At 59.2% G+C, this 56,646-nt stretch carries 55 protein-coding genes; 32 read left to right on the top strand and 23 right to left on the bottom strand.

Annotated features, from left to right (window positions below; all coding sequences use genetic code 11):
• Nucleotides 1-317: 317 nt before the first annotated feature.
• Both BW43_RS22125 and BW43_RS22120 read right to left on the bottom strand, forming a co-directional pair.
• Nucleotides 318-1,538 carry a CaiB/BaiF CoA-transferase family protein gene (locus BW43_RS22125; RefSeq protein WP_032885010.1) on the bottom strand — a complete coding sequence of 407 codons (1,221 nt, stop codon included), beginning with the start codon at nt 1,536-1,538 and terminating at the stop codon, nt 318-320.
• A 12-nt stretch (nt 1,539-1,550) separates the two neighbouring features.
• Nucleotides 1,551-2,732, bottom strand: coding sequence for an acyl-CoA dehydrogenase (locus BW43_RS22120; RefSeq protein WP_003187423.1), 1,182 nt, complete (start codon nt 2,730-2,732; stop codon nt 1,551-1,553).
• 156 nt (nt 2,733-2,888) lie between these two features.
• Here BW43_RS22120 and BW43_RS22115 point away from each other — a divergent pair, with 156 nt between their 5' ends.
• The 19 genes from BW43_RS22115 to lptE all read left to right on the top strand — a co-directional run bounded on the left by BW43_RS22115 (nt 2,889) and on the right by lptE (nt 23,168).
• Complete coding sequence (locus BW43_RS22115) at nt 2,889-3,788, top strand: LysR family transcriptional regulator (RefSeq protein ID WP_032885011.1); 900 nt, start codon at nt 2,889-2,891, stop codon at nt 3,786-3,788.
• Nucleotides 3,789-4,240: 452 nt separating this feature from the next.
• Nucleotides 4,241-5,362: a Re/Si-specific NAD(P)(+) transhydrogenase subunit alpha gene (locus BW43_RS22110; protein WP_032885012.1), complete on the top strand. Its 1,122-nt coding sequence runs from the start codon at nt 4,241-4,243 to the stop codon at nt 5,360-5,362.
• Nucleotides 5,363-5,377: 15 nt separating this feature from the next.
• Nucleotides 5,378-5,701 (top strand): NAD(P) transhydrogenase subunit alpha, encoded by a 324-nt coding sequence (locus BW43_RS22105; protein WP_005783507.1) that lies wholly within the window; start codon nt 5,378-5,380, stop codon nt 5,699-5,701.
• Nucleotides 5,701-7,137 carry an NAD(P)(+) transhydrogenase (Re/Si-specific) subunit beta gene (locus BW43_RS22100; RefSeq protein ID WP_032885013.1) on the top strand — a complete coding sequence of 479 codons (1,437 nt, stop codon included), beginning with the start codon at nt 5,701-5,703 and terminating at the stop codon, nt 7,135-7,137. Before BW43_RS22105 ends, BW43_RS22100 begins: the two co-directional genes overlap by 1 nt.
• A 179-nt stretch (nt 7,138-7,316) precedes the next feature.
• Nucleotides 7,317-8,810 carry an acetyl-CoA hydrolase/transferase family protein gene (locus tag BW43_RS22095; RefSeq protein ID WP_032885014.1) on the top strand — a complete coding sequence of 498 codons (1,494 nt, stop codon included), beginning with the start codon at nt 7,317-7,319 and terminating at the stop codon, nt 8,808-8,810.
• Between the two features lie 318 nt (nt 8,811-9,128).
• The gene (locus BW43_RS22090) at nt 9,129-9,344 is read left to right on the top strand and encodes a DUF1127 domain-containing protein (protein WP_032885015.1); all 216 of its coding nucleotides are present in this window, start codon (nt 9,129-9,131) and stop codon (nt 9,342-9,344) included.
• Between the two features lie 283 nt (nt 9,345-9,627).
• Complete coding sequence (locus BW43_RS22085) at nt 9,628-9,948, top strand: DUF2388 domain-containing protein (RefSeq protein ID WP_032885017.1); 321 nt, start codon at nt 9,628-9,630, stop codon at nt 9,946-9,948.
• 105 nt (nt 9,949-10,053) lie between these two features.
• The gene (locus tag BW43_RS22080) at nt 10,054-10,362 is read left to right on the top strand and encodes a DUF2388 domain-containing protein (RefSeq protein ID WP_032885019.1); all 309 of its coding nucleotides are present in this window, start codon (nt 10,054-10,056) and stop codon (nt 10,360-10,362) included.
• Nucleotides 10,363-10,401: 39 nt separating this feature from the next.
• The gene (locus tag BW43_RS22075; RefSeq protein ID WP_027608008.1) at nt 10,402-10,722 is read left to right on the top strand and encodes a DUF2388 domain-containing protein; all 321 of its coding nucleotides are present in this window, start codon (nt 10,402-10,404) and stop codon (nt 10,720-10,722) included.
• Nucleotides 10,719-12,680, top strand: coding sequence for a DUF4105 domain-containing protein (locus BW43_RS22070; RefSeq protein ID WP_032885021.1), 1,962 nt, complete (start codon nt 10,719-10,721; stop codon nt 12,678-12,680). Before BW43_RS22075 ends, BW43_RS22070 begins: the two co-directional genes overlap by 4 nt.
• A gap of 379 nt (nt 12,681-13,059) precedes the next feature.
• Complete coding sequence (locus BW43_RS22065; protein WP_032885023.1) at nt 13,060-14,367, top strand: CitMHS family transporter; 1,308 nt, start codon at nt 13,060-13,062, stop codon at nt 14,365-14,367.
• Nucleotides 14,368-14,431: 64 nt separating this feature from the next.
• A complete protein-coding gene (locus tag BW43_RS22060) occupies nt 14,432-15,199 on the top strand; it encodes a TerC family protein (protein WP_032885024.1) in 768 nt (255 codons plus the stop codon).
• A 214-nt stretch (nt 15,200-15,413) separates the two neighbouring features.
• Complete coding sequence (locus BW43_RS22055; RefSeq protein ID WP_032885025.1) at nt 15,414-17,072, top strand: Na/Pi cotransporter family protein; 1,659 nt, start codon at nt 15,414-15,416, stop codon at nt 17,070-17,072.
• A 57-nt stretch (nt 17,073-17,129) separates the two neighbouring features.
• Entirely contained in the window at nt 17,130-18,512 is a 1,383-nt protein-coding gene (locus BW43_RS22050) for a pitrilysin family protein (RefSeq protein ID WP_032885026.1), read from the top strand.
• A gap of 72 nt (nt 18,513-18,584) precedes the next feature.
• Nucleotides 18,585-19,616: a DUF5924 family protein gene (locus tag BW43_RS22045; RefSeq protein ID WP_032885028.1), complete on the top strand. Its 1,032-nt coding sequence runs from the start codon at nt 18,585-18,587 to the stop codon at nt 19,614-19,616.
• 55 nt (nt 19,617-19,671) lie between these two features.
• Complete coding sequence (locus BW43_RS22040; protein ID WP_032885030.1) at nt 19,672-20,820, top strand: ABC transporter permease; 1,149 nt, start codon at nt 19,672-19,674, stop codon at nt 20,818-20,820.
• Nucleotides 20,817-21,620, top strand: coding sequence for an ABC transporter ATP-binding protein (locus tag BW43_RS22035; RefSeq protein WP_032885031.1), 804 nt, complete (start codon nt 20,817-20,819; stop codon nt 21,618-21,620). Before BW43_RS22040 ends, BW43_RS22035 begins: the two co-directional genes overlap by 4 nt.
• Before the next feature lies 1 nt (nt 21,621).
• Nucleotides 21,622-22,560: an MlaD family protein gene (locus BW43_RS22030; RefSeq protein ID WP_032885033.1), complete on the top strand. Its 939-nt coding sequence runs from the start codon at nt 21,622-21,624 to the stop codon at nt 22,558-22,560.
• Nucleotides 22,557-23,168, top strand: coding sequence for an LPS assembly lipoprotein LptE (lptE, locus tag BW43_RS22025; protein WP_032885034.1), 612 nt, complete (start codon nt 22,557-22,559; stop codon nt 23,166-23,168). Before BW43_RS22030 ends, lptE begins: the two co-directional genes overlap by 4 nt.
• A gap of 93 nt (nt 23,169-23,261) precedes the next feature.
• On the opposite strand, the gene BW43_RS22020 is transcribed toward lptE, so the two are convergent.
• The 5 genes from BW43_RS22020 to BW43_RS22000 form a co-directional block, all read right to left on the bottom strand.
• The gene (locus BW43_RS22020; protein ID WP_032885036.1) at nt 23,262-24,491 is read right to left on the bottom strand and encodes a nucleoside recognition domain-containing protein; all 1,230 of its coding nucleotides are present in this window, start codon (nt 24,489-24,491) and stop codon (nt 23,262-23,264) included.
• Between the two features lie 97 nt (nt 24,492-24,588).
• On the bottom strand, nt 24,589-25,920 hold the full coding sequence (gene gltP / locus BW43_RS22015; RefSeq protein ID WP_032885038.1) for a glutamate/aspartate:proton symporter GltP: 1,332 nt from the start codon (nt 25,918-25,920) through the stop codon (nt 24,589-24,591).
• A 712-nt stretch (nt 25,921-26,632) separates the two neighbouring features.
• On the bottom strand, nt 26,633-27,100 hold the full coding sequence (locus BW43_RS22010) for an inhibitor of vertebrate lysozyme family protein (RefSeq protein ID WP_032885040.1): 468 nt from the start codon (nt 27,098-27,100) through the stop codon (nt 26,633-26,635).
• A 2-nt stretch (nt 27,101-27,102) separates the two neighbouring features.
• Nucleotides 27,103-27,267 (bottom strand): DUF1328 domain-containing protein, encoded by a 165-nt coding sequence (locus BW43_RS28150; RefSeq protein WP_003170804.1) that lies wholly within the window; start codon nt 27,265-27,267, stop codon nt 27,103-27,105.
• 85 nt (nt 27,268-27,352) lie between these two features.
• Nucleotides 27,353-27,652, bottom strand: a complete 300-nt coding sequence (locus BW43_RS22000) for a hypothetical protein (RefSeq protein WP_032885189.1) — start codon at nt 27,650-27,652, stop codon at nt 27,353-27,355.
• A gap of 377 nt (nt 27,653-28,029) precedes the next feature.
• On the opposite strand from BW43_RS22000, the gene algB reads away from it, so the two are divergent.
• On the top strand, nt 28,030-29,376 hold the full coding sequence (gene algB, locus BW43_RS21995; protein ID WP_032885041.1) for a sigma-54-dependent response regulator transcription factor AlgB: 1,347 nt from the start codon (nt 28,030-28,032) through the stop codon (nt 29,374-29,376).
• Between the two features lie 10 nt (nt 29,377-29,386).
• Nucleotides 29,387-31,174: an ATP-binding protein gene (locus BW43_RS21990; RefSeq protein WP_032885043.1), complete on the top strand. Its 1,788-nt coding sequence runs from the start codon at nt 29,387-29,389 to the stop codon at nt 31,172-31,174.
• A gap of 3 nt (nt 31,175-31,177) precedes the next feature.
• Here the strand turns inward: BW43_RS21990 and BW43_RS21985 are convergent, their stop codons facing one another.
• From BW43_RS21985 to BW43_RS29195, 6 genes are all read right to left on the bottom strand, one after another.
• Complete coding sequence (locus BW43_RS21985; RefSeq protein WP_032885191.1) at nt 31,178-31,954, bottom strand: N-acetylmuramoyl-L-alanine amidase; 777 nt, start codon at nt 31,952-31,954, stop codon at nt 31,178-31,180.
• Between the two features lie 88 nt (nt 31,955-32,042).
• Nucleotides 32,043-34,082, bottom strand: coding sequence for a diguanylate cyclase (locus tag BW43_RS21980; protein ID WP_032885045.1), 2,040 nt, complete (start codon nt 34,080-34,082; stop codon nt 32,043-32,045).
• Entirely contained in the window at nt 34,079-34,960 is an 882-nt protein-coding gene (locus BW43_RS21975; protein ID WP_032885046.1) for an endonuclease/exonuclease/phosphatase family protein, read from the bottom strand. The genes BW43_RS21980 and BW43_RS21975 overlap by 4 nt, the downstream gene beginning before the upstream one ends.
• A 10-nt stretch (nt 34,961-34,970) precedes the next feature.
• Nucleotides 34,971-35,606, bottom strand: coding sequence for a thiol:disulfide interchange protein DsbA (gene dsbA / locus BW43_RS21970; protein ID WP_032885047.1), 636 nt, complete (start codon nt 35,604-35,606; stop codon nt 34,971-34,973).
• A gap of 168 nt (nt 35,607-35,774) precedes the next feature.
• Nucleotides 35,775-36,401, bottom strand: coding sequence for a cytochrome c (locus tag BW43_RS21965; RefSeq protein WP_032885048.1), 627 nt, complete (start codon nt 36,399-36,401; stop codon nt 35,775-35,777).
• 33 nt (nt 36,402-36,434) lie between these two features.
• Nucleotides 36,435-36,644 carry a cytochrome gene (locus BW43_RS29195; RefSeq protein ID WP_233896924.1) on the bottom strand — a complete coding sequence of 70 codons (210 nt, stop codon included), beginning with the start codon at nt 36,642-36,644 and terminating at the stop codon, nt 36,435-36,437.
• Nucleotides 36,645-36,848: 204 nt separating this feature from the next.
• Here BW43_RS29195 and yihA point away from each other — a divergent pair, with 204 nt between their 5' ends.
• Nucleotides 36,849-37,490: a ribosome biogenesis GTP-binding protein YihA/YsxC gene (gene yihA / locus BW43_RS21960; protein ID WP_032885049.1), complete on the top strand. Its 642-nt coding sequence runs from the start codon at nt 36,849-36,851 to the stop codon at nt 37,488-37,490.
• Nucleotides 37,491-37,759: 269 nt separating this feature from the next.
• Here yihA and polA read toward each other — a convergent pair whose 3' ends face one another.
• Complete coding sequence (polA, locus tag BW43_RS21955) at nt 37,760-40,537, bottom strand: DNA polymerase I (protein WP_032885050.1); 2,778 nt, start codon at nt 40,535-40,537, stop codon at nt 37,760-37,762.
• A gap of 74 nt (nt 40,538-40,611) precedes the next feature.
• Between polA and BW43_RS21950 the strand changes: the two genes are divergently transcribed.
• Nucleotides 40,612-40,902, top strand: coding sequence for a DUF2782 domain-containing protein (locus tag BW43_RS21950; protein WP_032885051.1), 291 nt, complete (start codon nt 40,612-40,614; stop codon nt 40,900-40,902).
• A gap of 56 nt (nt 40,903-40,958) precedes the next feature.
• Nucleotides 40,959-41,912 (top strand): homoserine kinase, encoded by a 954-nt coding sequence (locus tag BW43_RS21945; RefSeq protein WP_032885052.1) that lies wholly within the window; start codon nt 40,959-40,961, stop codon nt 41,910-41,912.
• A 128-nt stretch (nt 41,913-42,040) separates the two neighbouring features.
• Here the strand turns inward: BW43_RS21945 and BW43_RS21940 are convergent, their stop codons facing one another.
• Nucleotides 42,041-42,970 carry a zinc ABC transporter substrate-binding protein gene (locus BW43_RS21940; protein WP_032885054.1) on the bottom strand — a complete coding sequence of 310 codons (930 nt, stop codon included), beginning with the start codon at nt 42,968-42,970 and terminating at the stop codon, nt 42,041-42,043.
• A 58-nt stretch (nt 42,971-43,028) separates the two neighbouring features.
• On the opposite strand from BW43_RS21940, the gene zur reads away from it, so the two are divergent.
• From zur to BW43_RS21920, 4 genes are read left to right on the top strand one after another with little or no spacing between them, the layout of a single operon-like run.
• Nucleotides 43,029-43,511: a zinc uptake transcriptional repressor Zur gene (gene zur, locus BW43_RS21935; protein ID WP_032885055.1), complete on the top strand. Its 483-nt coding sequence runs from the start codon at nt 43,029-43,031 to the stop codon at nt 43,509-43,511.
• A complete protein-coding gene (znuC, locus tag BW43_RS21930; RefSeq protein WP_032885056.1) occupies nt 43,511-44,296 on the top strand; it encodes a zinc ABC transporter ATP-binding protein ZnuC in 786 nt (261 codons plus the stop codon). The genes zur and znuC overlap by 1 nt, the downstream gene beginning before the upstream one ends.
• A complete protein-coding gene (znuB, locus tag BW43_RS21925; RefSeq protein WP_032885058.1) occupies nt 44,289-45,077 on the top strand; it encodes a zinc ABC transporter permease subunit ZnuB in 789 nt (262 codons plus the stop codon). Before znuC ends, znuB begins: the two co-directional genes overlap by 8 nt.
• A gap of 37 nt (nt 45,078-45,114) precedes the next feature.
• Nucleotides 45,115-45,834 (top strand): PA5502 family lipoprotein, encoded by a 720-nt coding sequence (locus BW43_RS21920; RefSeq protein ID WP_032885060.1) that lies wholly within the window; start codon nt 45,115-45,117, stop codon nt 45,832-45,834.
• 102 nt (nt 45,835-45,936) lie between these two features.
• On the opposite strand, the gene katE is transcribed toward BW43_RS21920, so the two are convergent.
• Nucleotides 45,937-48,078 carry a catalase HPII gene (gene katE / locus BW43_RS21915; protein WP_032885061.1) on the bottom strand — a complete coding sequence of 714 codons (2,142 nt, stop codon included), beginning with the start codon at nt 48,076-48,078 and terminating at the stop codon, nt 45,937-45,939.
• 265 nt (nt 48,079-48,343) lie between these two features.
• On the opposite strand from katE, the gene BW43_RS21910 reads away from it, so the two are divergent.
• The 3 genes from BW43_RS21910 to BW43_RS21900 are packed head-to-tail and all read left to right on the top strand — an operon-like array spanning nt 48,344 to nt 50,847.
• A complete protein-coding gene (locus BW43_RS21910) occupies nt 48,344-49,351 on the top strand; it encodes a methionine ABC transporter ATP-binding protein (RefSeq protein ID WP_032885062.1) in 1,008 nt (335 codons plus the stop codon).
• Nucleotides 49,351-50,025 (top strand): methionine ABC transporter permease, encoded by a 675-nt coding sequence (locus BW43_RS21905; protein WP_032885064.1) that lies wholly within the window; start codon nt 49,351-49,353, stop codon nt 50,023-50,025. The genes BW43_RS21910 and BW43_RS21905 overlap by 1 nt, the downstream gene beginning before the upstream one ends.
• Nucleotides 50,026-50,076: 51 nt before the next feature.
• A complete protein-coding gene (locus tag BW43_RS21900; protein ID WP_032885066.1) occupies nt 50,077-50,847 on the top strand; it encodes a MetQ/NlpA family ABC transporter substrate-binding protein in 771 nt (256 codons plus the stop codon).
• Between the two features lie 143 nt (nt 50,848-50,990).
• Here BW43_RS21900 and BW43_RS21895 read toward each other — a convergent pair whose 3' ends face one another.
• From BW43_RS21895 to BW43_RS21875, 5 genes are read right to left on the bottom strand one after another with little or no spacing between them, the layout of a single operon-like run.
• On the bottom strand, nt 50,991-51,626 hold the full coding sequence (locus BW43_RS21895) for an SCO family protein (protein WP_032885068.1): 636 nt from the start codon (nt 51,624-51,626) through the stop codon (nt 50,991-50,993).
• Nucleotides 51,623-52,522, bottom strand: a complete 900-nt coding sequence (gene cyoE / locus BW43_RS21890) for a heme o synthase (RefSeq protein ID WP_032885070.1) — start codon at nt 52,520-52,522, stop codon at nt 51,623-51,625. The genes BW43_RS21895 and cyoE overlap by 4 nt, the downstream gene beginning before the upstream one ends.
• Complete coding sequence (locus BW43_RS21885) at nt 52,510-53,589, bottom strand: heme A synthase (protein WP_032885071.1); 1,080 nt, start codon at nt 53,587-53,589, stop codon at nt 52,510-52,512. The genes cyoE and BW43_RS21885 overlap by 13 nt, the downstream gene beginning before the upstream one ends.
• 10 nt (nt 53,590-53,599) lie before the next feature.
• Nucleotides 53,600-54,184, bottom strand: coding sequence for a hypothetical protein (locus tag BW43_RS21880; RefSeq protein WP_032885072.1), 585 nt, complete (start codon nt 54,182-54,184; stop codon nt 53,600-53,602).
• A complete protein-coding gene (locus BW43_RS21875; protein ID WP_032885193.1) occupies nt 54,150-54,914 on the bottom strand; it encodes an SURF1 family protein in 765 nt (254 codons plus the stop codon). Before BW43_RS21875 ends, BW43_RS21880 begins: the two co-directional genes overlap by 35 nt.
• Before the next feature lie 47 nt (nt 54,915-54,961).
• Between BW43_RS21875 and BW43_RS21870 the strand changes: the two genes are divergently transcribed.
• Nucleotides 54,962-55,165 (top strand): twin transmembrane helix small protein, encoded by a 204-nt coding sequence (locus tag BW43_RS21870; protein WP_032885073.1) that lies wholly within the window; start codon nt 54,962-54,964, stop codon nt 55,163-55,165.
• A gap of 6 nt (nt 55,166-55,171) precedes the next feature.
• On the opposite strand, the gene BW43_RS21865 is transcribed toward BW43_RS21870, so the two are convergent.
• Both BW43_RS21865 and BW43_RS21860 read right to left on the bottom strand, forming a co-directional pair.
• Nucleotides 55,172-56,059, bottom strand: coding sequence for a cytochrome c oxidase subunit 3 (locus BW43_RS21865; protein WP_032885074.1), 888 nt, complete (start codon nt 56,057-56,059; stop codon nt 55,172-55,174).
• Between the two features lie 35 nt (nt 56,060-56,094).
• Nucleotides 56,095-56,646 (bottom strand): cytochrome c oxidase assembly protein, encoded by a 552-nt coding sequence (locus tag BW43_RS21860; RefSeq protein WP_032885075.1) that lies wholly within the window; start codon nt 56,644-56,646, stop codon nt 56,095-56,097.

Here is a 56,646-nt window from a genome sequence, read left to right on the forward strand (position 1 = left end):
GAAGATTTCTTCAACAACTTCAACCACTTGCGCTTCTGATCTCTCATCAGCGGGAGGCGAATTCTACAGCGTTACACGCTGCTGTCAACACCTCTTTTTCAACTTCCTTTTGGCTTCGATGAACTGAAGCAACCTACTGCCGAAAACTGCGTAACTCATTGTTTACCAAGGAGTTTTCCGTTTCGACTGCACCGGAAGTGGGGCGAATTATAGGCTCCCAGAATCTCACGTCAACCTTTTAATTTGCGATATCTATCAATTGGCTAGAATTGATTAAAAAATGGTCAACCGAGCGCTATATATATAGAACAGAACATCTAGATAACACCTGCCCCCCTTAAAGCAGCCACATTCGCAGCCCCCAACCCGAGCACACGCTGTAGTACCTGAGCTGTATGCTCACCCAACAGCGGAGGCGCACTGCGGTACTCCACAGGCGTCTTGGACAACCGAATGGGGCTGGCAACCTGAGGCACCATCCCCGCCAGCGCATGTGGTAGCTGCATAGCCAACCCACGCGCCTTGACCTGCGGATCAGCAAACACCTGCGCCAAATCATTGATCGGCCCACAAGGCACACCCACCCGCTCCAGCCGCGACACCCACTCAGCCGTCGTTTTGAAGACAGTAGCCTGGCGAATCAACGGAATCAGCTCTGCACGGTTAGCCACTCGTACCTTATTAGTAGAGAAGCGCGGATCATCCGCCCACTGCGGCTGACCAGCCACTTCGGCGAACTTGCGAAATTGGCTGTCATTTCCCACCGTCAGAATGAAATCACCATCGGCTGTAGGGAAGTCCTGATAAGGCACGATATTCGGATGAGCGTTACCCAGACGCTTTGGGGACACCCCTGTCGTTAGGTAATTCATCGCCTGATTAGCCAGACACGCCACCTGCACATCAAGCAATGCCATATCGATATGCTGACCGCCACCGTCGTGATCGCGATGCGCCAGCGCAGCAAGAATCGCCACCGTCGAGTAGAGCCCAGTAAGGATGTCAGTTAACGCCACCCCAACCTTCACCGGCCCCGCACCCTCATCACCCTCCGGTCGACCGGTCAGACTCATCAGCCCGCCCAGCCCCTGGATCATGAAGTCGTAGCCCGCACGGCCGGCATACGGTCCGGTCTGACCAAACCCAGTGATGGAGCAATAGATCAACTCCGGATTAACGGCCTTGAGTGACTCATAGTCCAGCCCATATGCCGCCAGGCCACCGACCTTGAAGTTCTCGATCAGGATGTCGGACTTGGCCGCCAGGTCCCGCACCAATTGCTGACCCTCCGGTTGCGTAAAATCGATAGTCACCGACTCTTTATTACGATTAGCGGATAGGTAGTACGCCGCCTCACTGGTGTTCTCGCCATAAGCATCCTTAAGGAAGGGCGGGCCCCAAGCACGCGTATCGTCACCGTTGCCGGGACGCTCGACCTTGATCACCTCAGCCCCAAGATCCGCAAGGATCTGTCCGGACCAAGGGCCCGCCAACACTCGCGACAAATCCAGTACCCGCAGATGCGAAAGCGCGCCCATACCGTTCTCCTATTAATAGAACGCCTGAAGACCGGTTTGCGCGCGCCCCAGAATCAAGGCGTGAACGTCATGCGTGCCCTCATAGGTGTTAACCACTTCAAGATTCACCAAATGACGCGCCACCCCGAACTCGTCAGAAATCCCATTGCCACCCAACATGTCCCGCGCCATACGAGCGATATCCAAAGACTTGCCGCACGAGTTGCGCTTCATGATCGACGTAATCTCAACCGCAGCCGTTCCCTCATCCTTCATACGCCCCAGCCGCAAGCAACCTTGCAGCGCCAGAGTGATCTCGGTCTGCATATCCGCCAGTTTCTTCTGGATCAGTTGGGTAGCCGCCAATGGACGACCGAACTGCTGACGATCAAGCGTGTACTGGCGAGCGGTGTGCCAGCAGAACTCGGCAGCGCCCAACGCCCCCCAGGAGATGCCATAGCGCGCCGAGTTAAGGCAGGTGAAAGGACCTTTCAAGCCACGCACATCCGGGAAAATGTTCTCTTCCGGCACAAACACGTTGTCCATCACGATCTCACCAGTAATAGAGGCGCGAAGGCCGACCTTGCCGTGAATCGCTGGCGCACTCAGGCCCTTCCAGCCTTTCTCCAAGACAAAACCACGGATATCACCGGCGTCATCCTTACCCCACACCACAAACACGTCTGCAATCGGGCTATTGGTGATCCACATCTTGGCGCCCGTAAGGCTGTAGCCGCCGTCCACTTTGCGCGCACGCGTAATCATCGCGCCTGGATCAGAGCCGTGGTTAGGCTCGGTCAAACCAAAACAGCCAATCCATTCGCCGGAGGCCAGCTTGGGCAAGTACTTCTGCTTTTGCGCTTCGGTGCCGAACTCATTGATAGGCACCATTACCAATGACGACTGCACACTCATCATGGAACGGTAACCGGAGTCGACGCGCTCAACTTCACGCGCAATCAACCCGTAACTGACATAGTTCAAGCCACTGCCACCGTACTGCTCGGGAATCATCGCCCCCAGCAAGCCGGTTTCACCCATTTCACGGAAAATCGCCGGATCTGTTTTTTCATGGCGGAAGGCTTCGAGAACACGGGGCGCCAGCTTGTCCTGGGCAAATTGCTCAGCACTGTCACGCACCATGCGCTCTTCTTCGGTGAGCTGTTGATCCAGCAGTAGCGGATCGATCCAGTTAAAGCTTGCCTTGCCAGCCATGAATAAGTCCTCGCAAAGAAATCAAATGTCGTGGGGGGAGCCTAGGCCGAGCGAGCGGGGAGAGCAAACGAGGTTTCGGCATAGCCTTGTGCTAATTTCTCACTCTGTAACACTCAGAAACTGCGCAAGCGCGCTTTATATGTGAGTACAAGGTACATGCGCAGAAAAATACCAAGCACAACCGCCCTCGTCAGTTTTGAAGCGGCCGCACGCCACGAGAGCTTTACCAAGGCTGCGCACGAGCTCTCCATTACCCAGGGTGCCATTTGTCGGCAGATAGCCAGCCTTGAGGAGTTTTTGAGTGTCGAGCTATTTCGGCGATCACGGCGTGGGGTAAAGCTGACGGAAGCAGGTCTGTCCTACAGCCGCAGAGTGGCAACTCAGCTGGATGCCGTGGAACGCGACACCCTTTCAGTCATGGGCCAGCAGGGCGCCAACACTATCGAGTTGGCCGTAGTACCCACCTTTGGTACCCAATGGTTGATCCCTCGCCTCAAGGACTTTCAACGGCAGCACCCAGAGGTGACTGTAAATCTGACCAACCGCACACGCCCCTTTCTGTTCGCCGATACCGACTTCGACGCGGCGATCTACTTCGGCGACGCTGATTGGTCCGGCACCGAGTCCCACCGGCTGCTGGGAGAAAATCCCGTCCCCGTGTGCAGCCCGCGCCTTTTGGGTGACCGCAAGCGTTTCACGCCACAGGAGATCGGGGAACTGCCACTGCTTCAGCAGACCACCCGTCCGTATGCCTGGCGCCAATGGTTCAACGCTCAGCAGTTGAACGTCCCGCGCGACATGACAGGCCCGCGTTACGAGCTATTCTCGATGCTGTCCCAAGCAGCCATGCACGACATGGGCATTGCGCTGATCCCACCGTTCCTGATCCAGCGAGAACTGGACGAGCATCAACTGGTGATCGCCAACCCTGACGCGCTAACAAGCACCAAGGCTTATTACCTGATGATTCCTGACAGGAAAGTCGAATCAGCCTCATTGCAGGCGTTTCGGGACTGGCTCATTGACCAATCCCAGCGCTATAGCCCCAGCAATTAAAGGCCAAAGCCCTCATACTGACTTTGTAGTCAGTTAATTTTTGATCCTACAGATATACGTATATGTCGCATTTTCACAGACTGTATCTATCCATCAAAAATAGGGCTTAACACCATGATTTTAGTGGCTTGCAGCGACTCCAACAGGCCAATGCCCGACTATTCACATCAATCATGGGCAAACACCAAAAAATCACCTAGGGCCCTTTAATTACCTGTATTTAAAGAGGTTATTTCAGCATGTTGCGACAATCAGTCACAGGGTGACTTGTAGTTAATTTTTCGTCACCCGTCATAATCCCTTGAAGGCCGTAAAGTTCGCCTGCAAAATGCCGCGCCCCGCTGTCATTTCAGCGGGATCGTGCTGATCGGCCGCCCCAGTTGCGCCACTCGCGGTGCACTGGCCTTTTTACAAAAAGATCAAAAGCAAAAAGATCATGCAGGAGATTTGACGTGCACATTGGTGTTCCTCTCGAAACCCAGACCGGTGAAACGCGGGTGGCTGCCACCCCGGAAACCATCAAGAAGCTGATCGGCCAGGGCCATAAGGTCACTGTACAAAGCGGGGCTGGCCTGAAAGCCAGTGTCGTCGACAGTGCCTATGAAACGGCAGGCGCAACCATTGGCAGTGCCAACGATGCGTTCGGCGCCGAGCTGATCCTCAAGGTGGTAGCGCCCAGCGACAGCGAACTTACGCTGATCAAAAGCGGCACCGTGTTGGTGGGCATGCTCAATCCGTTCAGCAACGAAACCATTGCCAAGCTGGCGGAGAAGGGCATCACCGCTTTCGCTCTTGAAGCCGCGCCACGCACTTCACGGGCACAGAGCCTCGACGTGTTGTCGTCTCAGGCCAACATCGCGGGCTATAAAGCCGTACTGCTGGCTGCTCATCACTATCCGCGCTTCATGCCGATGCTGATGACCGCCGCCGGCACCGTCAAAGCCGCGCGCGTGCTGATCCTCGGCGCCGGTGTTGCTGGTCTGCAGGCGATTGCCACGGCGAAACGCCTGGGCGCAGTGATCGAAGCGTCTGACGTGCGCCCGGCCGTCAAAGAGCAAATTGAATCCCTCGGCGCCAAGTTCGTCGACGTGCCCTACGAGACTGACGAAGAACGCGAATGCGCCGTCGGCGTCGGTGGTTACGCACGCCCGATGCCAACCAGTTGGATGCAGCGCCAGGCCCTGGCCGTGCACGAGCGCGCCAAGCAAGCCGATATCGTCATCACCACCGCACTGATTCCCGGGCGTAAAGCACCCACACTGCTCAGCGCCGAGACCGTCGCGCAGATGAAGCCTGGCTCGGTGGTCATCGACCTCGCCGCCGCCCAAGGTGGCAACTGCCCGCTCACCGTGGCTGACGAAACCGTCGTGGAAAACGGCGTGATCATCTGTGGCCCGACCAATCTCGCCGGTGCTGTCGCCGCCGACGCGTCAGCCTTGTACGCGCGCAACCTGCTGGACTTCCTGAAGCTGGTCTTCAACAAGGAAGGGCAGTTTGAACTCAACCTCGAAGACGACATCGTCGCCGCGTGCCTGATGTGCCGCGACGGCCAAGTCATCCGCAAAAACGCCTAAGCAGGGATTCAGACGATGGAAGAGCTTATCTCCCCCGGTATCTACAACCTGATCATCTTTGTGCTGGCGATTTATGTCGGTTACCACGTGGTCTGGAACGTTACCCCCGCGCTGCACACGCCATTGATGGCGGTGACCAACGCCATTTCCGCGATTGTGATCGTCGGCGCCATGCTGGCCGCCGCCCTCACAGTGACACCATTGGGCAAGACCATGGGCACGCTGGCGGTCGCTTTGGCGGCAGTCAATGTGTTCGGCGGCTTCCTGGTGACTCGTAGGATGCTTGAGATGTTCAAGAAGAAAGCGCCCAAAGCTGTGAAAGAAGAGGTGCAGAAGTAATGAGCATGAATCTGGTAACGACGCTCTACCTGATCGCGTCGATCTGCTTTATCCAGGCCCTTAAGGGCCTTTCGCACCCGACCACATCGCGACGCGGCAACCTGTTCGGCATGCTTGGCATGGCGCTGGCGGTGCTCACCACTGTGGGCCTCATCTATAAGCTGGGCGCTGAGCTCGCCACCGCCGGTATCGGCTACGTAATCGTCGGCCTGTTGGTCGGTGGTACCGCAGGCTCGATCATGGCCAAGCGCGTAGAGATGACCAAGATGCCGGAGCTGGTTGCCTTCATGCACAGCATGATCGGCCTGGCTGCGGTGTTTATCGCTGTCGCAGCAGTGGTTGAGCCGCAATCGTTGGGCATCGTTAAGCACCTGGGCGATTCAATCCCTGCCGGTAACCGCCTGGAACTGTTCCTCGGCGCTGCTATCGGTGCAATCACCTTCTCGGGTTCGGTGATCGCCTTCGGCAAACTGTCGGGCAAGTACAAGTTCCGCCTGTTTCAGGGCGCACCGGTACAGTTCGGCGGTCAGCACAAACTGAACCTGGTACTGGGCCTGCTGACCCTTGGCCTGGGCCTGGCCTTTATGTTCACCGGCAACCTCACCGCCTTCGCGCTGATGCTGGCCCTGGCCTTCGTGCTGGGCGTGCTGATCATCATCCCAATCGGCGGCGCCGACATGCCGGTCGTCGTGTCGATGCTCAACAGCTACTCCGGCTGGGCAGCGGCGGGTATCGGTTTCTCGCTGAACAACTCGATGCTGATCATCGCCGGCTCCCTGGTGGGCTCCAGCGGCGCGATCCTGTCGTACATCATGTGCAAGGCGATGAACCGTTCCTTCTTTAATGTACTGCTCGGCGGTTTCGGCAATGCGCCGGATGCCGGTGCTGCGGCAGGCTCGAAAGAAGCGCGCCCGGTGAAGTCCGGCTCGGCCGACGACGCAACCTTCCTGCTGACCAACGCCGACACCGTGATCATCGTTCCAGGCTACGGCTTAGCGGTGGCACGTGCGCAACACGCGCTGAAGGAACTGACCGAGAAGCTGACTCACCGCGGCGTGACCGTGAAGTACGCGATCCACCCGGTGGCAGGCCGCATGCCTGGGCATATGAACGTCCTGCTGGCCGAGGCGGAAGTGCCTTACGACCAAGTGTTCGAAATGGAAGACATCAACTCGGAATTCGGCCAGGCCGACGTAGTCCTGGTGCTGGGCGCAAACGACGTGGTCAACCCGGCCGCGAAGAACGATCCGAACTCGCCAATTGCAGGGATGCCGATTCTGGAAGCCTTCAAGGCCAAAACCATCATCGTCAACAAGCGATCGATGGCCAGCGGGTATGCCGGTTTGGATAACGAGTTGTTCTACTTGGACAAGACCATGATGGTCTTCGGTGACGCGAAGAAGGTCATCGAAGACATGGTCAAAGCCGTCGAGTAACACTGCTTCAGCGCAATACTCAAAACCCCGGCCTGCGATAGGCTGGGGTTTTTTATTACCGCATGAAACCCGACCAAAGGCTCTAAAACACTACTCGGCATTCGACCATGGTAGCGGGCCGAAACTTTTTGAAATCACTACACTGCCCACCTTGCTTCCGTAGCCTGAGATAACAATTCATGTACCGTGATCGTATCCGCTTGCCTTCGTTGTTGAACAAGGTCATGAGCGCGGCAGACGCCGCCGCACTGATCGAGGACGGCATGACCGTCGGCATGAGTGGCTTCACCCGAGCCGGTGAAGCCAAGGCCGTCCCCCACGCCCTGGCCGAACGCGCCAAGACGTCCCCGCTGAAAATCGCCCTAATGACCGGTGCCAGCCTGGGTAATGACCTGGACAAGCAACTGACCGAAGCTGGCGTGCTGTCACGACGCATGCCGTTTCAAGTCGATAGCACGCTGCGCAAGGCAATCAATGCCGGCGAAGTCATGTTTATCGACCAGCATCTGTCGGAAACCGTCGAGCAACTGCGCAACAACCAGCTCAAGCTGCCAGACATTGCTGTGATCGAAGCCGTGGCGATCACCGAACAAGGGCATATCGTGCCCACCACCTCCGTGGGTAACTCGGCCAGCTTCGCGATTTTCGCCAAGCAGGTGATCATCGAGATCAACCTGGCACACAACCCGAATCTTGAAGGGTTGCACGACATCTATATCCCAACCTACCGCCCGACTCGCACGCCGATCCCGCTGGTAAAGGTCGACGACCGCATCGGCAGCACCGCGATTCCCATCCCGCCGGAAAAGATTGTCGCCATTGTCATCACCAACCAGGCGGACTCAGCTTCTACTGTTACACCTCCTGACAGTGACACCCAAGGGATCGCCAATCACTTGATTCACTTCCTTAAACAGGAAGTGGATGCCGGTCGCATGACCAACAAGCTCGGCCCGCTGCAGGCGGGTATCGGAAACATCGCCAACGCGGTGATGTGCGGATTGATCGATTCGCCGTTCAAAGACCTGACGATGTATTCCGAAGTGCTGCAGGACTCGACTTTCGACCTGATCGACGCCGGCAAGCTGAGCTTTGCGTCGGGCAGCTCGATCACGCTGTCGGAACGGCGCAACGCCGATGTGTTCGGCAATCTGGAGCACTACAAGGACAAGCTGGTGCTGCGCCCGCAGGAAATCTCCAACCACCCCGAAGTGGTGCGTCGCCTGGGCATTATCGGCATCAACACGGCGCTGGAGTTCGACATCTACGGCAACGTCAACTCCACCCACGTCTGCGGCACGCGGATGATGAACGGCATTGGTGGCTCAGGCGATTTCGCGCGTAACGCGCACTTGGCGATCTTCGTAACCAAGTCAATTGCCAAGGGTGGCGCGATTTCCAGCGTGGTGCCGATGGTCAGTCATGTGGACCATACCGAGCATGATGTCGACATCCTTGTCACCGAAGTCGGCCTCGCTGACCTGCGCGGCCTGGCGCCACGGGAGCGCGCACGGGTGATCATCGACAACTGTGTGCACCCGGCGTACCGCGATGCGCTGAACAATTACTTCAATGCGGCCTGCGCCATCGGCGGACACACCCCACACATCCTGCGCGAAGCACTGAGTTGGCACATTAACCTGGAAGAAACCGGGCATATGCTCAATGCTTGATGGATACAGATCCGGGCTGATGCAAACACACCTTCATCAGCTCGGCTTCCTGATCGTCACTTCTTAATAAAACTGTACTGCTGTACTGGTCTTTTCCGACAGAAAAATCTTACGCATATCCCCATAACTACTAATTTCGCACCATTGAAGTGCAGACAAGTACAGTTGCCCCATTTTCGTACCGTACAGCACCTATAAACAGTTAACTGGCCCCTCACAATACAGGTGAACTGTATCTAGAGAGTCTTGCGCCGGAGGAGGATCATTGGCATCAGTTAAACCACTACCTAATGCCGCCATAAGCGGAAGGATGTCATCATGGAACGTACACTCAGTTCCGAACTGTTCTTCGAAGAAAAAGCTGTAAACACCCAGGCTTCCATGCCTTTGCGCGTTCTGGCCAACCTGATGTTGTGGCAGCGCCGCATCTCCAGCCGCCACCAACTGGCTCGTCTGGATTCGCGTCTGCTGGCTGACGCCGGTATCAGCGAAGCTCAACGCTACGAAGAGCTGAGCAAGCCGTTCTGGCGCTAATTAGCGCTCGCTGGCCCTGACCCACCGGGTCCACTGCCAGCACTGATTTGTCAAAACAGAGCCCGCCCCGGGAGACCGGAGGCGGGCTTTGTTGTTTTAGGCGTGTGCGTTTCCAGCAATGCTTTTAGAGGAACAGGTACAGTTTAATAAAAAAATAATACAATAGGTACAGTTTTCAGAACTGCACAAAACCTATCCGAACTGATAAGCCTCGGCCTAATATCCAATCAACATTCGGCGAGTCTCTGCGCCACCTTTATTGCTCATCTATAGGAGTCACCCCATGTCCCGTCTTCGCCTGCTCAGCGCCGCCGCCCTGTTGGTCCTGGCTGCAAACGCCAATGCCTCCAGCTTTATAGTGACCACCGACTCCATCGTCGGCGCATTGAAGGCCACTTCAGACGCCACCTCCGATGCCACTTCGTCCCTTCGCGATAACAAAGTCGTGCGTGCCGCCCGAGACGACGCTGCCAGCTTTGTCGCCAGCGAAGGAGCCATTCGTGGTGTGAAGCTGGAAAGCGCCTTGGCCCAGATCCGCCAACAAGCACCACAACTGAATACCGCGACTGACGCACAGCTGGCTCAAGCCATCCTGGCTATCTGATCGCACCTGATATGAGCGAGCGCCAGTTGCTCTTGAATGCCTCGGCGCTGGCTCTCGCCGGGGCATTGCGCTAGCCTTGGCGCTCGTTTTCAGTTGTCGAGTCCCATGGCTTTTTCATACCGCCTGTTAATTGTCCCTGTCGTGTTTTTCGCTGGCTGGTCGCCACTGGCTTCGGCCTTTGACCTGACCATCCAGAGCACCGTTGCGAGCGCGTATGCCACCAGCAAGGTGACCTCCGCACCGTTCGACCGCAAAGTAGTAGTGGCCGCTCAGGATGACGCCGCCGCGTTCATCGCCACTGACGGCCAATGGCGTGGAGCGCGGCTGGAATCGGCACTGGATTACCTGCGCCGGAACCAACCAAAACTTCATGCAAGCGACCTTGAACTGGCGCAGGCAATTCTCGTCCAATAATCATCTTTGTGTTTCCATCTTTGTATTCGGAGTTCTTCCATGCGTAGCCCTTTGATCGCCGCCACCCTTGGCCTGCTGTTGTTGGCCGACGTTGCCCAGGCGCATACCCTGGTGGCCACCAGTAACATCATTGTCCGCGCCTCCGGCCGCACCATTGATTTCACCTCGGACACCACCACCTCCATCCGCGACTCCAAAGTCGTGCGCGAAGCTCACGATGACGCCGCCAGTTTCGTCGCCACCAATGGCGAAATCCGAGGCGCACAGTTGGAAGCCGCCTTCGATACCCTGCGCACCCGCCTGCCGGAAGCCCGCGACGCCAGCGACCAGACCCTCGCCGAAGCCATCCTCGCTCTGTGAGGCGCCTCGCTGCCTGGCTCCTGGCCGGGACTGTGCTGCTGTGTGCCAGCGCAGCCCAGGCCAGCCTGCAACTGCGGCTCAAGACAGAAGGCTTGAGCCCGGCCGAACAGCAGGCCAGCCAGGCATTGCTCGATGAAGCGATGCGCTCACTGCCGCCGCGCTTTATCGAGCAGTTGGACCGACGCATCGATGTCGGCTGGACCGACAAGATGCCCGAAAATGCCTATGGTCAGGCCTCGTTGGTGTCCGAACTGGACCTCAACCGCAATCTGCTCGCTCCCCTGACCGATGGCAGCGCCGCCACCCAGAAAACCAATCGCCCCCACGGCACCGTGCGCCGGGAAATGCTCGCCACCGTGCTGCATGAATTGACCCATATCTATGACCGTGCGCGCCTGTGGGCCAAGGACGAGCGCGCGCTGATCCAGCGCTGCAGCCGCCAGAACAGCATCACCGGCCTGATCGGCCTGCCCGATCAATGCCGTGGCCAGAATGAACGCCGTTTCACCCTCAGCGATGACCCGCGCCTGCTGGACCTCGCCGGCTGGCCGCAGTATGTCGGCCGGCGCGGTGAGCGCGAGCAGCACAACCGCCAGATCGTGCGCAGCCCAGACATCTACGAAACCAGCAGCCCGCTGGAGTTCGTCGCGGTCAACATGGAGTACTTCCTCCTCGATCCAAGCTACGCCTGCCGACGCCCCGCACTGTTCCGCTATTACCAGCAACACTTCGGCTGGGCACCGCCTGAACAGGATGCCTGCGCCAAGGCCTACCCGTTCCTCAATGCGGGCAACGACTTTGCAAAGACGCCGTTGGGCCACGTGGACCCGGAGCGGGTCTATGAAATCGACTATCTGCTGGCCGAAGCCAACCAGAACCTGGTCAGCCGCTGGGGCCACAGCATGTTGCGCCTGGTGATCTGCGCACCGGGCCGTCCCCGCGGACCAGATTGCCGGCTGGACCTGGACCAGCATCTGGTCTTGTCCTACCGCGCGTTCGTCGGTGACGTACAACTGTCGAGTTGGGATGGCCTGGTGGGCAAGTACCCGTCACGCCTGTTTGTACTTCCGCTGGCCCAGGTGATCGACGAATACACCAAGACCGAGCTGCGCGGCCTGGCTTCCGTGCCGTTGAGACTGTCACGACAAGAGATCAACGACACCGTCGAACACGCTGCAGAGATGCACTGGAGCTACGACGGAAACTACTTCTTCCTGTCCAATAACTGCGCGGTCGAAAGCCTGAAGCTGTTACGCAGCGGCAGCGCGAACCCGCAACTCACCGGCCTGGACAACATCACCCCCAACGGCCTGCTTGAAGTGCTACAAGCCCGCGGCCTGGCCGATACCAGCGTGCTGAATGACAAACGTGAAGCCCTGCGACTGGGCTATCACTTTGACTCGTTCCGCGAGCGTTATCAGGCGATGTTCGATGTGCTGCGCAAACACCTGCCGATCAAACAGACCCAGGTTGAAGATTGGCTATCGCTCAGCGCAGCGCAACGGCGCCCATGGTTCGACCAGGCCGATCTGCGCACCAGCGCCGCGTTGTTGCTGCTGGAACAGGCAAGCTTTCGCAAGCAGCTGATGCTGGCTCAGGACGAGGTCAAACAGCGCTATCTCGGTGCCCGCGAGCTGAAAAACGGCGGCATGGAAAAAGCCAACGCCACGCTGCAACAGATCCTCGCCAACAGTGGGTTCCTCAGCAGGCCAGCAGAATTGCTCGGCAGCGGCGGCTACGGCCTGCCACAACCGTCGGAAGCCAAACGCCTGGAATCGGAAAGCGCCGAACGCCAGAAACAGCTGCAATCGCTGACCGGCGAGCTGGATAAAGAGGTGAGGGCGCTGCTGGACCCTGCTCGCGCCGCAGAAATCGCCGCATGCGAAGCCAACCTCAAGCAGGTGGGCGAGCACCTGCGCAAACTGCACAAAGCAGCGGGCGGCCTTGAGCTGCCCTGAAGCAGCCGAAATAAACACATATCAAATGTGGGAGGGGGCTTGCTCCCGATGGCGGTGGGTCAGCTTGCACATGCCGTGACTGACACTCTGCTATCGGGAGCAAGCCCCCTCCCACATTTTCACCTGTGCCCCCTTGAAGACCGTGCGTCTTTTCCATATCACCTGTTTAGCCAGCGAAAGCTGGCTGAAAGCTTTCACGTCTAGGATCGCCCCCACTGCCGGCAAAAGACCGGCTGTTTACAACAACAATGGTGATTCCCGATGTCCGTCCGTACCCGCCTGTTCGCCCCAACTCCCCCCGTACGCCTCGTGCCTTTCGTTCTGCGCTGACCCATCCCGGTTCGCCATTCCCTAGCCGCGCTACGCCTGGAGTATTCCTATGCTGACTTTCCTTGGCTTTGCCATGGTCATCACGTTCATGTTCCTGATCATGACCAAGCGCCTGTCTGCGCTGATCGCCCTGATCATCGTGCCAATCCTGTTCGCGCTGTTCGGCGGTTTCGCACCGAAGATCGGCCCGATGATGCTCGAAGGCATCACCAAGCTCGCGCCAACCGGCGTGATGCTGATGTTCGCCATCCTCTACTTCGCCTTGATGATCGACTCCGGCCTGTTCGACCCGGCCGTGCGCAAGATCCTCAAGATGGTCAAAGGCGACCCGCTGAAGGTTTCAGTCGGCACCGCCGTACTGGCCCTGGTGGTGTCCCTGGACGGTGACGGCGCCACCACCTACATGATCTGCGTGGCCGCCATGCTGCCGCTGTACAAGCGCATCGGCATGAGCCCGCGGATCATGGCCGGCTTGATCATTCTCGCCGGTGGCGTGATGAACATGACCCCTTGGGGTGGCCCGACCGCCCGCGCCGCCAGTGCGCTGCATGTGGACCCTTCGGATATTTTCGTACCGATGATTCCGGCCATGGCCGCCGGCGTCGTCGCTATCCTCGCGATCGCCTATATGTACGGTAAGCGCGAACGTGCTCGCCTGGGCGAACTGCACCTGCAGGGCGACGAGATCGACCATAGCGAAATCAGCGTGTCGCAATTTCCAGACGCCCGCCGTCCGAAGCTGATCTGGTTCAACGGCGCACTGACCCTGGCCCTGATGTGCACACTGATCGCCGGCCTGTTGCCGCTGCCGGTGCTGTTCATGGTGGCGTTCAGTATCGCGATGATCGTGAACTACCCGTGCCTGCAACAGCAGAAAGACCGCGTCGCCGCCCATGCTGGCAGCGTACTGGCGGTGGTAGGGCTGATCTTCGCCGCGGGTATTTTTACCGGCATCCTGTCGGGCACCGGCATGGTCGATGCGATGTCCAAGAGCCTGCTGGCGGTCATCCCTGACGCCTTGGGCCCGTACCTGGCCGTTATCACCGCACTGGTGAGCATGCCGTTCACCTTCTTCATGTCCAACGATGCGTTCTACTACGGCGTACTGCCAGTACTGGCCGAAGCCGCCAGCCACTACGGCATCACCGCAGTGGAAATGGCCCGCGCCTCCATCGTTGGCCAACCGGTGCACTTGCTCAGCCCGCTGGTACCGTCGACCTACTTGCTGGTCGCCCTGGCCGGTATCGAATTTGGCGATCATCAGCGCTTCACCCTGAAGTGGGCAGTGCTGGTGTGCCTGTGCATAATGTTCGCCGCATTGCTGATGGGGATTTTTCCGCTGTTCAGCACTCTATAATCGTACAACCCAGCTGCGCCGGCCCTACGCCGGTGCGGCCTAACACACGCTCAAAGGAATACACATGGAATGGCTGACCAATCCGGAAATCTGGATTGCCTTCTTCACCCTGACGGCCCTAGAGATCGTCCTGGGCATCGATAACATCATCATGATTTCGATCCTGGTCAGCCGCATGCCTAAGCATATGCAGGCTCGCACCCGGATATTCGGCCTGGCGCTGGCCATGGTCACGCGCATCCTGTTGCTGCTGTCGATCACGTGGGTCATGCAACTGACTGCCGACCTTTTTGTGGTGTTTGGCCAAGGCATTTCCGGTCGCGATCTGATTCTGTTCTTCGGTGGCCTGTTCCTGCTGTGGAAAAGCTCCCAAGAGATGTACCACGCACTGGAAGGTGAAGACGAAACCCAGGACGAGCCGAAAGGCGCCGGTGGCAAGTTCATCTACACCATCATCCAGATCGCGATCATCGACATCGTGTTCTCCCTGGACTCGGTGATCACCGCCGTCGGCATGGTCTCCCACGTACCGGTCATGGTTGCCGCGATTGTGGTTGCCGTATTGGTGATGATGCTGGCTGCCGGCACCATCAGCGATTTCATCGACAAGCACCCGTCGCTGAAAATGCTGGCGCTGTCGTTCCTGCTGGTGGTGGGTACAGTGCTGATCGCCGAATCCTTCGACGTGCATGTGCCTAAAGGCTATGTCTACTTCGCCATGGCATTCTCGCTGGCGGTAGAAGCGGTGAACATCAAGATGCGCACCGCCATCGCGAAAAAGAAGAAACAGCAGGATCCTGTGAAACTGCGTAAGGACATCCCGGGTCAATAACCCGAGCCAGTCGTAAAAAACGGGGCGCTTGCGTCCCGTTTTTTTTCATCCGCAAAAAGCTGATTTCATGACAGTTTTGTTTCAATCCCCACTTTAGCTATGCGATGCTGGCGCCGAGCCCATTCGCCAACTACAGCTTAAGTACAAGACGTAGAGCGGCACGCGGCAACTTTCCTTCGCTCCTGTTGGAGCACACCTACACGGGGGGCCGAGCATGCTGACCTTGCTCAATCTGCTTTCCGCCGTGACCCTACTTATCTGGGGCACGCACATCGTCCGTACCGGGATCCTGCGGGTCTACGGTTCTAACTTGCGTCAAGTCATCGGGCATAACATGTCCAAGCGCTGGCTTGCGTTTGTCGCCGGCATCCTGGTGACAGCCATGGTGCAGAGCAGCAACGCCACGGCCATGCTGGTGACCTCATTTGTGGGCCAGGGCCTGATGGGCCTGATGCCCGCACTGGCGACTATGCTCGGCGCCGACGTCGGTACCGCGCTGATGGCGCGGGTGCTGACCTTTGACTTGTCCTGGCTGTCGCCGCTGTTGATCTTTCTCGGCGTTATTTTCTTTCTGTCGCGCAAACAGACGCGGGCAGGGCAGTTGGGGCGAGTAGGAATAGGCCTCGGTCTGATCATCCTCGCGCTGCAATTGATCGTCGAAGCCGCCGGCCCGATTACCCACGCCCAGGGCGTGAAAGTGCTGTTCGCCTCGCTGACCGGCGACATTTTGCTCGACGCACTGGTCGGCGCCTTGTTTGCGATGATTTCCTACTCCAGCCTGGCCGCCGTATTGCTGACCGCCACCCTCGCCGGCGCCGGCGTGATCGGCTTGCACGTGGCCATCGGCCTGGTGATCGGCGCCAACATCGGCAGCGGCGTGCTGGCCTTCCTCAGCACCAGCATGCAGAACGCCGCCGGGCGCCAAGTGGCCCTGGGCAGTCTGTTGTACAAACTGATTGGCCTGCTGCTGATCATCCCGGTGCTCGACCCGCTGGTACTGTGGATGGACGGCCTGGACTACAACACCCAAGGCATGGTCATCACCTTCCACCTGCTCTACAACGTCAGTCGCTGCCTGATCCTGCTGCCGACCATCGGCCCAATGGCGCGCCTCTGCGCGTGGTTGCTGCCCGAGCGAGAAGAGGCCAACGGCAAGGCCAAACCCCGTCATCTTGACCCCACGGCCCTCACCACGCCCAGCCTGGCCTTGGCGAATGCAGCCCGCGAAACCCTGCGCCTGGGCGACCTGATCGACAACATGCTCACCGCCATGCAAGAAGTACTGCGCGGCAAGCAAACTGCGATCACCCAGGAGATGCGCAGCCTCAGTGATGACGTCGAAGCGCTCTACAGCGCAATCAAGCTCTACCTGGCGCAAATGCCCCGCGAAGACCTGAGCGAACAGGACAGTCGCCGCTGGGCCGAGATCATCGAACTGTCGATCAACCTGAAGCTCGCCGGCGACCTGATCGAACGCATGCTGCGTAAAGTCCAGCAGCAGAAAACCTCTCAGCGCCGCCAGTTTTCCGAAGTAGGCCTGGAAGAACTCACTGGCCTGCACAGCCAGTTGATAGCCAATCTGCGACTCGGCCTTTCGGTATTCCTCAGCGCCGACCCGGAAAGCGCACGCCAATTGCTACGCGAAAAGCGCCGCTTTCGCGCCCAGGAGCGCCGCTTGGCCCACGCCCATGTGAGCCGTCTGCAACGCAAAATCGTACAGAGCCTGGAGACCAGTTCCCTGCACCTGGAGCTGATTGCCGACATAAAACGCCTCAATTCGTTGTTTTGTAGCAGTGCGTATGTAGTGTTGGAAACGTCCGACACAGGCGCGCTCTCGGCCGAAGATATTGCCGACATCACGCATTCGCCCTGAACGTACGATGGCCCGTGAAGTCAGTTAGAGCTGACCTCACTCGCCAGGAAGCCAGTTATGCGTCGCCTGTTATTCGCCTGCCTGCTTATGGGTTCTGCCCACGCTTTTGCCTTTGACCGCCTGCAAGTCGAGGGCTACACCTTGCCCAACGGCCTGCAATTGCTACTCAAGCCGGGCACCGAACGTGGGCACGTGGCGATCCGTTTGGTGGTCGGTGTGGGCCTGGATGACTTCGGCTGTGAGGAAAAGGAGTTGCCGCACTTGCTCGAACACTTGCTGTTCAGTGGCATCGACGGCGGCGGCGAAGGCGACCTCGAAGAGCGCATGCAGGCCCTGGGCGGCGAGTGGAACGCCTACACCAGCAATGCCGACACCACCTTCGTAATTGAGGCTCCCGCGAAAAACCAGCGCAAGGTGCTCGACCTGTTACTGGCAATCATCACCCGCACTGAATTGACCGACGCCAATATCAATGCGGCCAAACAAGTAGTAGAGCGCGAAGACGGCGGCCATTACTCGCACCTGCAACGCCTGCTGGACCGTCAGGACCTGGGCCACACCGCCAGCAATCAACTGGCCGTCGAGTTGGGCCTCAAATGCGCCGAACGCGCCGAGGTCGAGCAACTGACTCGCGACCAGTTGCAGACACTGCGCAAGAATTGGTACGCCCCCAACAACATGACCCTGATCGTCGTCGGCGAACTCGACAAACTGCTGCCGGCCTACCTGGAACGCACCTACGGCGAACTCGACCCGGTAGACCCCACCGAGCACAGGCCCCTGCCGGAAATCCAGCACACCGCCAACAGCCACCGCGAACTGATCCACGGCTGGGTAGGCAACAGCGCCAAACTGCACTGGCTGTTCCCAGAACCGGTATTGGACGACCAGCACGATGAAACCTACGACCTGCTTAAGGACTACCTCGACTGGGCGCTGTACCGTCAACTGCGCCTCAAGCACGGTTTGTCCTACGGCCCCTGGAGCGAACGCGAAGTGCTCGGCGGCGTCGGTTTCCTCAGCCTGAATGCCGACCTTGAGCGAGAAAACCTCCCTGAGGCCGAACAGGTACTGCACGACCTCACCGCGCAGTTGCTCAAAGACGGCCTCGACCCGGCCACCTTCGCCCGCCTGCAACAGGCCGCCATCGCTCGGCAAGCCTGGGCCGTGCAGGGCAATAGCGCGTTGGCCGACTACTATTGGGCGGCATTGGCCGACTTCGACAAAGGCCGCTTCAGCGACCCGGTCAAACGCATCAAGGCCGTCAACTTGGATCAGGCGAACCAAGCCATGCGCCAGGTACTCAAGCAGCCTGGCTACTGGCGCATCGAAAAACCGCTGTTAAGTTACGACATGCTCAATTGGATCGGCGCCGGCGTGCTCGGCCTGATCGCCATTGTGTTGATCGGCGTGCGGCTTTATCGCAAACGGATCACGTAATCGGGCACCGAACGCCGGGCTAAGACGTTATTCTGTCTGGGATTTTTTCCTACAAAGACTGCGAACCACCGAATGCAAAACGTAACCCGTTTAATCACCCGCATCCTCGAACTGATGAAGCGCTACCCAGGGGTGATTGCACTCGGCGGCTTCATCTCGGGTGTGTGCAGTTTCATTCTGGTGGACCGTCAGCAGGGCATGGCCAGTTGGATCGCGGTCATCATGCTGGTGAGCTGGTTGTGGCTGATGCTGGAGAACAGCTTTACCCAGCTGTTCACCAAGGTGTTCAAGCGGGAAATTCCCGAACCCCTGCTGCGCTACGCCACCCAGATGATCCACCAGGAAAGTCTGTTCTTCGTGCTGCCGTTCTTTTTCATCACCACCGCGTGGAACAGTGGCCAATCGATATTCACCGGCCTGCTCGGCGCAGCGGCACTGGTGTCGATCATCGACCCGCTGTACTACAAATGGCTGGCGCCCAAGCGCTCGCTGTTCCTGGCGCTGCACACACTGACGCTGTTCGCCGCGTTGCTCACCGCGCTGCCGATCATCCTGCACCTGACCACCGCCGAGAGTTACAAGCTCGCCCTCGGCGTAGCCATGGCGTTGTCGATCCCGAGCCTGGCAGTGAGCATGCCGCTGCGCAGCCTCAAGGGCTGGGCGATGCTGCTGGGGGTGACCGCCGCGATTGGTTGCGCAGGCTGGTTCCTACGCAGCTGGGTACCGCCGGCCACGCTGTGGATGACCGAAGTGGCCATCAGCACCCAGCTGCAAGACCGCACGCCAGGCGATGACCTCAAGGAAGTGACCGTCGCTCAACTGCGCAGCAGCGGGCTGTATGCCTATACCGCAATCAACGCGCCACGCGGGCTGAATGAGCGGATCTACCACGTGTGGAAATTCAACGGCAAAGAGGTCGACCGCATTGCCCTGGACATCCACGGCGGGCGCAAGGAAGGCTATCGCGCCTGGACCCACAAACAGAACTTCCCGCCCGATTCGGCGGGCCGCTGGCAAGTTCAAGTGCTGACCGAAGACGGGCAGGTGATCGGCGTGCTGCGCTTCAAAGTGACTGACGCAGCACAAACGGACAACCCGAAGTAGGCTGTATCGTGCTATTACGTAGGAATTGTGGATAGCCAATACAAGCTCGGAGCTTATGACCAGTAGTCCCACGGCCGGCGCAGCCCACCTCGATACCTCCACCGCCCCTCCGTTACTGCGGATTACGGGGGACTGGACGCTGGCCCACTACGCAAACCTAAAGAAGCTGTCGGACAAACTCGACGGCCAATACGACGCCGGCGCACGCATAGACCTCAATGGGCTCGGCGCCCTGGATACCGCCGGCGCCTCGCTGCTGGTGGAACTGCTTGGGCCAACCCGTATCGAGCAATCCGCCGAACAGACCGATTGCAGCCTGTCCGCTGCCGACCGCGCGTTGCTCAAGACCGTCTACCGCTCACTCAACGATTTTTGCGTACCGGAAAAAGCGCCGGAAGAGGCTGCCGGTATCCAGGTGTTGGCACGCATCGGGCGGGCGGTGGATACCGTCTGGCAGGACAGCAAGCAATTATTGGGTTTTGTCGGCCTGATCCTCGAAACCTTTGCCCGTGGCCTTTTCCGCCCCAAGCGCTGGCGCCTGACGCCGATGGTTGCCCATCTCGAACAGGTCGGCCTCGATGCTGCGCCTATCGTGGCGTTGCTGACCTTTCTAGTCGGTGCCGTGGTGGCGTTTCTTGGCGCCACGGTACTCAAAAGCTTCGGCGCGACAATTTTTACGGTGGACCTGGTGGCGTTCTCCTTCCTGCGGGAATTCGGCGTGTTGCTCACTGCGATCCTGATCGCCGGCCGCACCGCTAGTGCGTTTACCGCGCAGATCGGTTCGATGAAGGCCAACGAAGAAATCGACGCCATCCGCACACTGGGCCTGGATCCGATGGAGTTGCTGGTACTGCCCCGCGTACTCGCGCTGCTGGTCGCGCTGCCGATGCTGACCTTTCTGGCGATGCTCTCGGGGATCGTCGGCGGCGGTGTGGTGTGTGCCGTAGCGCTGGATATTTCCCCGGCGATGTTCCTCTCGCTACTGCAATCGGACATTGGCGTGCAGCACTTTTTGGTGGGCATGGTGAAAGCACCGATCTTCGCCTTTTTGATCGCAGCCATTGGCTGCCTGGAAGGCTTCAAGGTCAGCGGCAGTGCCGAATCGGTCGGCGCCCAGACCACCTCCAGCGTAGTGCAATCGATCTTTGTGGTGATCGTGCTGGATGCGGTTGCCGCGCTGTTCTTCATGGAGATGGGCTGGTGAGTCGTCTACACCGTTCGCCCACCGAGGCGGTGATTGAAGTGCGTGGCCTGTGCAATCGCTTCGGCAGCCAGAGCGTGCACGAGAATCTCGACTTGGATTTGTACAAGGGCGAAATCCTTGCGGTGGTCGGCGGCTCCGGCAGTGGCAAGTCGGTACTGTTGCGCAGCATCGTCGGCCTGCGCCGCCCCAGCGAGGGCGAAGTGCGGGTGTTCGGCAAGAATCTGCCGAACCTGCCGGAGCATGAGCGTTCGCTGGTAGAGCGGCGCTTCGGCGTGCTGTTCCAGAAGGGCGCGCTGTTTTCCTCGCTGACCGTGACCGAGAACGTCGCGCTGCCACTGATCGAGCACGCAGGCCTCAGCCGCCGCGACGCCGAGCACTTGGCGGCCGTCAAACTCGCCCTCGCTGGGCTGCCGCTGTCGGCCGCCGACAAATACCCCGCGTCGCTCTCCGGTGGCATGATCAAGCGCGCGGCACTGGCCCGGGCCCTGGCGCTGGACCCGGACATCCTGTTCCTCGACGAGCCCACCGCCGGCCTCGACCCGATTGGCGCGGCGCAATTCGACCAACTGATCCTGACCCTGCGCGACGCGCTGGGCCTGAGCGTGTTCCTGGTCACCCATGACTTGGACACGCTGTACACCATCACCGACCGCGTGGCGGTGCTGGCGCAGAAGAAAGTGCTGGTGGCGGACGCCATCGATATCGTCTCGGAAACGGACGACGCCTGGATTCACGAATACTTCCACGGCCCCCGAGGCCGCGCGGCATTGGATGCCGCTCAACCGCTCAACGAGGTATGACATGGAAACCCGAGCCCATCATGTGATGATCGGTCTGTTCAGCGTGATCGTGGTAGTCGGCGCGATGCTGTTTGGCCTGTGGCTGGCCAAATCCAGCGTCGACAGCGCCTTCCAGGATTACGAAGTGATCTTCAACGAGGCGGTCAGCGGCTTGTCTCAAGGCAGCTCGGTGCAATACAGCGGGATCAAGGTGGGCGACGTGATCAGCCTGAGCCTGGACCCCAACGACCCGCGCCGCGTACTCGCGCGTATCCGCCTGGCCGGGCAGACGCCGATCAAGGAAGACACCCAAGCCAAGCTCGCGCTGACCGGCATCACGGGCACGTCGATCATCCAACTCAGCGGCGGGACACCTCAAAGTGCGGTGCTCAAGGGCAAGGATGGCAACCTGCCGCAGATCATCGCCTCGCCATCACCCATCGCGCGGCTGCTGAACAACAGCAATGACCTGATGACCGGCATCAACCTGCTGCTGCACAACGCCAACGAGATGTTCTCCTCGGATAACGTCGAGCGACTGAGCAAGACCCTGGATAACCTGCAACAAACCACTGGCGCCATTGCCGACCAACGCGGCGATATCAAGGTGGTGATGCAACAACTGATGCAAGTCAGCAAACAAGCCACCGCTGCTCTGGAGCAGACCACGGTGCTGATGCGTAACGCTAACGGGTTGCTCAACGATCAAGGCAAACAGGCGTTCGGCAGCGCCGAACAGGCGATGAAATCCCTGGAGCAAAGCACCGCCACCATCAATACCTTGCTGACCAATAACAAAGACTCGGTGAACAGTGGCATGCAGGGCCTCAACGAACTGGCGCCGGCGGTGCGCGAACTGCGCGAAACACTCGGTTCGCTGCGCGCCATCTCCCGCCGCCTGGAAGCCAACCCCAGCGGTTACCTGCTGGGCAGTGATAAGAACAAGGAGTTCACGCCATGAAGCGTGCTTATCAAATGATCGCTCCTGTGGCGCTGGCACTGCTGAGCGCATGCTCGATCCTGCCTAAAGCCGACCCGTCGGACGTCTACCGCCTGGCCTCCGCCCAAACGACGACTCAAGGCACCCCGGTAGGTTGGTCGCTACGCCTGACCAAGCCACAAACCAGCGAGTTCCTCGACAGCCCACGCATCGCCGTGGTGCCCAATGGCGACCTGATCAGCAGCTACGCCAACTCGCGCTGGAGCGATCCCGCGCCGGTGCTGTTGCGTAATCGCCTGCTGGACGGCTTCCAGCGTGACGGCCGAGTGACGCTGTTGAGCACCGACGACACTAACCTGCAGGCCGACTATGAGCTAGGCGGGCAGTTGCAGGCGTTTCAGAGTGAGTACCGGGGCAGTGCGGTGGAGGTGGTGATCCGCCTCGACGCACGCCTGGTGCGTGGCAGTGATCAGCGGATTATTGCCAGCCGGCGGTTTGAAGTGCACCAAGCGGTGAGCGATACCAAGGTGCCGGCGGTGGTGGCCGGGTTTGGAGTGGCTGGGGATCAGTTGAGCAGGCAGGTGGTGGAGTGGGTTGTTCAGCAGGGCAACGGTGTTGCGAAACGCTGAGGGCCTCATCGGGGGCAAGCCCCCTCCCACATTTTGAATGTGTTCACAGATCAACATGTAGGAGGGGGCTTGCTCCTGATAGCGATCCGAGCCTCAGCCAAAGAACCAGTAGCACACCGCAATCGCCGCCACGACACCCGCAAACTCAGCCAGCAACGCACAGCCCACGGCATGCCGCGCCCGCTGAATGCCCACCGAGCCGAAGTACACCGCTAACACATAAAAGGTGGTTTCCGTACTGCCCTGGATCGTCGCCGCCACCAGAGCCGGGAAGCTGTCCACACCTTGAGTCTGCATGGTCTCGATCAACATCGCCCGCGCAGCGCTGCCGGAGAATGGTTTGACCATTGCAGTCGGCAAGGCATCGACAAAGCGCGTGTCCATGCCGGTCCAAGCGACCAGATGGCGAATCCCCTCAAGGCCAAAGTCCAAGGCCCCGGAGGCGCGCAAAACACCCACGGCACAGAGCATCGCAACCAAGTAAGGCAACAGGTTCTTGGCAACGTCGAAGCCTTCTTTGGCCCCTTCGACAAACGCCTCGTACACCTTCACCTTGCGCAACGCGCCGATCACCAGGAATAGCATGATCAATCCAAACAACGTGAGGTTGCCGAGGATCGACGACAAACCGGCCAGCGCCGTGGCAGATAGCGTGGCCAATAACGCCATAAAGCCGCCCAGCACCAACGCACCCGGAATCAGGTAAGCCAGCACCACCGGATCCCACAGCCGCAGACGCTGCATCACCGCCACCGACAGCAGGCCCACCAGAGTAGAAGCGCTGGTGGCCAACAGGATCGGCAGGAACACCAACGTCGGGTCGGCGGCGCCTTGCTGGGCGCGGTACATGAAGATGGTCACTGGCAGCAGTGTCAGAGACGAGGCGTTGAGCACCAGGAACAGAATCTGTGCATTACTCGCCGTGTTGGGGATGGGGTTGAGCTCCTGCAAAGCCTTCATGGCCTTTAGGCCTATGGGAGTGGCCGCGTTATCCAGGCCCAGGCCGTTAGCGGCGAAGTTGAGGGTGATCAGACCGATGGCAGGGTGGCCGGCCGGCACTTCCGGCATCAGCCGGCGAAACAGCGGGCCAAGGGCCTTGGCCAGCCAAGCGACGATCCCGGCTTTCTCGGCGATACGCAGAAAGCCCAGCCACAGGGTCAGGGTGCCGAACAGCAGCACCATCACTTCCACCGACAATTTGGCCATGGCGAAAATGCTTTCCACCATCGCCGCAAAAATCCCGGCGTTACCCCCCACCAGCCATTGCGCCAGTGCTGACACCATCGCCACGACAAAGAAGCCAAGCCACAGGCCATTGAGCATCAGTTAAATCCCCCGAAAGATGGGGCGAATGATAGCGGGGCTGGCAGAAACGACAAACCCCGGATTTACCGGGGTTTGTCTTAGAGCCGTCGGACTATCAGCCGCGAGTGGCTTGGGCAGTCGGCAGGGCTTGCTTGGTGCGCCAGTGCGGCAGCGAATTCCAGTAGCGCTCGCCTTTGGCGTCGTCGTACATGCCTTCCCAACGGGAGATGACCAATACCGCCAGGGCATTACCGATCACGTTGAGGGCGGTACGCGCCATGTCCATGATGCGGTCCACACCGGCGATGAACGCCAGGCCTTCAAGCGGGATGCCGACGCTGCCCAAGGTGGCCAGCAGCACCACGAAGGACACGCCCGGCACGCCGGCGATGCCTTTGGAGGTGACCATCAGAGTCAGCACCAGCATAAGTTGCTGGCCGATCGACAGGTCAATGCCATACAGCTGGGCGATAAAGATTGCCGCGATGCTCTGGTACAAGGTCGAACCGTCGAGGTTGAACGAGTAACCGGTCGGCACCACGAAGCTGCAGATAGCCTTTGGCGCGCCATAAGCTTCCATCTTCTCGATCACGCGCGGCAGCACGGTTTCGGAACTGGCGGTGGAGTAAGCCAGTACCAGCTCATCTTTGAAGATGCGGATCAGCTTGAGAATCGAGAAGCCGAACAGGCGGGCGATCAGGCCCAGTACTGCAAAAGCGAAGAACAGGATGGCGACGTAAACCAGGATCACCAGCTTGGCCAGCGGCAGCAAGGAGGCAAAGCCAAAGTTAGCGACAGTCACTGCGATCAGTGCGAATACGCCGATCGGGGCGTACTTCATGATCATGTGGGTGACTTTGAACATGCTCTCGGACACGCCTTGGAACATGGTCACAAGCGGCTCACGCAGCTCAGGCTTGAGGCTCGACAGACCCAGGCCGAACAGCACTGAGAAGAAAATGATCGGCAGCATCTCGCCACGGGCAACAGCGGCGAAGATGTTCGACGGGATCAGGTTGAGGATGGTCTCGATAAACGCATGCTCATGCTGCACCTCGGCGGCGGTCGCCTGGTACTTGGAGATATCCACCGTACCGAGGGTACTCATGTCGATGCCCGCGCCCGGATGGAACAGGTTGGCCAGCAACAGGCCGACCACAATGGCGATGGTGGTGACGACTTCGAAGTAAAGGATGGTTTTGACGCCGATACGACCGAGCTTTTTCGCGTCACCGACACCGGCAATGCCGACGATCAACGAGGAAATCACAATCGGGATCACGATCATCTTGATCAGGCGGATAAAGATATCGCCCGCTGGCTGCAGCACGTTGCTGATCCACCAGGCCTTTTCAGCACTGAAATGGTTGAGCACTGCGCCGATTGCGATCCCCAGCACCAAACCGATGAGGATCTGCCAGGCGAGGCTTAGCTTTGCCTTCTTCATGTCATTACCCTTACTTCAAGTGAACTTAAGGCAAATGCGCCAGCTGGACCGCTCGAAAGCGAAAAAGTGTGTGCATCTGCCTCCATGAAAGGTCACCGCAGCGTGGCCGAAATGGCTTACTGGCAGGCGAAAAAAGGCGCAACTATTCCGATGCAAGGGAGCGACGTCTAATGCCGTAAACGCCTACCCTATGCCGAATCGGCATGACTTTTTTTCATAATAACTGTCCGAACGGTCAGTTCATATGCGACATATTGTCAGGTGAATATGCCGTGAACCGGCCAATTTAGGCTCGCGCAGAGATTCTGCACGTGTTTGGTGCGTTGGCAGAAATGCCTGGGAATCACGCGGCATTGCGTCAGAAATGTCCTATAGCGGCGACAAAACTTTCTCGATAGATGGTCGTCCCGACACACCAAGTAATGGTTGGGAACAAGCAAAAAGAAAATTCGCAGCTATGGGCGGCATAAAAGGCAGGGATGAAAGTCATAAGCCCGCCGCAAGTTCAGCAAGCAGGGGGCTTGTGAACTTGCGTCGCAGCTTTTCGCCTGACCCGGCCCTTGCGCAGGCACTCCCTGTACCCGTAGGTCACGCCGATCCCATTTGATCAGAGCAACCCAGCCCCTTGGTCATGCACCGCTCTTGGCGAGCGGTGCAAACAGAAAGAAGCAAGGGTGCTTCTTTCTATGGACGCTGGCCCCGTAGCCGGGACCTAGTACCAATTCGGATCTTTCTTCAGCTGCTCCATCAGCAGCTTCTGCATGCCTTCATCCGGCTTACCGATAAAACGGTAATCGGCATGGCGTGTTGGGGATTTATCTGCCGGCAAACCGGCGGGCACTTCCACCAACATGGCGTAGGCATCTTCCTTGTCGAAGCTGAAGGCGACGATCAGGCGCTTGTTCTTGCACGTGTCTGCAGTTTCGCAAAGCGGCCCGACCAAGTACTTGTCACCATCTTCTTCCACGGCGTTCATCTGCTCGGCTGTGCCTGACAGGTTCATCACCCATTCCGGCAAGCGCTCTTCTTTTTTCACCACGTCTTGCCAAGTCTCGCGGTACTGCGGGTCCGCGGTCAGCAATTGGTTGGCCCGGGATTGGCCGTCATTGGCGGCCATCGCCAGGCCGCTGCCGCCCAAGAGCAGGGCGACAGCCATGGTTTTAAAGCACAGAGTGGTCATATTCAGCCTCGGCCGCGACGACCAAAGAAGAACGAAGCAATGAACATCACCAGGAAGACTACGAACAGGATCTTAGCGATCCCAGTGGCGGTGCCCGCGATACCACCAAAGCCCAGAACTGCAGCCACAATGGCGATGATCAGAAATGTGATTGCCCAACTCAACATGGTGATTCTCCTTACGCTTCGATAGAGGTAACAGCGGTAGTGCCGTGCCGTACGGCCGCCCTACACAAGCGGCCGCTTTTATTGCCTAAAACACCCAACGTTCTTGGGTTGGCAGCTCGCCCAGGGTGGAATCCTGCTCGGCCACTCTCAATTGCGGTGCAGTTACATCAGCAGAAGCAGCACCGACGGTACGGCTGCCAATGGAACTGAAATGTGTCTGCGTCATCGCCGGACGTTCGAAATGCGGGGTTTGCTGCTGACTCTGCTGCCAATGTTGCATCTGCTGGCCTGCTATCAGCGTGACCATTACGGCCAAGCTGGCAAACATGCCTTGCTGTAAGCGCAGTGGCGATACACACAATTGGCTGAGGATTTGGCGAGTCATGCTGATGTTCTCCCGCATTTTGATTATTCGTTGAGAGAGGTATTGCAGCGTGCATGCCAGCTTTTTTACAAAATAAAACCCAATAAAATCAGTAGCTTATGCATTAAAGACACAATGGCAGTGCAGCATCCTGCACGATCGCCCTTTATAGGCCGTGCGAAATGCACGACGGTCAGTGGTCGGATCAAAGGATCGAAAGCGAAGGAGTAGTTGCCGAAGTGGCAAGAAGGCATGAAAACGCCATCAGGCGGGGCTCTGTAGGAAAAGATGCAGATACCTGCACGGCAATGCCTTTTATCAATCAGAATAAACCATGCAACTTGCCCGATTATTCCGGGACTAAACACCATCATTTATAGTTAAGGAGCGCGGGACAGATGGAATCAGCCAAGGAACTTCAAGGCCGCATTCTTTTAGTGGATGACGAGTCCGCGATCCTCCGCACCTTCCGTTATTGCCTGGAAGATGAAGGCTACACCGTCGCCACCGCCAACAGCGCCGCCCAGGCCGATGCCCTGATGCAACGCCAGGTGTTCGACCTGTGCTTCCTGGACCTGCGCCTGGGCGAAGACAACGGTCTGGATGTGCTGGCACACATGCGTATCCAGGCACCATGGATGCGCGTGGTGATTGTCACCGCTCACTCCGCCGTCGATACCGCCGTGGACGCGATCCAGGCCGGTGCCGCCGATTACTTGGTCAAGCCTTGCAGCCCCGATCAACTGCGCCTCGCTACGGCCAAGCAATTGGAGGTGCGCCAACTGTCCGCGCGCTTGGAGGCTTTAGAAGGTGCAGTGCGCCAGCCCAAAGACGGCCTCGACTCTCATAGCCCGTCAATGATGGTGGTGCTGGAAACCGCGCGCCAGGTGGCGGGGACCGACGCCAACATCTTGATCCTTGGCGAATCAGGCACCGGTAAAGGCGAACTGGCCCGCGCTATTCACGGCTGGAGCAAACGCGCCAAGAAATCCTGCGTGACCATCAATTGCCCGTCGCTGACCGCTGAGCTGATGGAAAGCGAGCTATTCGGTCATAGCCGTGGCGCCTTCACCGGCGCCAGTGAGAGCACGCTGGGCCGCGTCAATCAGGCAGACGGTGGCACGCTGTTTCTTGACGAGATCGGCGATTTTCCCCTCACGTTGCAGCCCAAGTTACTGCGCTTTATCCAGGACAAGGAATACGAGCGCGTGGGCGACCCGGTCACCCGCCGGGCCGACGTGCGTATCCTCGCCGCCACCAACTTGAACCTGGAAGACATGGTGCGCGACGGACGTTTCCGTGAAGACTTGCTGTACCGCCTCAACGTCATCACCCTGCACTTGCCGCCGCTGCGCGAGCGCAGTGAAGACATCCTGACGCTGGCAGACCGTTTCCTGGCGCGCTTCGTCAAGGAATACGCCCGGCCGGCGCGGGGTTTCAGTGATCAAGCACGTGAAGCGCTGCTCAACTATCGCTGGCCCGGCAACATCCGTGAGCTGCGTAACGTCGTGGAGCGGGCGAGCATCATCTGCCCGCAGGAAAAGGTAGAAATCGTCCACCTAGGCATGGCCGAACAACCGACCAACAATGCACCGCGTATCGGGGCGGCGTTGAGTCTGGACGAGCTGGAGAAAGCCCATATCGGTGCGGTTCTGGCCACCAGCGACACCTTGGACCAGGCGGCACGCACCCTCGGCATCGACGCGTCGACCCTGTATCGCAAACGCAAACAGTACAACCTGTGAGCTGCACCCTATGAAGTTAGCGATGAAACTGCGCACTCGTTTATTCCTGAGCATTTCAGCGCTGATAACCGTCGCTCTGCTGGGGTTGATCCTGGGCTTAGTCAGCGTGATGCAGATGGCTAAGACCCAGGAATCGCTGATCCGCAGCAACTTTGTCACCCTGGATTTGGGCCTCAAACTGCGCCAGATCCTTGGCGACCAGTTGATCATGATGCTGGAGCAGCGCCCTGACCCCGAGGCGCTGCAAGCCTCCAAAAAACGTTACTTCGACTTGCTGGAACAGGGTATCGCCCACGAACAGCGCGATGGCCATGGCAACGGTTTCAGCCAGGCACGCCTCCAATACCAAGACTTGCTTGAGGCCTTCGACCAATCCCAGCAAGCGTCGCCGCCGCCGGGCAGCAAGGAAAAACTCACCGAAACCTTCAATGTGCTGCGCAACGGGCTGATTACCGAACATAAGCAGGCCCTGGATAACATCAGCGCCAGCGAGCATAAATCCCGTGAGCGGGCGTTGCTGATCGCTGGTTTGCTGGGGTTGGTGGGGCTCGCGGTGCTGATCATCGGATTTGTCACCGCCCATGGCATCGCCCGGCGATTCGGCGGGCCAATTGAGGCGCTGGCCAAAGCGGCGGACAAGATCGGCCAAGGTGATTTCGAGGTGACGCTGCCGATTTCTTCAGCAGCGGAAATGAACCTGTTAACCCGCCGTTTTGGCCTGATGGCCGAGGCGGTTCGCCAGCATCAAGCGACCAACGTTGACGAACTGCTGGCCGGCCAGCAGCGCCTGCAAGCTGTGTTAGACAGCATCGACGATGGCCTGCTGATGATTGACCGCCAAGGCCGCCTGGAACATCTCAACCCCGTCGCGCAGCGCCAGTTGGGCTGGGACGAGGAACGCCTCGGCCAAGGCCTGGGCGAAGCCCTGATGCGTCCCGAACTGGATGAACAGCTGCAAATGGTGCTGCGCGGCGGCAACCTGGAACGGGCGCCGGATGATCTGGAAGTGGAAGTCGAGGGCGAACTGCGCCTGCTGACCTACAGCCTCACACCTGTCAGCCATACCGAGGGGCATATTCTCGGGGCGGTCATGGTGCTGCACGACGTGACCGAACAGCGCGCCTTTGAACGGGTACGCAGCGAGTTCGTCCTGCGGGCATCCCACGAATTGCGCACGCCGGTGACTGGCATGCACATGGCGTTCGGCCTGTTCCGCGAACGTGCGAAATTCCCGGCGGACTCCCGCGAAGCGGACCTGCTGGATACGGTCAATGAAGAGATGCAGCGCCTGATGCAGTTGATCAACGACTTGCTCAATTTTTCGCGCTACCAGAACGGCCTGCAGAAACTCACCCTGGGCCCGTGCGACGTGACTGACCTGCTTGAAAACGCTCGTGCGCGCTTTGTGGAGCCCGCCAATGCGCAGAACATAGAGTTGCTGGTAGAGGTTCAGTCCGACCTGCCACGCCTGTATGCCGACCAGGCGCAATTGGAGCGTGTGCTCGACAACCTTTTGGGCAACGCCCTGCGTCACACCGCCGACGGCGGGCAGATTCACCTGCAGGCTCGACGCCATGGCGAGCGGGTAATCATCAGTGTCGAGGACAATGGCGAAGGTATCGCCTATGGCCAACAAGGGCGCATCTTCGAACCCTTCGTCCAGGTGGGCCGCAAGAAAGGCGGCGCCGGCCTTGGGCTGGCGCTGTGCAAAGAGATTGTGCAACTGCACGGCGGTCGCATGGGGGTGTATTCGCGGCCGGGGCAGGGCACTCAGTTCTACATGGCGTTACCGCTTTAACCTTTAGCGCCGGTTGAGGACACGCAAAATAGCGGCACTTTCGGCGTCCGGCTCCCCAGCAAACAGGGAAGGCCGGAAACGCATCTGGAACGCCGCGATCACATGACGCGTTGCGACATCCAACACACCGGTCTGGGGTGTCGGGTAACCAAGAAGCGCCAACTCCTCCTGGAACCAGGTGATGCTCGGCAGTTCAGCAGCATATTGCACCTGAAAGCGCGCGACCGCCTGAGCATCCGGCCATACACCCAGACCTTCATCGGCCAGGCGCTTCCAAGGGAACAACGGTCCCGGGTCCAGCTTGCGCAGCGGCGCTATATCGCTGTGACCAATGATGTTCTTGGGGTCGATGCCATTGCGCTTGCTGATGTCCTTGAGCAGCACTACCAGCGATTTTACCTGGGCCTCGGAATACGGGTACCACAGGCGACCTGTGGGCGTGTCCTTATAGCCGGGGTTCACAATTTCGATCCCGATGGAGCTGGAGTTGAGCCAGGTACGCCCCATCCACTCGCTTTCGCCCGCGTGCCAGGCGCGTTGACTTTCATCCACCAGCTTGTAGATGGTGGCAGAGGCGTCGTCGCCGATCAGGTAATGCGCACTGACCTCGCCGTGGGTCAGCAGGGCCAGTGATTGTTCAAGATTGGTGGAGGTGTAGTGGACAACCACGAACTGCACGCGATTGTCGTGGTTCGCCGAGGGGTGGCTGGTGTTCAGGCGGGGACCGCTGGCGCAACCGGCGAGCAGAAGAAGCACAAAGGTGAAGTACAAGAATTTCATGGCGGAAGACAGCACGCTGAAGACGATAATGCAACAGTGTAACGTACGGTCCGTGGCCAAGCGGTCAAGTTACAAAATAGAACAACTTTTATGCCGCTTGCACTTGGTTACGACCTGCCGCTTTAGCCCGGTACAGCGCCTCATCCGCTCGTTTGAGCGCCAGGTCACTGCGTTCTCCCGGTTGGAATTGCGCCACCCCCATGGATACCGTAATCGTCACCGGCTCGCCCTTGAAGTGGAACGGGCAGGCCTCGATCGCCGCACGCAGCACTTCACCCACGCCCAAGGCATCCGACAGGGATGAATCAGGCATCAGCAGCACAAACTCTTCGCCGCCAAACCGCGCGATGAAATCGTTGGAGCGCAGGCGCTTGCGCAGCACGTTGGCGATAATCTTCAGCACCTTGTCACCGGCCAGGTGGCCGTAGCCATCGTTGATGCGCTTGAAGTGGTCCAGGTCCAGCATCGCCAGCGACAAATTATTGCCGTGCTGGTGCCAAGCATTGACCTCATGGTCGAGGCGCTCGCTCCAGGCGGCGCGGTTGGGCAAGTCGGTGAGCGGATCGATCAGCGCCTTCTGGCGCTGCACCTCGAGGTGCTCGCGATAGCCCTGGGCCTCCTGCTCCATATTGGCAACCCGCTCGGCCAGCCCTTTCAAGCGCGCCGCCACTTCCTGCTCGCGCTGGTCACGCTGCTGCTGGTGCTCGTCCATGGTGCCCAGCAAACCCTCAAGATGGCTTTCCAGCACCTGCTTGAGGCTGTCCAAGTCCGCGGCGTCCTGCACACTGCTTTGCAGGCCGTCGACCTGCTCGCGAATCTGCGTGTCCAGCTCCCGGGCTGCGGAGCGGCTGTCGGCATGGCCGTCGCTGGCCACTTGCAGGTGGCCCTGGAAGGCCTCAAGACGCTCGTTAAGCTGTTTCAGGTAGGCCTCGAACTCATGCTGGCCGCTGTCGGTGATCGCCAGCATCAGCACCGCCAAGTCATCAAGGATCGGCAGCAGTTCGTACCAGTTCAGACCGTGGGCCAGGCGCTCGCGCATGGCTTCGGCCTGTGGCCGATGGCGCTCGGGCAGTGACAGCTCTTCCAGCAGGCCGAGCAGGGTGTCTTCAATATGCTTGGCCACGGAGCTGTAGGACGGCTCGGGTGAGTCAGGCAGGGAATAGGGGCCGTCCGATTGCAGCTCGTTGGGGTCAGGCTCATCGACCTCCAATACAGGCGGGAGCGAGAGACTACCGATCACCGTCTCATCCGGCGTCTCGACCGCTACCGGCGGGGTCTCGATTAAGGCCGCGAGGGCGCTTTCGGCCGCTGGCTCTTCCTCCTGAGGCTGTGGCGCCTTAGGCGCTGGAGCTTCGGCGACAGGCGCAACCTCTGCCACCCTCTGCGCAGGCGCCTCGTACACAAACGCTTCGCTGACGGCCTTGGCGGGTTCAGGTTGTGCAGCAACCGGCTCCTGAGTCTGCGGCGCAAAGGCCCGCAGGGCTTGCGTCAGCTCATCGTTTTGCTCAGGTTCCTGAGGCTCGGCGGCGGCGTGGGTCACAACGGGGGACGGCGCTGGGCTGGCAACGGGCTCAGTGGCTACCGTTTCGCTCGCGGCGTCCTTGGCACCAAACAGACGCTGCAACAAACCTGGCCCAGGACGCGGAGCTTCACCCTCCGGCTCCAGGTTATTCAGCGCCTGCCCTTGCAGGCTGCTCAGCTCGCTGAGCAACAAAGGAATCTCTCGAGCCTGGCTGACGCGGCCATCCAACTGCTTGGCAAAGGTTTTCAGCGGACGGGCTACCTCACGGGGCAGCGGCAACTTTTGCAACTGCGTAACCAGAGACGTCAGTGCGGTGCTCATCTGGTCAATGCGGGTTTCGCGGCGTTGCTCAGAATCGAGCACGGCTTTTTCCAGGCGCGGCAACAAGGCCGCGAGGGCGGCGTCCATGTCGTCGGTGCGCACAACGTCGCGCATTTCCTTCATGCATTGATCAACGGCACGGTCGGTACCTTCCGCCGCCAGCGTGCTACGCACCAGCCCGCGGCGCAGCAGATCAAGGCGTGCAGCCCAACGGCGTTCGAGCTTTTCTTGTTGCTCGATACTTAGCAGGTATTTTTCTTTCCAGCGCTGGGCGTCGTCGCTCATGCAAGGGGTCCGCGAGGGCCAGGGCTCAACGCGGGTAATGCATCTGCCGTGAGCGAGCCCGGCAGACGAATCTCTACCGCGACCGGCAGGTGATCGGAAATGGGCTGCGCCAGCACCTGCACACTTTCCAGTGTGAGGCTCGGGCTGAGCAGGATATGGTCAAGACAGCGTTGCGGTCGCCAGCTCGGAAACGTGGCTTCGACTTGCGGCGCCAATAGCCCTAGGTCGCGCAACGGGGAATTCTGCAGCAGGTCGTTGGCATGGGTGTTCATATCCCCCATCAGCACCTGATGCTTGTATTTGCCAATCAAATCGCGCACGTAAGCCAACTGAAGGTTGCGCGTACGCCCCCCGAGCGCCAAGTGCATCATTACCACCACCAAGGCTTCAGGCCCTTCGCCAAAACGCACGAGGATCGCCCCACGCCCCTTTGGACCCGGCAATGGATGGTCTTCGATGGCGGTCGGCTTCAAGCGGCTGAGCACACCATTGCTGTGCTGCGCCAGGCGCCCGAGGTTGCGATTGAGTTGCTGATACCAGTAGGGGAAAGCCCCAAGATGGGCTAGATGCTCGACCTGATTGATGTAGCCCGAGCGAATGCTGCCACCATCGGCTTCCTGCAAGGCGACCAGGTCGAAGTCACTCAACAGGTCGCCGATCTTCTGCAGGTTACCGGCCCGCCCGTTGTGGGGCAGCAAATGCTGCCAACCACGGGTGATGTAGTGACGGTACTTCTCGGTGCTGTTACCCACCTGGATATTGAAACTGAGCAGACGCAGACGATTGTCCGCCGGCAAGCCTGTCGATTCCAGGTGATGCTCATTGACCTGCGGGTCATGCAGGCCAACGACACGTTCGGTGGTGCCCCAGCGGCGCATGGGAAGCCCCTTACTTGGCTGCGCGCTCTTTGGCGATCAGCTGGTCTGCAACGTTGAGGGTATTTTCAGGACCACCAGTAGTGCCCAGGTCGAAACGGTATTTGCCGTTGACGATCATGGTCGGTACGCCTTGTACGCCGTACTTCTGCGCCAGTTCCTTGGCCTGCTTGATCTGGCCTTGGATGGCGAACGAGTTGAAGGTGGCCAGGAACTTGTCTTTGTCGACGCCTTGGGTCGCGACGAAGTCAGCCATTTCTTCTGGCTTGGTCAGGCGCTTGCCTTCTTTCTGGATCGCGTTGAATACCGCGTTGTGGACCTTGTGCTCCACGCCCATGGCTTCCAGGGTCAGGAACAGCTGGCCGTGGGCATCCCATGGACCGCCGAACATGGCCGGGATGCGCTTGAAGTTCACGTCTTTAGGCAGCTTCTCGACCCAAGGGTTGATGACTGGCTCAAACGCGTAGCAATGCGGGCAGCCGTACCAGAACAGCTCCACCACTTCGACCTTGCCCGGCACAGAAACAGGCACTGGATTGGCCAATTCCACGTAGGTTTTACCGGCTTCAAGCGGCACGTCGGCAGCCTGTGCGGTCATGCCGAAAAGGCTGACAGTGACGAGAGCGGCGCTGAGGATCAGATTACGCATGCTTTACTCCTGGACAAATAAAGTCGCCTTACGCGACCTTTAGGTGTGACAGGTCTACGCGGGCATGAGTTCGTTAGTGTAACGGCACCGGCCACAAAAAAGGGCGGCCTGGGCCACCCTTTTTATGCTTGCATCGCGGGATTAATCGAGCGTTAACGTTACAGGCGCTTAGTGCAGGCCCTGGATGTAACTGGAGAGGGCTGCGATGTCTTCATCGCTCAGCTTGCGGGCGATGGTACGCATGATCGCCGCGTCGCCATCGTTAGCTCGACCACCTTCTTCCTTGCGGAAATCCGTCAGCTGCTTGGCGATGTATTGAGCGTGCTGACCACTCAAGTGAGGAAAGGCCGCTGCCGCAATACCTGCGCCGTTCGGTGAATGGCAGCCGGTGCAGGCCGGCAGGCCTTTATCCAGATTGCCACCGCGAAATAGCTTCTTGCCGCGTGCCACCAATTTAGGATCAGCAGCTCCCACGCTGCCCTTCTGGCTGGCAAAATACGCCGCGATGTCTGCCAGGTCCTGATCGCTGGAGTTAGCCAGTAGGCCGGTCATTTCCAGCACAGTGCGCTTGCCGCTCTTGATATCCTGCATCTGCTTGGTCAGGTAACGCTCACCCTGGCCAGCGAGTTTGGGGAAGTTCGGCGCCGGGCTGTTGCCATCGGGGCCGTGGCAAGCACCACATACGGCGGCTTTCGCTTGACCGGCAGTGGCATCACCTTTAAGGGGGCCCTCTGCAGCGACGGCAGCGCCAGTGATGCCCAAGGTCAACAGCAGACTCACGATCAATTTGTTCATCAGCTAATCCAACTACGGCTAAGGGTTTAAGAGTTATCTACCGGGTTTACTCACCATCAACTCAATGACGGCATGGTAATCCTCAGTACTGCAGTCCATGCACAAACCACGCGGCGGCATTGCCTTGAAACCCTCGGTCACGTGTCGCACTGTCGTGGCCACGCAAACTCGGTTGTACAGCGCTTCCGGTTCCTGTGTAGCCTGAGCGCCGTAAAGCGGGATCAGGGCACCAAAAGCGAGCAACCATCAGGTCATACATCGACCTTTTCAGGGTTTGAGAGCGTTTTGCGTTCTAATGCGCAATAAAGGTCTTTCGCTCCCGTGTACCTCATCCTTCGCTGGGACAAAGCACACACAAAATCTGCGGCATTATATACTGGCGCTACTGAAACGGAAACGACACCGCTTGCCGCACCCTTTCTCGGCACCGCCCACATCGGAAATCTCATGCAACTCAAGAATCCCATCCTAGGCCTGTGCCAACAGTCCACCTTTATGCTCAGCGCCGCCAAAGTAGACCAATGCCCTGATGACGAGGGCTTTGAAGTCGCCTTTGCCGGCCGTTCCAACGCCGGTAAGTCCAGCGCGCTGAACACCCTGACCCACGCCAGCCTCGCGCGCACCTCGAAAACACCGGGCCGCACGCAACTGCTCAATTTCTTCAAGCTAGACGATGATCGGCGTCTGGTCGACCTTCCGGGCTATGGTTATGCAAAAGTACCTATCCCGCTGAAGCTGCACTGGCAGCGTCACCTGGAGGCTTACCTGGGTGGCCGGGAGAGTTTGAAGGGTTTGATTCTGATGATGGACATCCGTCATCCAATGACTGACTTCGACCTGCTGATGCTCGACTGGGCCGTCGCCAGCGGCATGCCCATGCATATCCTGCTGACCAAAGCCGACAAGCTGACCTACGGCGCCGCCAAGAACACTCTGCTCAAAGTGCAGGCCGAAATCCGTAAAGGTTGGGGTGACACAATCACCATCCAGCTGTTCTCGGCGCCTAAGCGCATGGGTCTGGAAGAGGCCTACACCGTACTGGCAGGCTGGATGGAATTAGCAGACAAAGGCGCGGAAATCGCCGAGTAACTTTTCTGCGGGCAAAAAAAACCCCGGACTTCGTATGGGGAGGGGAAGTTCGGGGTTCAAGTTCTGGACCGCTAGGGCGGGGCCCAGATATCTGCCAACACTTAACACAACATAGGAGCATTGAAGGGCTTCACCACCCATTCAGTAACTCTGAGTAGCAGTTCACGGGTTAAGTTCCGGCGGTATCAGAAAACTATTGGAAATAACCAACGTCGACTTTTGAACTAAAGCACTCTGCCACCACGCCTGGTGGTGGCAAACCCCCGATATCAGTGTGCTTCGTCCCAGTTATCGCCAACGCCCACGTCGACCACCAACGGCACATCCAACTGTGCCGCCGCGCTCATGTGTTCGCGAATCTTCTCACTGACCTGCTCGACCAAGTCCTCACGCACCTCAAGCACCAATTCGTCGTGTACCTGCAGGATCACCTTGGCATCGAGGCCCGAGTCGGTCAGCCAGTTGTCCACCAGCACCATGGCTTTCTTGATGATGTCCGCCGCCGTGCCCTGCATCGGCGCGTTGATCGCGGTGCGTTCTGCAGCCGCGCGCTCCTGAGGCTTATTGGAATTGATATCCGGCAAATACAGCCGGCGACCGAAGAAGGTTTCCACGTACCCCTGATCGGCAGCCTGAGCGCGGGTGCGCTCCATGTAGTCGCGAACCCCTGGGTAGCGGGCGAAGTACACGTCGATGTAAGCCTTTGCAGTCTTGGTATCGACGCCGATGTCCTTGCCGAGCTTCTGTGCCCCCATGCCGTAGATCAGACCAAAGTTGATTGCCTTGGCACTGCGACGCTGATTGGACGTGACCTCAGCCAATTCGACCTTGAATACCTCAGCCGCCGTCGCGGTATGCACGTCCAGGTCGTTGCGGAACGCATTCATAAGCCCCTCATCCTTGGACAAGTGCGCCATGATCCGCAGTTCGATCTGCGAATAGTCCGCCGCCAGCAGTTTGTAGCCTTTGGGCGCCACGAATGCCTGACGAATCCGCCGCCCTTCGGCGGTACGCACGGGGATGTTCTGCAGGTTCGGGTCACTGGAAGACAAGCGCCCGGTTGCCGCCACAGCCTGATGATATGACGTGTGAACACGCCCGGTGCGCGGGTTAATCTGCTCCGGCAGGCGATCGGTGTAAGTGCTTTTGAGCTTGCTCATGCTGCGGTACTGCATGAGTACCTTAGGCAGCGGATAGTCATCTTCGGCCAGCTTGGCGAGCACTTCTTCGGCGGTAGACGCCTGTCCTTTGCCAGTCTTCTTCAGCACCGGCAGACCCAGCTTTTCGTAGAGAATCGCCCCGAGTTGCTTAGGTGAACCCAGGTTGAATTCCTCACCAGCGATCTCGAAGGCCTGGCGTTCCAGCTCAACCATCTTGTTGCCCAACTCAATACTCTGAACGCCGAGCAACTTCGCATCGACCAAAGCGCCCTGACGTTCGATGCGGGCCAGCACGGGTACCAAAGGTATTTCGATGTCCGTCAGCACACTGGCCAGGCTCGGGATAGCAGCGAGTTGCGCATGCAGTTCCTGATGCAACCGCAAGGTTACATCTGCGTCTTCGGCCGCATAGGGACCCGCTTGTTCAAGCGCAATCTGGTCAAACGTCAACTGCTTGGCGCCTTTGCCAGCGATGTCCTGGAAGCTGACAGTGTCGTAGTCCAGGTACTTCTTGGCCAGGCTGTCCATATCATGGCGCGTCGCGGTGGAGTTCAGCACGTAGGACTCAAGCATTGTGTCGAACGCGATGCCACGTACGGTGATGCCGTTTGCCGGGTCGCCGCCAATGGCGCAGTTGGCCAAGATATTCATGTCGAATTTGGCGTGCTGGCCAACCTTGAGCTTGGACGGATCTTCCAGCAACGGCTTCAAGGCCAGCAGTACGGTGTCACGATCCAGCTGTTCCGGCGCGCCAATGTAGGAGTGGGTCAGCGGGATGTACGCAGCTTCACGGGGCTGCACAGCGAAGGAAACCCCGACCAGTTGCGCCTGCTGGGCGTCGATCCCGGTAGTTTCAGTGTCGAAAGCGAACAACTTCGCGTCGTTTAGCTTCTTCAGCCAAAGATCGAACGTGGCCTGGTCGAGGATTGTGGTGTACGAGGCTTCTACGGGCGCTTGGGGTTCAACAGCTTTCTCAGCCACCGGTACCGCCTTCAGTTCAACACGCTTGGCATCGCGCTGAATCTCATCAATCCAGCTCTTGAACTCCAACAGCGTGTAAAGCTCCAGCAGCTTCTCGCGGTCTGGTTCAATCAGGTGCAGATCGTCCAATCCCACGTCCAGCGGCACATCAATCTTGATCGTCGCCAGTTGGTAGGAAAGAAACGCCATCTCCCGGTGCTCTTCAAGCTTGGCCGGCAGCGTCTTGGCACCACGGATCGGCAGAGTCGGCACAATATCCAACTGTTCATAAAGCTCTTTGAGGCCGCCATTCACACCCACCAGCAAGCCGGAAGCGGTCTTAGGACCAATCCCCGGAACGCCCGGGATGTTGTCGGACGAGTCACCCATTAACGCCAGATAGTCGATGATCTGCTCCGGAGCGACGCCAAATTTCTCCTTTACGCCGTCCACGTCCATGGCGCTACCGGTCATGGTATTGACCAAGGTAATGTGCCCGTCGACCAACTGCGCCATGTCCTTGTCGCCGGTGGAGATCACTACCGGACGGTCAGCCGCCGCGCTGCTGCGGGCCAGGGTGCCGATCACATCATCGGCCTCAACGCCTTCAACGCACAGCAGCGGGAAGCCCAAGGCGATCACACTCTGATGCAGCGGCTCAATCTGCACGCGCATGTCATCGGGCATGCTCGGACGGTTAGCCTTGTATTCGGCGTACATGTCATCACGAAAAGTCCCACCCTTGGCGTCGAACACCACCGCAAAGGGGCTGTCCGGGTACTGCTTGCGCAGGCTTTTGAGCATGTTCAACACGCCCTTGACCGCACCGGTCGGCAGGCCTTTGGAAGTGGTCAGCGGTGGCAGCGCGTGGAAGGCGCGGTACAGGTAAGAAGAACCGTCCACCAGGACGAGGGGCGCTTGGCTCATGAGCAGGATCAACCTTTTCGGCGGGTCTGGCGCTAGAATAGCCGGACCAATGAAAACAAAGGGACAAGGTTATCATGCGTACATTCAATCGCCTGCTGTTGACTGGCTTGATTGCACTCGCTCCGATGGCTGCCATGGCGGCAGACGATGCGCCTTCGGGCGACCCGGAAGTGACCATTCGCACGGAAGGCAACAGGACTATTCAGGAGTACCGTCAGAACGGCTTCCTGTATGCAATCAAGGTGACCGTTAAAGGTGCTCCTCCCTATTTCCTGGTGCGCGCGGACGGAACCGACGCAAACTTCATCCGCTCTGACCAGCCGGATATGCTGATCCCGTCATGGAAGATCTTCGAATGGAAATGATTTCTTAACTTCAATTGGCGCCGCCCACAGCGGCGCCCGTAATGGCAGTTTTAACCATGTCTGTGTTCACCCCCCTGGCTCGGCCCGAGCTGGAAACCTTTCTCGCCCCTTACGGGCTCGGCCGCCTGCTTGATTTCCAGGGGATTGCTGCCGGCAGCGAAAACACCAATTTCTTTATCAGCCTGGAGCAGGGCGAATTCGTCCTGACCCTCGTTGAGCGCGGCCCTGTCGCGGAGATGCCGTTCTTCATCGAACTGCTCGACGTGCTCCACGACGCCGATCTGCCTGTGCCATACGCCCTGCGGACCACCGATGGCATGGCTTTGCGCGAATTGAAGGGTAAACCGGCACTGCTGCAACCACGCCTGGCCGGCAAGCACATCAAAGACGCCAACGCACAGCATTGCGCCCAAGTAGGTGAGTTGCTTGGTCACCTGCACTTGGCGACGCAAGGCGAGAAGGTGCTGGAACGCAAAACTGATCGCGGCCTGGACTGGATGCTCATCGAAGGTGCGCAGCTAATTTCGCATTTGAACGATGCACAGCAAAGCCTGCTGAACGCTGCATTGACTGAAATCGAAGCCCATAAGGCCGAGATTCTCGCCCTGCCGCGCGCCAACGTGCACGCCGACCTGTTCCGCGACAATGCAATGTTCGAAGGTACACACCTGACGGGCTTGATCGACTTCTACAATGCCTGCTCGGGCCCGATGCTCTACGACGTGGCAATCGCGCTGAATGACTGGTGTTCGGATGACGATGGTGTGATCGACGGACAACGCGCTCGTGCGTTGTTGGGCGCTTATGCTGGACTGCGACCGTTTACAGCGAAGGAAGCGGAGCTCTGGCCGACCATGTTACGAGTGGCATGCGTGCGGTTCTGGCTGTCACGGCTGATTGCCGCTGAGTCATTTGCCGGCCAGGACGTGTTGATTCACGATCCCGCCGAGTTCGAACATCGATTGGCGCAGCGCCAGCAGGTCACCGTCCACCTGCCATTCGCGCTCTAAGGACCAACCCGGTCAAAAATGTGGGAGGGGGCTTGCCCCCGATGGCGATGCATCAGTCAAATTATCATCGACTGAAGCGCCTTCATCGGGGGCAAGCCCCCTCCCACATTTGATCTTCGTTGTGAGGCTTACAACGACTCCAGGCAACCGGCCAAGTCATTCCCCAGCTTCTCCAGCACCTGCTCATAACCCTGAGCCGTCGCCGGTGTATACCCGCCCAACGCATCCAATTCAGCCAGCTTCACCGGCAGCCCGGCCACCAGCGTCTCTGCCAAGCGCGGGCGCAACGGCGGTTCACTGAACACGCAGGTCTTGCCCACTTCCTGCAAACGAGTACGCATTGCCGCTACATGCTGGGCACCTGGCTGTACTTCGGAGGCGACGCTGAACACGCCGGTGTGCTTAAGCCCGTAAGCATCTTCGAAGTAATCAAAGGCTTCGTGGAACACGAAGTAAGGCTTGTCGCCGATGCTCGCCATACGTTTTTTCAGGCGTGCATCCAGGGCGTCCAGACGGCCGGCAAACGCCTTTGCGTTGCTCTGGTAACGCTCGGCATTCACTGGGTCAGCGGCGCTCAGGTCGGCTGCCATACGTGCAGCAATCACCCGGGCGTTTACCGTGGACAACCACAAATGCGCATCCAGGCTGCCCGGGCGGTGATCGTGGTCATGTTCGTCGGCATCGTCAGCGTGAGAATGGCTATCTTCACCGAAACGACGCAGTTTCATTCCCGGCAAGTCTTGCACCGCTACCGTCGTCGCTGTACGACCTTTCAACACGCGAGGCAGGAAACTCTCCATATCCGGCCCAATCCAATACAGCAGATCCACCGACTGCACACGCCGTACGTCGGATGGGCGCAACGCGAAGTTATGCGGCGATGCGCCGGGGGGCAACAACACCTCCGGCACGGCCACGCCGTCCTGCACAGCCGCGGCTATCAACTGCAGAGGCTTGATGCTGGTGAGTACCCGTACCTCGGCCTGAACTGTGCCTGCGATGAATAAACTGGTGATGAAAACGACAAAAACGGGAAAAAGTCGGGACACGATGACCACTCAATGACGTAGGAACGGGTAACATAATAACGTCTCTATCAAATATCTGTCGCCGCTCATGCCTAAAACACCGCTTGCCAGCCGTCCCCACGACCACTCTCACTGCGTGCACACCGCGCTGTCGGAAGCCGACACCCTGTGTGCGCAGAAAGGCCTGCGCCTGACCGCCTTGCGTCGCCGGGTGCTGGAGCTCGTGTGGCAGAGCCACAAGCCGCTGGGCGCCTATGACATTCTGGGCGTGCTCAGCGAGCAGGACGGCCGCCGCGCCGCGCCTCCAACCGTGTACCGCGCGCTGGACTTCCTGTTGGAAAACGGCCTGGTACACCGCATCGCATCGCTCAACGCCTTTGTCGGCTGCAACCACCCAGAGCACGCACACCAGGGTCAGTTCCTCATCTGTCGCGAGTGCCACGCCGCCATCGAACTTGAACAAAAAAGCATCAGTGACGCCATTATCACAAGCTCCGCCGACGTTGGCTTCAGGGTCGAAGGGCAAACGGTCGAAGTGGTCGGCCTGTGCGCGGGCTGCCAGGGGGCTTGATGAGCAACGCGTTAATCCGACTGGAGCAGGTTGGGGTCACGTTCGCCGGGCAAAGCGTGCTGGATAACATCGCACTGAGCGTAGAGCCGGGGCAGATCGTTACCCTGATCGGCCCAAATGGCGCCGGCAAGACCACCCTGGTGCGTGCCGTGCTTGGCCTGCTCAAGCCCGACAGCGGCAGCGTATGGCGCAAGCCCAAGCTGCGCGTCGGTTACATGCCGCAGAAGCTGCACGTCGACCCGACCTTGCCCCTCTCTGTACTTCGCTTCCTGCGCCTGGTGCCTGGCGTAGACCGTGTCCGCGCACAGGCTGCACTTAAGGAAGTCGGCGCCGAACAAGTGATCGACAGCCCGGTGCAGAGCATCTCCGGCGGCGAAATGCAGCGCGTACTGCTGGCCCGCGCCCTGCTGCGCGAGCCCGAGTTGCTGGTGCTCGATGAGCCCGTGCAGGGCGTCGATGTCGCCGGCCAGGCCGAGTTGTACAGCCTGATCACACGCCTGCGCGACCGCCACGGCTGCGGCGTGCTGATGGTCTCCCACGACCTGCACCTGGTCATGAGCACCACTGACCAAGTGGTGTGCCTCAACCGCCACGTGTGCTGCTCCGGCCACCCGGAACAGGTCAGCGGCGACCCGGCGTTTGTCGAGTTGTTCGGCAAAAATGCCCAGAGCCTGGCGATCTACCACCACCATCACGACCACGCCCATGACCTGCATGGCGCTGTGGTTGACGACCCGGCCACACCTCATACCCACGTTCATGGAGATAGCTGCAAGCATGGCTGATTTTCTGCTTTACGCCCTGCTGGCAGGCTTGGCTTTGGCGCTAGTGGCTGGCCCGCTGGGCTCATTCGTGGTCTGGCGTCGCATGGCGTACTTTGGCGACACCTTGTCCCACGCCGCGCTGCTGGGCGTGGCGATGGGTTTCCTGCTGGATGTAAGCCCGACCATCGCCGTGACCGTGGGCTGCCTGCTGCTGGCGGTGCTGCTGGTAACCCTGCAACAGCGCCAGCCGCTGGCCTCGGACACCCTGCTGGGCATTCTGGCGCCGAGCACGTTGTCACTAGGCCTGGTCGTACTGAGCTTTATGCATGAAGTCCGCATCGACCTGATGGCCTATCTGTTCGGCGATCTGTTGGCGATCAGCCCAACGGACCTGGCCTGGATCCTCGGCGGCAGTGCTGCTGTTCTGGTGCTTCTGGTAGTCCTGTGGCGCCCACTGCTGGCAATCACGGTGCATGAAGAACTGGCCAGGGTCGAAGGCTTGCCCGTATCGGCTTTGCGCATGGCCCTAATGTTGTTGATCGCCGTGGTGATCGCTGTCGCGATGAAGATTGTCGGCGTATTGTTGATCACGTCGCTGCTGATCATCCCCGCCGCCGCCGCCCAACGCCACGCCCGCTCACCCGAGCAGATGGCCATCGGTGCAAGCCTTCTGGGGATGCTAGCAGTGTGCGGAGGCCTGGCGCTGTCCTGGTTCAAGGACACGCCAGCCGGACCATCGATTGTGGTCGCGGCCGCCGCCCTGTTTCTGCTGAGTTTTGTCCTGCCCCGTCGAGGGGTGTAGACTTGCTCGCTTTTTGCGCAAATAGAGAGTCGCAGGAATGAAGCCGTTCACCTCCCGTTATCTGCTCCTTGCCGCATTTTCCCTGCTGCTGGGCGCCTGCCAAAGCACACCGCCCGCGGCCCCCGAGGCTCCGGACCCACGTGCTGCGGCCATCGCGCAGCTGGAGCAAAACCTCGCCAGCAGCGAGCTTGCCACTGCCGAAGACCAGTTGGCAGCGTTGCAGGCCCAGTCGCCTAACGACCCGACACTTGAGCCTTATCAGCGCCAATTGGCCGAAGCCTACCTGCAGCGCAGCCAGATCGTGCTGCAAAAAGGTGACGTCAACGCCGCCGCCACCGCCCTGAGCCGCGCCCGCGCGCTGATGCCCAAGGCGCCAGCCCTGACCGGCGGCGTCAACAGCGCTATTACCCACGCCCGCAAGGTCGAACTGGATAAAGCCGAAGAGGCGCTCAAGGCCGCCGAGGCCAAGCCCGCCGCCAAGGTCATCGACCCGGCGGCGCCCAGCACCACGGTGGCCTTGAACCTCACCAATATCGAAGAATTGCGCCATCAACTGGATGCGATTGCCACCGACGTGGTGAATTACCAGTGCGACGTGAGCATTCAGGCGCCACGCACCGAGGATTACCCGTGGTTGGCTACGCTGCTGACCAAACGGGTGAAACGCATTGATTCGGCGTATGAGCTGAAGATTCACAGGCAGATTCTGAAACACATCCCGGCGCAGGTTGTGTTGATTCCGCGCAAGGCGCAATAAACGCATCGGGAGCAAGCCCCCTCCCACATTTTGAGTGTATTCACAGTTCAAAATGTGGGAGGGGGCTTGCTCCCGATAGCGGTCTAACAGACACCCAAATAGTTAAGCCGGAATCGCTTTGGCCTTAGGCTCACGATCCCATACCCGATGCTGCCCAATCGCGGCAAAGAACGCTTTGAACGCCTTCGCATCCGACCCCACGATCAGCCCCGCATCCACCTCAAGCTTCAACAGATCCAACAGCGACTTGGCATCAGTGGCGACGGTAATAGCCTTCAAGTGCTTGTAAGCCTCCAGCACGTAGTGCAACGCCACACCATCCGCGCTCAACGCCTTCACTGACTCTTTACCGCCAGGCACAAAGACCGCATCAAACGCAATGGACGGCAACCCTTCCATCGTCGCGTCCACCGGCAGGCTCTTGCCATCCTCCGTGGTGACCGGTGCCGAGGTTGGACCCAGCAATTTGGCGTGCGCACCCTCGGCTTCCAAGGCCTTCTTCAATGCCGCAATCGCCACGCCGTCCACGCCATTCGCCGCCAAGATCGCCACCTTGCGCGTCTTGATATCCGCAGGCAGCAAGTTCGCCTGGCTCAAAGCAGGCGAGCGTGCCAACGCGGTCTCGCGCTCTTCCACTGTGCCTTTTTTCGGTACCGGCAGGCCGAGGTTCTGCGCCACGCGCTTGGCCAGTTCCAGGTCAATGTTGGCCAGGATCTCGTTGACCTGCCGCGCACGAATAAACTCACGCTCGACCTTGCCCAGCTCAAAGCTGTACGCCGCGATAATGTGCTCTTGCTCATGCTTGCTCATGCTGCGGAAAAACAGGCGCGCCTGAGAGAAGTGGTCGCCGAACGATTCACTGCGCTCACGCACTTTATTGGCATCAACACGCTCGTAGTACGACTCGAAACCACCGTCCTGCGCCGCAGGTGGCGTTTCTTTCGGCCAACCGCCATCGATCGAATTGGGCTCGTAGGCAGCACGCCCCTTGTCAATCACCGTGCGGTGCATAGCATCGCGCTGGCCGTTATGAAATGGCGCTACCGGCCGATTGATCGGCAACTCATGAAAGTTCGGGCCGCCCAGGCGACTGATCTGCGTGTCGGTGTAGGAAAACAGGCGCCCCTGCAGCAGTGGGTCATTGGAGAAGTCGATGCCCGGAACGATATGCCCAGGGCAGAACGCCACCTGCTCAACTTCAGCAAAGAAGTTATCCGGATTGCGGTTCAGCACCATTTTGCCCAGCGGCGTAATCGGCACCAATTCCTCCGGAATCAGCTTCGTCGGGTCGAGAATATCGAAGTCGAAGGCGTGTTCCTTGTCTTCAGGGATTACCTGTACGCCCAGTTCCCACTCAGGGTAATCACCGGTTTCAATGGACTCCCACAGGTCGCGACGGTGGTAGTCGGTGTCTTTACCTGCGAGCTTTTGTGCTTCGTCCCACACCAACGAACACGTACCGGCGGTAGGGCGCCAGTGAAACTTAACGAAATTGGAGACGCCTTCGGCATTGATGAAGCGGAACGTATGTACGCCAAAACCCTGCATGCTCCGTAGGCTTTTAGGAATAGCCCGGTCGGACATGGCCCAGATCACCATGTGTGCCGACTCCGGTTGCAGAGAGACGAAATCCCAGAAGGTGTCGTGCGCCGAGCCGCCGGTAGGAATCTCGTTGTGCGGCTCAGGTTTTACCGCGTGCACAAAGTCCGGAAATTTGATCGCGTCCTGAATGAAGAACACTGGCATGTTGTTGCCCACCAGGTCGAAGTTGCCTTCATCAGTGAAGAACTTCACGGCAAAGCCACGCACGTCACGCACCGTATCGCCGGAACCACGCGGGCCTTGCACGGTGGAAAAACGCACGAACACCGGGGTTTTGTGCCCAGGGTCGCGTAGGAAGCCGGCCTTGGTCAGCGCCGAATGGTTCTCATAGGATTGGAAATAACCATGGGCGCCCGTACCTCGGGCATGCACGATGCGCTCGGGGATGCGTTCATGGTCAAAATGCGTGATCTTTTCACGCATGATGAAATCTTCCAGCAGCGAAGGCCCTCGCGCGCCGACCTTCAAGCTGTTCTGGTTGTCGGAAATCTTCACACCTTGGTTGGTGCGCAAGGCTTGGCCAGTAGCGTCTGAGCGAAACTGTTCCAGGCTGTGTAATTTGGCGTTGGTGTTACCACGATCCAGGGTATCGGTGCCCGCAAGGTCACTCTTCGGCGGTGTGGCTGGCTTCTTGGTACTCATCAGTCAAAACTCCTTATTCAAAGTGGCCAGAGCGGTGCCCGGCTCGTTTGAGCAAAACCCCAGGCACGGCACCTGGGAAATCGAGTTGCTTAAGTAGTGACTGATGGGGTTTTGGGCCGTTCCTTTTTTATGACCTTTGATCGCGTTATTGCCAAATCGCAGGTTGAATGCGAAATAAATGCTAAGAAACACTAGATGGACAGGCTAAAATGCGCGCCCGGCTAACCGCTGATCCCTTTTCAATGCGCCCCACAAGGTTCGCTACGTGATCGAGTTTCAAAACGTCCATAAAACCTACCGCGTCGCCGGTAAGGATATCCCAGCACTGCACCCCACCAGTCTGCGCGTCGAAAACGGCCAAGTGTTTGGCCTGATTGGCCATTCGGGTGCGGGTAAAAGCACCTTGCTGCGCCTGATCAACCGCCTGGAAGAGCCCAGTGGCGGCCAGATCACGGTCGACGGCGAAGAAGTCACCGCCCTGGACGCCAACGGCCTGCGCCGCTTCCGTCAGCAGGTCGGGATGATCTTCCAGCACTTCAACCTGCTGGCGTCCAAGACCGTCGCCGATAACGTGGCATTGCCACTGACCCTGGCCGGCGAACTGTCGCGTAAAGACATCGACCTGCGCGTGGCTGAACTGCTCGCCCGCGTCGGCTTGTCGGACCACGCCAAAAAGTACCCCGCGCAATTGTCCGGCGGCCAGAAACAGCGCGTCGGCATCGCCCGCGCCCTGGCGACCAAGCCAAAGATCTTGCTGTGCGACGAAGCCACCAGCGCCCTCGACCCACAGACCACCGCGTCGGTCCTGCAACTGTTGGCTGAGATCAACCGCGAGCTGAAGCTGACCATCGTGCTGATCACCCATGAAATGGACGTGATCCGCCGCGTATGCGACCAGGTGGCCGTGATGGACGCCGGCGTGATCGTCGAGCAAGGTTCGGTAGCCGACGTTTTCCTGCATCCCAAGCACCCGACCACCAAACGTTTTGTACAAGAAGCCGAACAGGTCGACGAAGGCGAGCAGCGTGATGACTTCGCCCACGTACCGGGCCGCATCGTACGTCTGACGTTCCAGGGCGACGCAACCTACGCGCCGCTGCTGGGTACCGTCGCCCGCGAAACGGGTGTGGACTACAGCATCCTCGCCGGCCGTATCGACCGCATCAAAGACATCCCTTATGGGCAACTGACCCTCGCGGTCACCGGCGGTGACATGGAAGCGGCCTTTGCCCGCTTCACCGCCGCAGACGTCCACATGGAGGTGCTGCGCTAATGGAAATCTTCCTGAGTTTCTTCGCCAATATCGACTGGTCCGAAATCTGGCTCGCCACCGGCGACACCATGATCATGCTGTTCGGTTCGCTGTTTTTTACCGTGCTACTAGGCCTGCCGTTGGGCGTGCTGCTGTTCCTGACCAGCCCGCGCCAGCTGTTCGAGCAAAAAGGGCTGTACGCGCTGCTGTCGCTGATCGTGAATATCCTGCGCTCGCTGCCGTTCATCATCCTGCTGATTGTGATGATCCCGTTCACCGTACTGATCACCGGCACCTCGCTGGGCGTGGCCGGTGCAATCCCGCCGCTGGTGGTGGGCGCCACGCCATTCTTCGCGCGTCTGGTGGAAACCGCCTTGCGTGAAGTGGACCGCGGCATTATCGAAGCCACCCAGTCCATGGGCGCAACCACTCGCCAGATCATCACCAATGCACTGTTGCCCGAAGCACGCCCCGGCATCTTCGCGGCGATTACGGTGACGGCGATTACGCTGGTGTCCTACACGGCCATGGCCGGTGTGGTCGGCGCTGGCGGCCTGGGCGACCTGGCGATCCGTTTCGGTTACCAACGTTTCCAGACCGATGTGATGGTGGTCACCGTGGTGATGCTGTTGATCCTGGTGCAAATTCTGCAAACCGTCGGCGACAGGCTGGTGGTGCACTTTTCTCGAAAATAACGGCCATTGCCGGCCAAAAGCCGGCACATGCCCGAACAAGGAGCTTGTTGGATGAAAAAACTACTGGTTGCTTTCGCCGCCGTTGCCGCGTTTTCCGCCCATGCCGAGACCCTGACGGTCGCTGCTTCGCCGGTACCCCACGCGGAAATCCTGGAATTCGTGAAACCTGCCCTCGCCAAAGAAGGCGTGGACCTGCAGGTCAAAGTCTTCACCGACTACGTACAGCCCAACGTACAGGTAGCGGAAAAACGCCTGGACGCTAATTTCTTCCAGCACCAGCCGTACCTGGATGAATTCAACAAAGCCAAGGGCACTCACCTGGTGAGCGTCGGCGCGGTGCATTTGGAGCCTCTGGGCGCCTACTCCAGCAAGTACAAAAAGCTGGACGAGCTGCCAAGCGGTGCCAACGTCGTGATCCCTAACGACGCCACCAACGGCGGCCGCGCGCTGTTGCTGCTGGATAAAGCCGGCGTGATCAAATTGAAGGACTCGACCAACATCCTGTCGACCATCAAAGACATCACCGAAAACCCGAAAAACCTGAAGTTCCGCGAACTGGAAGCCGCCACCCTGCCGCGCGTGCTGACCCAGGTCGACCTGGCGTTGATCAACACCAACTACGCCTTGGAAGCCAAGCTGGACCCGTCCAAGGATGCATTGGTAATCGAAGGCAGCGACTCGCCTTACGTGAACATCCTGGTCACCCGCGAAGACAACAAGGATTCGGACGCGGTGAAGAAGCTGGTAGCCGCCCTGCACACGCCTGAAGTGAAGCAATTCATCGAAGAGAAGTACAAAGGCGCGATCAAGCCGGCGTTCTGATCTACCCGATCTCCAATACACCAGAGATCAAACAATGTGGGAGGGGGCTTGCCCCCGATAGCAGTGGGTCAGTCACCAGATGCAGTGACTGGCACTCAGCAATCGGGAGCAAGCCACCTCCCACATTTGTTTTGGGGGTGCATCTAATTGCGCTGCAACAACCCCGGCAACTGCGCCACCAATTTCTGGTTGTTCAACGGCGAACGAATAAACCCACGCTGCGTGCCATCCGGGCCGATGAGCGCCAGGTTACCGCTGTGATCGACGGTGTAGTTCGGCTTGCTGGTATCTGCCGGAATAAACGGGATGCTCACCGCATTCGACACCTTCTGCACATCCTCCACATTCGCGCCGGTCAGGCCCACAAATTGCGGATCGAAGTAGCCCAAGTACTGCTTGAGCTGAGTCGGGGTATCGCGATGCGGGTCGACGCTGACCAGGATCACTTGCAACTTATCCACAGCCTCTTTCGGCAGTTCGCTTTTGATCTGGCGCAATTGGGCGAGGGTGGTCGGGCAGATATCCGGGCAGAACGTGTAGCCGAAGAACAACAGGCTCCACTTCCCCTTCAACTCGTTGAACGCCACCGGCTGGCCGTCCTGATTTGTCATGGTCACAGGCGGTAGCTGACGGCTTTGCGGCAGCAGGATGATGCCGGCGTCGATCAGCGCGGTGGGGTCGCCCTGGCCTTTTCCGCTAAGTACTTTGTTGACGGTCAGGCCCATGATCAACGCGACGATGGCCACCAGGATGAAGACGGTTTTTTGAGTTCGAGTCATAGGTTCAACAGTAGGTAGTGGTCTACGAGCAGGGCGATAAACAGCAGGAACAAGTACCAGATAGAGTACTTGAAGGTGTTGATCGCCGCGTGCGGCCGACCGCCACGGTACAACACCCAGGCCCATTGCAGAAAGCGTGCGCCCAATACCAGCGCGCACGCCAGGTACAGTGGGCCGCTCATATGGATCACGTAGGGCATCAAGCTCACCGCCAGTAGGGCAAAGGTGTAGAGCAGGATATGCACCTTGGTGTAGTGCTCGCCGTGGGTCACTGGCAGCATGGGGATGTCGGCCTTGGCGTATTCCTCTTTGCGGTGGATGGCCAGGGCCCAAAAGTGCGGCGGGGTCCAAGCGAAGATGATCAGCACCAGCAGCAGCGGTTCAGCGCTGATGTGACCGGTGACGGCGACCCAACCCAACAGCGGCGGTGCAGCGCCAGCCAACCCGCCGATGACAATATTCTGCGGCGTCGCGCGCTTTAGGAATCCGGTGTAGATCACGGCGTAGCCGAGCAGCGAGGCCAAGGTCAGCCACGCCGCCAGGGCATTGGTGAACGCCAGCAACAGGCCCAGCCCTGCAACAGCCAAAAACAATGCAAAGGCCAGCGCCGCAACCGGCGACACGCGACCCTCCGCCAGGGGCCGCTTGTGAGTGCGTGCCATCACCGCATCGATCCGCCGATCCACAACATGGTTGACGGCCGCAGCGCCGCCCGCGCACAGGGCAATGCCCAAGTTGCCAAAAATCAGCACCGTCCACGGTACGCCCGCGCGGGTGGCGAGGAACATTCCCACCAGGGACGTGATGAGCATCAGCACCACTACTTTCGGCTTGGTCAGCTCTAGATAGTCACGCCAGATCGCCTGATCGTGACGCGCGCCGATCAAGGTCGCCATGGCATCTCTCCTTTAAGGGTGATGAGGCCTGATACGTGTTTGCGCGGGATGAAGCGCCAGCCGAACGGCAACTGATTGCGCACCCGAACCAGGCTGGTGCGGGCGTGGTAATTGACCAGCACCAGGGTCAGCAGCAACCCGGCACCGCCCGCGTTATGCCCGACCGCTACCGCCAGCGGCAGGCCGAACATCACATTGCTCAACCCCAGGCAGATTTGCACGCCGAGGGCGATCAGCAACAAGCCCGACAGACGCGTCATGCCCACCGCGCGCAGCTGCCAGGCCAGGCCGAGCAGGACCAGGGTCACGAGTACTGCGCCGATACGATGGGTCAGGTGAATGGCCGTGCGCGCCTCGCTGTCGAGCTGGCCGCCCAAATAATTTGGGCCGATGTGTTGGGTCAGGTGAAAGCCATTGGCAAAGTCTGCCGCCGGCCACCACTGTCCATGGCAGGTGGGCAAGTCGACACAGGCTACGGCCGCGTAATTGGAGCTGACCCAACCACCGAGCGCAATCTGCCCGATCACCAGCACCAAACCAGCCGTCGCCCAATATTGCAGGCGCTTGGGCACGATTAGCGCGGGCAGTACACCGGACAGGCGCAAGGTCAGCAAAAACAGCAGACTCAAGGTGGCAAAGCCGCCAAGCAGATGCCCTGTCACCACCTGCGGCCACAGCTTCAAGGTCACCGTCCACATCCCAAACGCCGCCTGGGCAAACACCACCGCCAGCAGAAACAACGGCAACTTGACCGGCTGGCCTGGGTCACGCCGATGACTCCAAGAGCGCGCCGCCAACAACGCAATCAAAAGACCCAGAGTGCCAGCGAAGTAGCGATGGGTCATTTCGGCCCAGCCTTTGTCGGCCTCCACTGGCGTGTCAGGAAAATGCAATTCGGCATGGGCCAACTGGGCTTCACTTTGCGGCACGCTGATAAAACCATAACAACCCGGCCAGTCCGGGCAACCGAGGCCGGCATGAGTCAGGCGGGTATAGGCGCCGAGCAGCACGACGATCAGCGCCAGCAAGGTGGCAAACAACGCGAGGCGAAATCCAGGTTTGGCCATGACGATGCCCTTATCCGATGTTCGACAATTTCAGCAGGTGGCGCAGGTCGTTGAGCAGGTCCTTGCCCTTGACCTTGGCGTCGTAGCGCAGCACCAGGTTGCCGTGGGGATCGACGATCCACAGCTGCGCATCGCCCGGCGCGGCAGCGTTTTTGTTAAACGTCGAAAGGTCCAGTTGATAGCGCTGCAATTGCGGGTATTCGGCTTTCAGCTTGGCTTCGTAATCGGCACCGACCGGTTGCGCACCGGCCAACGCGTGACTGGCGCGCGAGGCATCGCGCCCCAGGCCGATCTGCAATTGCCGCGCGAGGTACACCAACTGCTGGCAATCGGCGGCGCAGGCGGCGGGCGCAGTCACCAGCAGTTGCCAGCGCTGTTCATCCGCCTGCACGCCGATATCGGCGCGGGTCTGGCCATTGCCGATCATCTCGCCGTGATAACTGCGGCTGTCCGGCACCCAGAACTGCAGCTTGTACATAAACGTGGCCAGCACCATCGGGCCGATCACCATCAGCAGGATCAGCAGCAGTTGCCAACGGCCTTTGCGCCGATCGGGCAGGTCAGACATGTTGAGTGGATTCGTGGCCGCTCCCATGGGGCTTCTCCTTCTTGTTATGCGATCCGAGATAGAGGTAAAGAACCAGCAGCGCCAGCGCCATGGCGAACCACTGCACGGCATAGGCCAGGTGTTTCTCCGGGCCCATGGCGACCACCGGCCAAGTCGTTTCGTAGGTACCGGGGCCGGCTTCAGCGCGCAGTTCGTAGGCAAAGCCACTGCGGCCCAACTCTGTCCAAAGCGCTGCGGGATGCAGCGCCGTGAGTAATCGCGGCCATTGCGTGGCTGCGGGGTCGGCATGCAGCTGGAAGGTTTCGCCAGGGGCGACGTACACCCACGCATCAATATTCAACGGCTGCTCTGGTGTGGTGAAGGCGGGCGGTGTGCGGCGGTCCGGCCAGGGCAGCCAGCCGCGATTGAGCAGTAGCCACAGGCCGCTGGCCTGATCGTGGAAGGGTTGCAGCAACTCGACACCGGCCTTGCCATTGCGCATGCGATTGTCGAGCAAGACGCTATGGTCGGCGTCGAATTGACCGCGCAAATGCACACGGCGAAACGCCGGATCTGCCGTGTCATTGAGTTCTTCACTGCTCATCGGCTCAGCCGCGCGGCGCTCGGCATAGCTGTCGAGCAACAGCTGCTTTTCATGCCCTCGCGACAGCTGCCAGCACCCCAAACCCACCATCAACGGCAGCAGGACCAACACCACCAATGTCGGCGCAATACCGGGGCGAAACTGTTTTATGGCGCTGGCTATACTTGTTTTCATTGCCCGCCGCTCTTCATCAATGCCCATCAAAATCCAGGAGCCAGACCATGCTCAAAGCAGCCATTGCCCTGATGCTGATCGCGACTGTTGTGAGCCTGTTCAGTGGCCTGTTCTTTCTGGTCAAGGACGAAGGCAACTCCAACCGCCTCGTCACTGCCTTGACCGTGCGTGTCGTACTGGCCGTGATCACCCTCATGCTGATCACCTGGGGATTTTTCAGCGGCCAGCTGGTTTCTCACGCGCCGTGGTAAGACGCCTCACAGTACGTAGACGAAGAAAAACAGCCCGATCCACACCACATCCACAAAGTGCCAATACCAACTGGCTGCCTCGAAACCAAACTGGTGCTCGGCGTTGAAGTGGCCACGCAGAATGCGCATCAGCATCACAAACAAAATGATCGTGCCGATGGTCACGTGGGCACCGTGGAATCCGGTGAGCATAAAGAACGTCGCGCCATACACACCGGAGCCCAGCGTAAGGCCCAGCTCTTTATAGGCGTGGATGTATTCCTCGGCCTGGAACCCGAGAAACGCCAGGCCCAGCAGCACGGTAAGCGCCAACCAGATTTTCAGCGCGCCACGATGGCCCTTGCGCAAGGCATGGTGGGCGATGGTGATGGTCACGCTGGAGCTCACCAGCAGGATGGTGTTGACCAGCGGCAAGCCCCACGGGCTGATGATGCCCTCGGGGGCGGGATAGAGTTTCGGGTCAGGGTTGTTGAGCAATGGCCAGGCAAATTCGAAATTCGGCCACAGCATGTGCGCGACGCCCTTTGAGCCTTCACCGGCCAGCCAGGGCGCGGACATGTGCCGCACATAAAACAGCGCACCGAAGAAGGCGATGAAGAACATCACTTCGGAAAAGATGAACCAGCTCATCCCCCAGCGAAACGAGCGGTCCATCTGCGGACTGTACAAACCCGCGCGGCTTTCTTTGATCACCGCACCGAACCAGCCGAACAACATATAGGCCAGCAGCAGCCCACCAACGAAAAAGATCCACGGGCCGTGGGATTCCGGGCGAGCAGCCTTGAGATCGTTGAACCACACGCCCAGGCCATACACGGTGATCAGCAGGCCAAACGTGGCAATTATCGGCCACTTGCTTTGTGCCGGTACGTAGTACGTATCATGATTCGACATGTATTCACTCTCCCGATTGAGGGGGCAAACAGTAGCTAGCCGCCGGTATGCAAAGCCACGGGCGGTTGGCGCGCAGTGATATCAAATAGCGTGTACGCCAGGGTCAAATGCTTCACATCCTTGGGCATGTCTCGATCGACGATGAAACGCACGGGCATCTCGATACGCTGGCCTGGCTGCAGCACTTGCTGGGTGAAGCAAAAACACTCGGTCTTGTGGAAGTACATCGCCGCTTCGGCCGGGGAAATACTTGGCACGGCCTGGGCGGTCATCGGCTTGTCAGTGGGGTTGTGGGCCACGAACAGCATCTCGGTCACAGCGCCTGGGTTGACCACCACCTCGTCCGCCTTGGCGTAGAAGTCCCAGACCATGTCGATGGCGTTTGTAGACAGGAACTGCACCCGCACCTGACGCGTCGGGTCGACGATCTGCTCGCCTTCATACTGCCCGGCAGTCTTGCCGTTGATGCCAAACGCCTTGCACATCACGTCGTAGATCGGCACCAGGGCGAAACCAAAGGCGAACATCGCCACGACCATGACCAGCAGGCGAGTGACCAACCGTTTGAGGGGCAGGGATTCAGCCAT

It is taken from the genome of Pseudomonas sp. RIT357 (assembly GCF_000632245.1).
In the GTDB taxonomy this organism is placed as follows: domain Bacteria; phylum Pseudomonadota; class Gammaproteobacteria; order Pseudomonadales; family Pseudomonadaceae; genus Aquipseudomonas; species Aquipseudomonas sivasensis.

Excerpts from the sequence above, each read along its gene's own strand:
- BW43_RS22125 (WP_032885010.1), bottom strand. The coding sequence starts at position 1,538 with ATGGGCGCGCTTTCGCATCTGCGGGTACTGGATTTGTCGCGAGTGTTG.
- BW43_RS22120 (WP_003187423.1), bottom strand. The coding sequence starts at position 2,732 with ATGGCTGGCAAGGCAAGCTTTAACTGGATCGATCCGCTACTGCTGGAT.
- BW43_RS22115 (WP_032885011.1), top strand. The coding sequence starts at position 2,889 with ATGCGCAGAAAAATACCAAGCACAACCGCCCTCGTCAGTTTTGAAGCG.
- BW43_RS22105 (WP_005783507.1), top strand. The coding sequence starts at position 5,378 with ATGGAAGAGCTTATCTCCCCCGGTATCTACAACCTGATCATCTTTGTG.
- BW43_RS22100 (WP_032885013.1), top strand. The coding sequence starts at position 5,701 with ATGAGCATGAATCTGGTAACGACGCTCTACCTGATCGCGTCGATCTGC.
- BW43_RS22095 (WP_032885014.1), top strand. The coding sequence starts at position 7,317 with ATGTACCGTGATCGTATCCGCTTGCCTTCGTTGTTGAACAAGGTCATG.
- BW43_RS22090 (WP_032885015.1), top strand. The coding sequence starts at position 9,129 with ATGGAACGTACACTCAGTTCCGAACTGTTCTTCGAAGAAAAAGCTGTA.
- BW43_RS22085 (WP_032885017.1), top strand. The coding sequence starts at position 9,628 with ATGTCCCGTCTTCGCCTGCTCAGCGCCGCCGCCCTGTTGGTCCTGGCT.
- BW43_RS22080 (WP_032885019.1), top strand. The coding sequence starts at position 10,054 with ATGGCTTTTTCATACCGCCTGTTAATTGTCCCTGTCGTGTTTTTCGCT.
- BW43_RS22075 (WP_027608008.1), top strand. The coding sequence starts at position 10,402 with ATGCGTAGCCCTTTGATCGCCGCCACCCTTGGCCTGCTGTTGTTGGCC.
- BW43_RS22065 (WP_032885023.1), top strand. The coding sequence starts at position 13,060 with ATGCTGACTTTCCTTGGCTTTGCCATGGTCATCACGTTCATGTTCCTG.
- BW43_RS22060 (WP_032885024.1), top strand. The coding sequence starts at position 14,432 with ATGGAATGGCTGACCAATCCGGAAATCTGGATTGCCTTCTTCACCCTG.
- BW43_RS22055 (WP_032885025.1), top strand. The coding sequence starts at position 15,414 with ATGCTGACCTTGCTCAATCTGCTTTCCGCCGTGACCCTACTTATCTGG.
- BW43_RS22050 (WP_032885026.1), top strand. The coding sequence starts at position 17,130 with ATGCGTCGCCTGTTATTCGCCTGCCTGCTTATGGGTTCTGCCCACGCT.
- BW43_RS22045 (WP_032885028.1), top strand. The coding sequence starts at position 18,585 with ATGCAAAACGTAACCCGTTTAATCACCCGCATCCTCGAACTGATGAAG.
- BW43_RS22040 (WP_032885030.1), top strand. The coding sequence starts at position 19,672 with ATGACCAGTAGTCCCACGGCCGGCGCAGCCCACCTCGATACCTCCACC.
- BW43_RS22030 (WP_032885033.1), top strand. The coding sequence starts at position 21,622 with ATGGAAACCCGAGCCCATCATGTGATGATCGGTCTGTTCAGCGTGATC.
- lptE (WP_032885034.1), top strand. The coding sequence starts at position 22,557 with ATGAAGCGTGCTTATCAAATGATCGCTCCTGTGGCGCTGGCACTGCTG.
- BW43_RS22020 (WP_032885036.1), bottom strand. The coding sequence starts at position 24,491 with ATGCTCAATGGCCTGTGGCTTGGCTTCTTTGTCGTGGCGATGGTGTCA.
- gltP (WP_032885038.1), bottom strand. The coding sequence starts at position 25,920 with ATGAAGAAGGCAAAGCTAAGCCTCGCCTGGCAGATCCTCATCGGTTTG.
- BW43_RS22010 (WP_032885040.1), bottom strand. The coding sequence starts at position 27,100 with ATGACCACTCTGTGCTTTAAAACCATGGCTGTCGCCCTGCTCTTGGGC.
- BW43_RS28150 (WP_003170804.1), bottom strand. The coding sequence starts at position 27,267 with ATGTTGAGTTGGGCAATCACATTTCTGATCATCGCCATTGTGGCTGCA.
- BW43_RS22000 (WP_032885189.1), bottom strand. The coding sequence starts at position 27,652 with ATGACTCGCCAAATCCTCAGCCAATTGTGTGTATCGCCACTGCGCTTA.
- algB (WP_032885041.1), top strand. The coding sequence starts at position 28,030 with ATGGAATCAGCCAAGGAACTTCAAGGCCGCATTCTTTTAGTGGATGAC.
- BW43_RS21990 (WP_032885043.1), top strand. The coding sequence starts at position 29,387 with ATGAAGTTAGCGATGAAACTGCGCACTCGTTTATTCCTGAGCATTTCA.
- BW43_RS21985 (WP_032885191.1), bottom strand. The coding sequence starts at position 31,954 with ATGAAATTCTTGTACTTCACCTTTGTGCTTCTTCTGCTCGCCGGTTGC.
- BW43_RS21980 (WP_032885045.1), bottom strand. The coding sequence starts at position 34,082 with ATGAGCGACGACGCCCAGCGCTGGAAAGAAAAATACCTGCTAAGTATC.
- BW43_RS21975 (WP_032885046.1), bottom strand. The coding sequence starts at position 34,960 with ATGCGCCGCTGGGGCACCACCGAACGTGTCGTTGGCCTGCATGACCCG.
- dsbA (WP_032885047.1), bottom strand. The coding sequence starts at position 35,606 with ATGCGTAATCTGATCCTCAGCGCCGCTCTCGTCACTGTCAGCCTTTTC.
- BW43_RS21965 (WP_032885048.1), bottom strand. The coding sequence starts at position 36,401 with ATGAACAAATTGATCGTGAGTCTGCTGTTGACCTTGGGCATCACTGGC.
- yihA (WP_032885049.1), top strand. The coding sequence starts at position 36,849 with ATGCAACTCAAGAATCCCATCCTAGGCCTGTGCCAACAGTCCACCTTT.
- polA (WP_032885050.1), bottom strand. The coding sequence starts at position 40,537 with ATGAGCCAAGCGCCCCTCGTCCTGGTGGACGGTTCTTCTTACCTGTAC.
- BW43_RS21950 (WP_032885051.1), top strand. The coding sequence starts at position 40,612 with ATGCGTACATTCAATCGCCTGCTGTTGACTGGCTTGATTGCACTCGCT.
- BW43_RS21945 (WP_032885052.1), top strand. The coding sequence starts at position 40,959 with ATGTCTGTGTTCACCCCCCTGGCTCGGCCCGAGCTGGAAACCTTTCTC.
- zur (WP_032885055.1), top strand. The coding sequence starts at position 43,029 with ATGCCTAAAACACCGCTTGCCAGCCGTCCCCACGACCACTCTCACTGC.
- znuC (WP_032885056.1), top strand. The coding sequence starts at position 43,511 with ATGAGCAACGCGTTAATCCGACTGGAGCAGGTTGGGGTCACGTTCGCC.
- znuB (WP_032885058.1), top strand. The coding sequence starts at position 44,289 with ATGGCTGATTTTCTGCTTTACGCCCTGCTGGCAGGCTTGGCTTTGGCG.
- BW43_RS21920 (WP_032885060.1), top strand. The coding sequence starts at position 45,115 with ATGAAGCCGTTCACCTCCCGTTATCTGCTCCTTGCCGCATTTTCCCTG.
- katE (WP_032885061.1), bottom strand. The coding sequence starts at position 48,078 with ATGAGTACCAAGAAGCCAGCCACACCGCCGAAGAGTGACCTTGCGGGC.
- BW43_RS21905 (WP_032885064.1), top strand. The coding sequence starts at position 49,351 with ATGGAAATCTTCCTGAGTTTCTTCGCCAATATCGACTGGTCCGAAATC.
- BW43_RS21900 (WP_032885066.1), top strand. The coding sequence starts at position 50,077 with ATGAAAAAACTACTGGTTGCTTTCGCCGCCGTTGCCGCGTTTTCCGCC.
- BW43_RS21895 (WP_032885068.1), bottom strand. The coding sequence starts at position 51,626 with ATGACTCGAACTCAAAAAACCGTCTTCATCCTGGTGGCCATCGTCGCG.
- cyoE (WP_032885070.1), bottom strand. The coding sequence starts at position 52,522 with ATGGCGACCTTGATCGGCGCGCGTCACGATCAGGCGATCTGGCGTGAC.
- BW43_RS21885 (WP_032885071.1), bottom strand. The coding sequence starts at position 53,589 with ATGGCCAAACCTGGATTTCGCCTCGCGTTGTTTGCCACCTTGCTGGCG.
- BW43_RS21880 (WP_032885072.1), bottom strand. The coding sequence starts at position 54,184 with ATGGGAGCGGCCACGAATCCACTCAACATGTCTGACCTGCCCGATCGG.
- BW43_RS21875 (WP_032885193.1), bottom strand. The coding sequence starts at position 54,914 with ATGAAAACAAGTATAGCCAGCGCCATAAAACAGTTTCGCCCCGGTATT.
- BW43_RS21870 (WP_032885073.1), top strand. The coding sequence starts at position 54,962 with ATGCTCAAAGCAGCCATTGCCCTGATGCTGATCGCGACTGTTGTGAGC.
- BW43_RS21865 (WP_032885074.1), bottom strand. The coding sequence starts at position 56,059 with ATGTCGAATCATGATACGTACTACGTACCGGCACAAAGCAAGTGGCCG.
- BW43_RS21860 (WP_032885075.1), bottom strand. The coding sequence starts at position 56,646 with ATGGCTGAATCCCTGCCCCTCAAACGGTTGGTCACTCGCCTGCTGGTC.